At 67.1% G+C, this 56,211-nt stretch carries 47 protein-coding genes, 1 tRNA gene and 1 pseudogene (1 of these 49 only partly in view); 30 read left to right on the top strand and 19 right to left on the bottom strand.

Translation table 11 applies throughout. The annotated features are described in order from the left end of the window. The 5 genes from ACQKLX_RS18880 to ACQKLX_RS18860 all read left to right on the top strand — a co-directional run. A protein-coding gene (locus tag ACQKLX_RS18880; RefSeq protein WP_427363094.1) for an FAD/NAD(P)-dependent oxidoreductase crosses the window boundary here: on the top strand, positions 1-776 show its 3' portion. It extends 619 nt beyond the left edge of the window; 776 of the gene's 1,395 nt are visible here — the last part of the coding sequence; its start codon lies off the left edge, out of view; it ends in the stop codon at positions 774-776. Next, a complete protein-coding gene (locus ACQKLX_RS18875) occupies positions 773-1,168 on the top strand; it encodes a carboxymuconolactone decarboxylase family protein (RefSeq protein ID WP_427363093.1) in 396 nt (131 codons plus the stop codon). The genes ACQKLX_RS18880 and ACQKLX_RS18875 overlap by 4 nt, the downstream gene beginning before the upstream one ends. An 8-nt stretch (positions 1,169-1,176) precedes the next feature. Then, the gene (locus ACQKLX_RS18870; protein ID WP_427363092.1) at positions 1,177-1,878 is read left to right on the top strand and encodes an RraA family protein; all 702 of its coding nucleotides are present in this window, start codon (positions 1,177-1,179) and stop codon (positions 1,876-1,878) included. A 33-nt stretch (positions 1,879-1,911) separates the two neighbouring features. Continuing rightward, on the top strand, positions 1,912-2,895 hold the full coding sequence (locus tag ACQKLX_RS18865) for a TAXI family TRAP transporter solute-binding subunit (RefSeq protein WP_427363091.1): 984 nt from the start codon (positions 1,912-1,914) through the stop codon (positions 2,893-2,895). A 131-nt stretch (positions 2,896-3,026) separates the two neighbouring features. Then, positions 3,027-3,236, top strand: coding sequence for a hypothetical protein (locus ACQKLX_RS18860; protein ID WP_427363090.1), 210 nt, complete (start codon positions 3,027-3,029; stop codon positions 3,234-3,236). A 425-nt stretch (positions 3,237-3,661) separates the two neighbouring features. On the opposite strand, the gene ACQKLX_RS18855 is transcribed toward ACQKLX_RS18860, so the two are convergent. The 6 genes from ACQKLX_RS18855 to ACQKLX_RS18830 all read right to left on the bottom strand — a co-directional run bounded on the left by ACQKLX_RS18855 (position 3,662) and on the right by ACQKLX_RS18830 (position 10,130). Continuing rightward, on the bottom strand, positions 3,662-3,976 hold the full coding sequence (locus tag ACQKLX_RS18855) for a hypothetical protein (protein ID WP_427363089.1): 315 nt from the start codon (positions 3,974-3,976) through the stop codon (positions 3,662-3,664). A gap of 118 nt (positions 3,977-4,094) precedes the next feature. Next, positions 4,095-5,726 carry an ABC transporter ATP-binding protein gene (locus ACQKLX_RS18850; protein ID WP_427363088.1) on the bottom strand — a complete coding sequence of 544 codons (1,632 nt, stop codon included), beginning with the start codon at positions 5,724-5,726 and terminating at the stop codon, positions 4,095-4,097. Next, a complete protein-coding gene (locus tag ACQKLX_RS18845; RefSeq protein WP_427363087.1) occupies positions 5,723-6,553 on the bottom strand; it encodes an ABC transporter permease in 831 nt (276 codons plus the stop codon). The genes ACQKLX_RS18850 and ACQKLX_RS18845 overlap by 4 nt, the downstream gene beginning before the upstream one ends. A 3-nt stretch (positions 6,554-6,556) precedes the next feature. Beyond that, a complete protein-coding gene (locus ACQKLX_RS18840) occupies positions 6,557-7,534 on the bottom strand; it encodes an ABC transporter permease (RefSeq protein WP_427363086.1) in 978 nt (325 codons plus the stop codon). Positions 7,535-7,574: 40 nt separating this feature from the next. After that, positions 7,575-9,179: an ABC transporter substrate-binding protein gene (locus tag ACQKLX_RS18835; RefSeq protein WP_427363085.1), complete on the bottom strand. Its 1,605-nt coding sequence runs from the start codon at positions 9,177-9,179 to the stop codon at positions 7,575-7,577. Between the two features lie 99 nt (positions 9,180-9,278). Next, the gene (locus tag ACQKLX_RS18830; RefSeq protein WP_427363084.1) at positions 9,279-10,130 is read right to left on the bottom strand and encodes a VOC family protein; all 852 of its coding nucleotides are present in this window, start codon (positions 10,128-10,130) and stop codon (positions 9,279-9,281) included. A 325-nt stretch (positions 10,131-10,455) separates the two neighbouring features. Between ACQKLX_RS18830 and ACQKLX_RS18825 the strand changes: the two genes are divergently transcribed. From ACQKLX_RS18825 to ACQKLX_RS18800, 6 genes are all read left to right on the top strand, one after another. Next, complete coding sequence (locus tag ACQKLX_RS18825; protein WP_427363083.1) at positions 10,456-11,784, top strand: NAD(P)/FAD-dependent oxidoreductase; 1,329 nt, start codon at positions 10,456-10,458, stop codon at positions 11,782-11,784. 146 nt (positions 11,785-11,930) lie between these two features. Next, entirely contained in the window at positions 11,931-13,394 is a 1,464-nt protein-coding gene (locus ACQKLX_RS18820) for an SLC13 family permease (RefSeq protein ID WP_427363082.1), read from the top strand. Positions 13,395-13,500: 106 nt separating this feature from the next. Further along, positions 13,501-14,676: a glycerate kinase family protein gene (locus ACQKLX_RS18815; protein WP_427363081.1), complete on the top strand. Its 1,176-nt coding sequence runs from the start codon at positions 13,501-13,503 to the stop codon at positions 14,674-14,676. After that, positions 14,673-16,046 (top strand): S8 family serine peptidase, encoded by a 1,374-nt coding sequence (locus tag ACQKLX_RS18810; RefSeq protein WP_427363080.1) that lies wholly within the window; start codon positions 14,673-14,675, stop codon positions 16,044-16,046. The genes ACQKLX_RS18815 and ACQKLX_RS18810 overlap by 4 nt, the downstream gene beginning before the upstream one ends. Positions 16,047-16,064: 18 nt before the next feature. Beyond that, on the top strand, positions 16,065-16,616 hold the full coding sequence (locus ACQKLX_RS18805; protein ID WP_427363079.1) for an RNA polymerase sigma factor: 552 nt from the start codon (positions 16,065-16,067) through the stop codon (positions 16,614-16,616). Beyond that, positions 16,613-17,365, top strand: coding sequence for an anti-sigma factor family protein (locus ACQKLX_RS18800; protein WP_427363078.1), 753 nt, complete (start codon positions 16,613-16,615; stop codon positions 17,363-17,365). Before ACQKLX_RS18805 ends, ACQKLX_RS18800 begins: the two co-directional genes overlap by 4 nt. A gap of 245 nt (positions 17,366-17,610) precedes the next feature. On the opposite strand, the gene ACQKLX_RS18795 is transcribed toward ACQKLX_RS18800, so the two are convergent. Both ACQKLX_RS18795 and ACQKLX_RS18790 read right to left on the bottom strand, forming a co-directional pair. Further along, the gene (locus ACQKLX_RS18795) at positions 17,611-18,252 is read right to left on the bottom strand and encodes an NrsF family protein (protein ID WP_427363077.1); all 642 of its coding nucleotides are present in this window, start codon (positions 18,250-18,252) and stop codon (positions 17,611-17,613) included. 75 nt (positions 18,253-18,327) lie between these two features. Then, positions 18,328-18,963, bottom strand: coding sequence for a sigma-70 family RNA polymerase sigma factor (locus ACQKLX_RS18790; protein WP_427363076.1), 636 nt, complete (start codon positions 18,961-18,963; stop codon positions 18,328-18,330). A 104-nt stretch (positions 18,964-19,067) separates the two neighbouring features. Between ACQKLX_RS18790 and ACQKLX_RS18785 the strand changes: the two genes are divergently transcribed. The 6 genes from ACQKLX_RS18785 to ACQKLX_RS18760 all read left to right on the top strand — a co-directional run bounded on the left by ACQKLX_RS18785 (position 19,068) and on the right by ACQKLX_RS18760 (position 25,351). After that, a complete protein-coding gene (locus ACQKLX_RS18785; RefSeq protein ID WP_427363075.1) occupies positions 19,068-19,967 on the top strand; it encodes a CE1 family esterase in 900 nt (299 codons plus the stop codon). Between the two features lie 72 nt (positions 19,968-20,039). Beyond that, positions 20,040-21,689, top strand: coding sequence for a thiamine pyrophosphate-binding protein (locus ACQKLX_RS18780; RefSeq protein WP_427363074.1), 1,650 nt, complete (start codon positions 20,040-20,042; stop codon positions 21,687-21,689). Next, positions 21,689-22,885, top strand: coding sequence for an OpgC family protein (locus ACQKLX_RS18775; RefSeq protein ID WP_427363073.1), 1,197 nt, complete (start codon positions 21,689-21,691; stop codon positions 22,883-22,885). Before ACQKLX_RS18780 ends, ACQKLX_RS18775 begins: the two co-directional genes overlap by 1 nt. A 69-nt stretch (positions 22,886-22,954) precedes the next feature. Next, the gene (locus ACQKLX_RS18770; protein ID WP_427363072.1) at positions 22,955-24,352 is read left to right on the top strand and encodes a tetratricopeptide repeat protein; all 1,398 of its coding nucleotides are present in this window, start codon (positions 22,955-22,957) and stop codon (positions 24,350-24,352) included. 19 nt (positions 24,353-24,371) lie between these two features. Next, positions 24,372-24,857, top strand: a complete 486-nt coding sequence (locus ACQKLX_RS18765; RefSeq protein ID WP_427363071.1) for a DUF6789 family protein — start codon at positions 24,372-24,374, stop codon at positions 24,855-24,857. A gap of 20 nt (positions 24,858-24,877) precedes the next feature. Further along, positions 24,878-25,351 (top strand): YHS domain-containing (seleno)protein, encoded by a 474-nt coding sequence (locus ACQKLX_RS18760; protein ID WP_427363070.1) that lies wholly within the window; start codon positions 24,878-24,880, stop codon positions 25,349-25,351. A 236-nt stretch (positions 25,352-25,587) separates the two neighbouring features. On the opposite strand, the gene ACQKLX_RS18755 is transcribed toward ACQKLX_RS18760, so the two are convergent. The 3 genes from ACQKLX_RS18755 to ACQKLX_RS18745 form a co-directional block, all read right to left on the bottom strand. Next, positions 25,588-25,833: a hypothetical protein gene (locus ACQKLX_RS18755; protein ID WP_427363069.1), complete on the bottom strand. Its 246-nt coding sequence runs from the start codon at positions 25,831-25,833 to the stop codon at positions 25,588-25,590. 480 nt (positions 25,834-26,313) lie between these two features. Then, complete coding sequence (locus ACQKLX_RS18750) at positions 26,314-29,877, bottom strand: hypothetical protein (RefSeq protein WP_427363068.1); 3,564 nt, start codon at positions 29,875-29,877, stop codon at positions 26,314-26,316. 113 nt (positions 29,878-29,990) lie between these two features. Beyond that, entirely contained in the window at positions 29,991-31,574 is a 1,584-nt protein-coding gene (locus ACQKLX_RS18745; RefSeq protein WP_427363067.1) for a hypothetical protein, read from the bottom strand. A 288-nt stretch (positions 31,575-31,862) separates the two neighbouring features. Between ACQKLX_RS18745 and ACQKLX_RS18740 the strand changes: the two genes are divergently transcribed. The 3 genes from ACQKLX_RS18740 (at position 31,863) to ACQKLX_RS18730 (ending at position 35,942) form a co-directional block, all read left to right on the top strand. Beyond that, complete coding sequence (locus ACQKLX_RS18740; RefSeq protein ID WP_427363066.1) at positions 31,863-33,071, top strand: sensor histidine kinase; 1,209 nt, start codon at positions 31,863-31,865, stop codon at positions 33,069-33,071. After that, the gene (locus tag ACQKLX_RS18735; RefSeq protein WP_427363065.1) at positions 33,059-33,844 is read left to right on the top strand and encodes a LytR/AlgR family response regulator transcription factor; all 786 of its coding nucleotides are present in this window, start codon (positions 33,059-33,061) and stop codon (positions 33,842-33,844) included. Before ACQKLX_RS18740 ends, ACQKLX_RS18735 begins: the two co-directional genes overlap by 13 nt. A gap of 388 nt (positions 33,845-34,232) precedes the next feature. Next, positions 34,233-35,942: an MFS transporter gene (locus ACQKLX_RS18730; RefSeq protein ID WP_427363064.1), complete on the top strand. Its 1,710-nt coding sequence runs from the start codon at positions 34,233-34,235 to the stop codon at positions 35,940-35,942. Positions 35,943-36,341: 399 nt separating this feature from the next. On the opposite strand, the gene ACQKLX_RS18725 is transcribed toward ACQKLX_RS18730, so the two are convergent. The 4 genes from ACQKLX_RS18725 to ACQKLX_RS18710 form a co-directional block, all read right to left on the bottom strand. Continuing rightward, positions 36,342-36,417: transfer RNA gene (locus ACQKLX_RS18725), tRNA-Thr, on the bottom strand. A 114-nt stretch (positions 36,418-36,531) separates the two neighbouring features. After that, positions 36,532-37,476 carry a prephenate/arogenate dehydrogenase family protein gene (locus ACQKLX_RS18720; protein WP_427363063.1) on the bottom strand — a complete coding sequence of 315 codons (945 nt, stop codon included), beginning with the start codon at positions 37,474-37,476 and terminating at the stop codon, positions 36,532-36,534. Continuing rightward, positions 37,473-38,582: a histidinol-phosphate transaminase gene (gene hisC, locus ACQKLX_RS18715; RefSeq protein WP_427363062.1), complete on the bottom strand. Its 1,110-nt coding sequence runs from the start codon at positions 38,580-38,582 to the stop codon at positions 37,473-37,475. Before hisC ends, ACQKLX_RS18720 begins: the two co-directional genes overlap by 4 nt. 31 nt (positions 38,583-38,613) lie before the next feature. Beyond that, on the bottom strand, positions 38,614-39,447 hold the full coding sequence (locus ACQKLX_RS18710) for a chorismate mutase (RefSeq protein ID WP_427363061.1): 834 nt from the start codon (positions 39,445-39,447) through the stop codon (positions 38,614-38,616). Between the two features lie 155 nt (positions 39,448-39,602). On the opposite strand from ACQKLX_RS18710, the gene metX reads away from it, so the two are divergent. Together metX and metW are read left to right on the top strand one after the other, a co-directional pair. Next, positions 39,603-40,781: a homoserine O-acetyltransferase MetX gene (gene metX, locus ACQKLX_RS18705; protein ID WP_427363060.1), complete on the top strand. Its 1,179-nt coding sequence runs from the start codon at positions 39,603-39,605 to the stop codon at positions 40,779-40,781. 2 nt (positions 40,782-40,783) lie between these two features. Further along, positions 40,784-41,407 (top strand): methionine biosynthesis protein MetW, encoded by a 624-nt coding sequence (gene metW / locus ACQKLX_RS18700; protein ID WP_427363059.1) that lies wholly within the window; start codon positions 40,784-40,786, stop codon positions 41,405-41,407. Between the two features lie 4 nt (positions 41,408-41,411). Here the strand turns inward: metW and ACQKLX_RS18695 are convergent, their stop codons facing one another. Next, entirely contained in the window at positions 41,412-43,250 is a 1,839-nt protein-coding gene (locus ACQKLX_RS18695) for a glycoside hydrolase family 15 protein (protein WP_427363058.1), read from the bottom strand. Positions 43,251-43,264: 14 nt separating this feature from the next. After that, a complete protein-coding gene (gene otsB / locus ACQKLX_RS18690) occupies positions 43,265-44,053 on the bottom strand; it encodes a trehalose-phosphatase (RefSeq protein WP_427363194.1) in 789 nt (262 codons plus the stop codon). A gap of 226 nt (positions 44,054-44,279) precedes the next feature. Between otsB and ACQKLX_RS18685 the strand changes: the two genes are divergently transcribed. From ACQKLX_RS18685 to ACQKLX_RS18655, 7 genes and pseudogenes are all read left to right on the top strand, one after another. Then, positions 44,280-45,836 carry an alpha,alpha-trehalose-phosphate synthase (UDP-forming) gene (locus ACQKLX_RS18685; RefSeq protein WP_427363193.1) on the top strand — a complete coding sequence of 519 codons (1,557 nt, stop codon included), beginning with the start codon at positions 44,280-44,282 and terminating at the stop codon, positions 45,834-45,836. Positions 45,837-45,956: 120 nt separating this feature from the next. Beyond that, a complete protein-coding gene (gene ptsP / locus ACQKLX_RS18680; protein WP_427363057.1) occupies positions 45,957-48,224 on the top strand; it encodes a phosphoenolpyruvate--protein phosphotransferase in 2,268 nt (755 codons plus the stop codon). A 60-nt stretch (positions 48,225-48,284) separates the two neighbouring features. Continuing rightward, positions 48,285-49,370: a peptide chain release factor 1 gene (gene prfA, locus ACQKLX_RS18675; protein WP_427363056.1), complete on the top strand. Its 1,086-nt coding sequence runs from the start codon at positions 48,285-48,287 to the stop codon at positions 49,368-49,370. Between the two features lie 61 nt (positions 49,371-49,431). Further along, positions 49,432-49,677, top strand: a complete 246-nt coding sequence (locus ACQKLX_RS18670; protein ID WP_427363055.1) for a hypothetical protein — start codon at positions 49,432-49,434, stop codon at positions 49,675-49,677. Between the two features lie 73 nt (positions 49,678-49,750). Continuing rightward, positions 49,751-50,590 carry a peptide chain release factor N(5)-glutamine methyltransferase gene (gene prmC, locus ACQKLX_RS18665; protein ID WP_427363192.1) on the top strand — a complete coding sequence of 280 codons (840 nt, stop codon included), beginning with the start codon at positions 49,751-49,753 and terminating at the stop codon, positions 50,588-50,590. 368 nt (positions 50,591-50,958) lie between these two features. Then, positions 50,959-51,165: pseudogene (locus ACQKLX_RS18660) on the top strand (DUF4167 domain-containing protein); the annotation flags it as partial. Between the two features lie 663 nt (positions 51,166-51,828). Beyond that, positions 51,829-52,014 (top strand): hypothetical protein, encoded by a 186-nt coding sequence (locus tag ACQKLX_RS18655; RefSeq protein WP_427363197.1) that lies wholly within the window; start codon positions 51,829-51,831, stop codon positions 52,012-52,014. A gap of 55 nt (positions 52,015-52,069) precedes the next feature. Here ACQKLX_RS18655 and ACQKLX_RS18650 read toward each other — a convergent pair whose 3' ends face one another. Continuing rightward, the gene (locus ACQKLX_RS18650; protein WP_427363054.1) at positions 52,070-52,858 is read right to left on the bottom strand and encodes an MOSC domain-containing protein; all 789 of its coding nucleotides are present in this window, start codon (positions 52,856-52,858) and stop codon (positions 52,070-52,072) included. Positions 52,859-52,962: 104 nt separating this feature from the next. Then, positions 52,963-53,328: a DUF2293 domain-containing protein gene (locus tag ACQKLX_RS18645; RefSeq protein ID WP_427363053.1), complete on the bottom strand. Its 366-nt coding sequence runs from the start codon at positions 53,326-53,328 to the stop codon at positions 52,963-52,965. 144 nt (positions 53,329-53,472) lie between these two features. Here ACQKLX_RS18645 and clpB point away from each other — a divergent pair, with 144 nt between their 5' ends. After that, positions 53,473-56,094, top strand: a complete 2,622-nt coding sequence (gene clpB, locus ACQKLX_RS18640; RefSeq protein WP_427363052.1) for an ATP-dependent chaperone ClpB — start codon at positions 53,473-53,475, stop codon at positions 56,092-56,094. Positions 56,095-56,211: the final 117 nt, after the last annotated feature.

The raw sequence follows: 56,211 nt of genomic DNA, 5'->3' as shown, positions 1-56,211 counted from the left end.
GCCTGCTGGCCGAGATCAGGCGCGCCGGCATCACCGTCGTCAATCATGTCGAGGCGCTGCGGATCGAGGGCGAAAGGGCCGTCAGCAGCGTGCGCTGGCAGGCCGGAGGCGAACGCGGCGAGATCGCGACCGATACGGTCTTCCTGCACCAGGGCGTCATCCCCAACGTCAATCTCGCCATGGCGCTCGGCTGCCGCCATGTCTTCGACGAGAGCCAGCGCTGCTGGCGGCCGGAGCGCGATCGCTGGGGCCGGTCGAGCCGCGACGATATCCTGATCGCCGGCGATGCGGGCGGCATCCTCGGCGCCTCCTGCGCCGAACTCACCGGCGAGATCGCGGCGCTGGCCGCTTGCGTCGATGTCGGGCGGCTCGCTGCTGAGGCAGCCAAGCGCGCTGCCGCTCCCGCCTTCGCCAGATTGCGCCGCGAGAGTGCGATCCGCCCCTTCCTCGAAGCGCTCTACCGGCCGGCGCTGCAATTCCTCGCGCCCGGCGACGACGACACGCTCGTCTGCCGCTGCGAGGAGGTGACGCGCGGATCGATCGCCGCCGCCGTCGCCGAGCAATGTCAAGGGCCGAACCAGCTCAAGGCCTTCACGCGGGCCGGAATGGGCCCCTGCCAAGGACGGATGTGCGGCCACAGCCTCGGCGAGACGATGGCGGCCCTGACCGGCCGCTCGCCGGCCGAGATCGGCTATCTGCGCATCCGCATGCCGGTGAAACCGGTGACGCTCGGCGACATGGCCGGGCCAGTCGACAAAGGGAGGAACGCAGCATGAGCAGCAGGCCGAAGCCGGTTTCCTACGAGGATGCCTCGCCCGAAGCGCGCGCCGTAATCGACGACATCAAGCGCAGCCGCAACGTGCCTGACGTCAACGACTTCTGGAAATACCTCGCAAGCGACCCCAAGACGCTGAAGCGGACCTGGGAGAGCATCAAGGAGGTGATGGCGCCGGGCGCGCTCGACCCGCTGACCAAAGAGCTCATCTATCTTGCGGTCAGCGTCACCAACAACTGCACCTATTGCATCGCCAGCCACACCGCCGCCGCTCGCAAGGCCGGGATGAGCGAGGAGATGTTCGCCGAGCTCGTCGCGGTGATCGGCATGGCCAACGAGACCAATCGGCTCGTCACCGCCTATCGCGTGCCGGTCGATCCGGCCTTCGACTGAGCGATGCCATGAGCAAGGACATCCAGGCCCGCCTCGCCGCGATCGGCACGCCGACCCTGTCGAGCCAATTGATCAAGCACGGCCTGCGCCAGAGCTATCTGTCCGGTCCCCGCCGGCTGGTCGGCGAGAACGCGGTCTGCGGCCCGGCCTTCACCCTGCGCTTCGTGCCCGCGCGCGACGACAAGGCTGTGCCGGCGAGCTATGGCTGGCCCGGCGCCTTGCCGGCTGCGATCGACGCCGCCCCGGCCGGGAGCATCGTCGTCATCGACGCCCGCGGGAACCCGGCCGCCGGCACGGTCGGCGACATCTTCGCCGATCGCCTCAGGCTCAAGGGCGTCCAGGCTATCGTCAGCGACGGCGTCGTGCGCGACCTGCCGGGCCTGCGCCAGGTCGGCCTGCCCATCTGGGCGAGCGGCACGGCCTCGCCGCCCTCTATCGGCGGACTCAGCTTCGCCGGCTGGGGCGAGCCGATCGGCTGCGGCGACGCCGCGATCTGGCCCGGCGACCTGATCGTCGCCGATGAGGACGGCGCCCTCGTCGTCCCGCCCGAACTCGCCGAGGAGATCGCCATCGGCGGCGAGAAGCAGAACCGGTTCGAACTCTGGGTGCAGAAGCGCGTCGCCGCCGGCGCGCAGCTCGTCGGGCTCTACCCCGCCGACGCGAAGACGCTCGCCAAGTTCGAAGCAGAAGACACCGCCCGAACCGCCTGAACCACGTCTCTTACCTTGATCGGAGCCTCCACGATGTCACGCCTCCTCCCGCGTCTCTCGCTGCTGGCGCTCTTCGGCGCCATGCTCGCCGCCCCGCTACCGGCGGCCTCCCAGAGCAAGAACCTCGAATGGACCTCCGGCTCGCCCGGTGGAGCCTGGTTCACCCAGACCACCGGCGTCTCGACCCTGGTCATGGAGGCGACACCGGGGGTCAACATCCGCATCGTCCCCGGCGGCGGCAAGGACAATCCCAGCCGCATCCAGGCGGGCTTGAGCCAGATCGGCATGGGCATCGACTTCCTCAGCGCCGCCGCGCTGAAGGGCGAGGAGCCCTACAAGCAAAAGCACGACAAGCTGCGCACCCTCGGCTCGACCGGCGTCGATGTCTATTTCATGGTCTACGTGCCGGTAGAGGAGAAGCGCTCGCTCGCCGAAATCCTCGCCGATCCCAAGCTGACCATCGGCGTGACCTCGGCGGCCACCTCCGAGCACCTGACGCTGCAGCGCGCGCTCGAGCACTACGGCAACTCCTTCGCCAAGATCCGTGCCGGCGGCGGCAAGGTGGTGATCTCGGCCTATGGTGAGTTGATCCAGGGCTTCAACGACAACCAGTTCAGCGTGCTCTGGACGGCGGGCGAGATTCCTTCAGGCCTGGCCAGCCAGATCGTCGACGGCCGACGCAAGGTGAAGTTTGCCGCCTTCCCGGCGGAGCTGCAGAACGCCCTGACCGAGAAGTTTGGCTACTCGAAGGGCACCATCCCGGCCGGCACCTTCCCGGAACTGCAGAGCACAGACATCTCCGTCTCCTCCATGGGCAACATCTACCTGGTTTCCTCGGAACTCCCCGACGACTTCGTCTACGCGATGACCAAGGCGATCATCGCCAACAAGCCGCGTCTGGCGAACATCTACCAGGCCATGGGTCGCTACGACCCCGCCACCGCCTGGAAGACGCAGCCGGTGCCGCTGCACCCCGGCGCCGAGAAGGCCTTCCGCGAAGCCGGCTTCCTGAAATAGCGGGACCGACGCCGGCGCCTTCGTCCGTTTTCGAGAATCACATGGTCGGGCTCGTGCAGCCATGCGCAGGCCCGATCAAATTATCGCCCCATGCGCCTGCTCGACTTCCTCCTTCGAAAGGAGGGACAACCATGCGCACCGTACTCGCAGCGATCGCCATCGCTCTCGCCGGCTGCAGCGGCACCGACAGCTCGCACGGCGTCGCCAGGAATCTGACTGTCGGCACCGAGCAGTGCTCGAAATTCAAATGGGGCACCGCCGAGATGGCCGCCTGCCTCGACCGTGCGGCGGAACGGCAATCAGCGACCGTCGCCAGCCCGAAGGACGCCGACAGCAGCTGATCCAAGGGTGTTTTTGATTTTGTTCCATGCGCAGGCGGTTATCCCGCACTCGCTAAGAGAGCTTGTGCGGCGCAGCAATAGTTCATATCTAATCCGTGCCGAAGCAACCTCCCCACGTTTCGAAAGGAGCGATCCATGCTGGAACGGCACGAATGTGAGTGTGTGCTCGAGACCGAGCACGACCACGAAGACAACGAAGCGCAGCAGCAAGACGTCTCAGAGACGTTCTCTCCGCGCGACCACCAGGCAGGCTTCTGGAGCTAGCCTCTTCAAGGCAGAGCGGAGGGCGTGAAGCCCTCCGCCAGCCACGCTTTCCCTGACGTGTCCGACCCCGCTGCCCCCGACCTCAACGCCAGGTGGCACCGGTGTCCTCTTCGTCTCCTGGCCTTTTCCGGCTCGCGGGCCTTTCACCGCGAGTCCGATGGTCAGCGCGCCGCGCGGCGCACCGTGCGCGTGACGGCGGGGCCGGAGATCGCGCCAGCAGCTCCGCCGACGACAGCTCCAACCGGGCCGGCAACGACGGCGCCCGTGCCGGCACCGACGGCTGCCCCGCCAATTCGCTGTTCGAGGGTATTGCCGCATCCCGCGAGTAGAAGAGACGTGGCAGCCAATGCCAGCACCGACCTGAGCATGTTGAGGTTCTCCAAAGATGAATAGGCTGCGGGGAGCTCCGCGTCGCTGCCTTCAGGGCAGACTGAGTCGGGCTTTTCCATGGCAGCGACCACGGGTTCCCACGCCATGAACGTCGCAAGAGACCGGTCGGCCAATTTTCCACATGTGGATGCGCTTGAATGCCAGGCGCTCAGCAACCTCTGACGCCAATCGCAGAAATCCGCGTCCTGCCGCCCCGTCGACAGCTCAAGCCATTGTCTCCCGGGCAAGCGCCAATCCCTCTCCAAATTCGCGGCCCGGAATCGAGGCGAGCAGCGCCTGGGTATAGGAGTGCTGCGGCTGACCGAAGACCGAGCCGATCGGCCCGGCCTCCACCACCTCGCCATTCTTCATCACGGCGACGAGATCGCAGACCTGTGCCGCGACCCGCAGGTCATGGGTGATGAAGACGATCGAGAGGCCGAGGCGTTCGCGCAGGTCGGCCAACAGCTTCAGCACCTGCGCCTGCACGGAGACGTCGAGCGCCGAAACCGGCTCGTCCGCGACCAGCACCGCCGGCTCCAATGCCAGCGCCCGGGCGAGGCCAATGCGCTGGCGCTGGCCGCCGGAGAACTCGTGCGGATAGCGTTCGGTCGCGGCCGGATCGAGCCCGACCAACCCGAACAGCTCCTTGGCGCGGGCCAGCGCCTGCGGCCGCGCCATGCCGTGTACGATAAGCCCCTGCGCCACCGCCTCGCCGGCCTTGCGGCGCGGATTGAGCGAGGCGAACGGGTCCTGGAACACCATCTGGATATCGCGTGTCGCCGAGCGCATCTCCTCGCGGCTCAGTTTCGCGAGATCGATGCCGTTCAGGCGGATCTCACCGCTTTCCGGATCGATCAAGCGCACGAGGCAGCGCGCCAGCGTCGATTTCCCCGAGCCGGATTCGCCGACGATGCCGAGCGTCGCACCCCTGGGCAGCACCAGCGAGACGTCCTTGACCGCATGGGTGACGCGCTGGCCGCGGCCGAGGAAGCCACCGGTGCGGTAGGTCTTCGAGACATGGCCGATCGTCAGGATCGGCTCGGCGGACAGCGCCCGCGCCGGCGGCGCCTTGAGCGGCGGCACCGCGGCGATCAATTGCTTTGTATAGGCGTGTTGCGGGTTGCCGAGCACGGCCTCGGTCTCGCCGGTTTCGACGACCTCGCCCTTGCTCATCACCGCGACCCGGTCGGCGATCTCCGCGACCACGCCGAAATCATGGGTGATGAACAGCACCGCCGTGCCCTTGCGGCGCTGCAGGTCGCGGATCAGCTTCAGGATCTGCGCCTGGGTGGTGACGTCGAGCGCCGTCGTCGGCTCGTCGGCGATCAGCACCTTGGGATCGAGCGCCAGTGCCATGGCGATCATGGCGCGCTGGCGCTGGCCACCCGAGAGCTCGTGCGGATAGGCTTTGAAGGCGAGCGCCGGGTCGGGAATGCGGACTTCCTCGAGCAGCGCGAGGGTGCGGGCCTTGATCTCGGCCGCCGACAACTCCGTGTGCAGCTCGAACATCTCGCCGATCTGGTCGCCGATGCTGCGCAGCGGGTTCAGCGCCGTCATCGGCTCCTGGAAGATCATGGCGATGCCGGCGCCGCGCACCTTGCGCATCTCTGCTTCGCCGAGCCCGCAGAGATCGCGGCCCTCGAACAGGATGCGGCCGCCGTCGATGCTGACGCCGCCGGGCAGGAGCCGCATGATCGCGTTGGCGGTCATCGACTTGCCGGAGCCGGATTCGCCGACGACGCAGAGGATCTCGTTTGCCGCCAGCGAGAGCGAGACATTGGCCATCGCATGCGAGCGATCGCCGCCGGCCGGCAGCTTCACGCTGACATCGTCGAGGACGAGGATCGGGCTCATCGGCTCTTCAGCCTCGGATTGAGAGCGTCGTTGAGCCCTTGCCCGACCAGCGAGACGGCGAGCACGGTGACGAGGATGGCGATGCCGGGAATGGCCGAGACGTACCATTGCACCCGCAAGACATCGCGGCCGGCGCCGATCAGGTTGCCCCAGGAGGCGACGTTGGGGTCGGAGAGCTTGAGGAAGGCGAGGGCGCTTTCGAGCAGGATCGCGATCGCCATCACGACGCTGGCATAGACGATCACCGGCGGCAGCGCGTTCGGCAGGATCTCGCCGAAGATCAGCCTGATGTCCTTGAGGCCGAGCGTCCGGCCAGCCTGCACGAATTCGCGGTTGCGCAGCGAGAGGAACTCCGCCCGCGTCAGCCGGGCCGAAGCCGGCCAGGAGACGATGCCGATCGCGACCGTCACGGTGGTGATGGTCGAGCCGAAGACCGCGACCAGCACCAGCAGCAAGAGGAAGTTCGGCAGCGTCTGGAACGCCTCGGTGACGCGCATCAACGCAGTGTCCACCCAGCTGCCGTAATAGCCGGCAAGCGCGCCGATGGTGATGCCGATCATGATCGAGATCACCGTCGCGACGCCGCCGATCAGCAGCGAGATGCGCGCGCCATGGAATATCTGGGCGGCGATGTCGCGGCCGGAATTGTCGGTGCCGAGCAGGAAGCGCGGATTGCTGAACGGCCAGATCAGCGGCCGCCCGGCGAGCGCCAGCGGGTCGCGCGGATAGAGGACGTCGGCGCTCGCGGCCATGGCGAGGACGAGGATGAGCAGCACGAGGCCGATGACGGCGGGCGGGCTACGGAAATAGAGCTTCACCAGATCCATGGCTCAGCTCCCGGTCGTGATGCGCGGGTCGAGCCGGGCATAGAGCAGGTCGACGATGAAGTTGACCGCGATCACCAAGAGCGCCGAGACGAAGACGATGCCGAGCAGTGTGTTGAGGTCGCGCTGGATCACCGATTCATAGGCGAGACGCCCGAGGCCCGGCAGCGAGAACACGCTCTCGACCACGACCGAGCCGCCGAGCATGGTGCCGGCCTGCAGCCCGATCAGCGTCACCATCGGCAAGAGCGCGTTGCGCAGTACATGCCGGACCACGACGCGCGTCTCGTCCATGCCCTTCGAACGCGCGGTGCGGACGAAATCGAGATTGAGCACTTCGAGCATCGAGCCGCGCATGATGCGCAGATAGATCGCCATGTAGAACAGGCCGAGCGTCAGCGTCGGCAGCACGAGATGCGAGGCGATGTCGAGCACCCGCCGCAGGCCGGTATAGCTGACCGTGATATCCTCGAAGCCGCCGGCCGGCAGCCATTGCAGATAGATCGAGAAGACGACGATCGCCATCAGTCCGAACCAGAAGGTCGGCATCGCATAGAACATCAGGCCGAGGGTCGAGATCAGCGTGTCCGGCCATTTGTTGACGCCGCGCGCCGCGACGACGCCGAGGATCAGCCCGAAGAAGAAGGCGAAGGAGAGCGAGGCGGTCATCAAAAGGATGGTCGCCGGCAGCCGCTCGGCGATCACCGTCGCCACCGGCTTGCCATAGATCGCGGAGAAGCCGAGATCGAGCCGGACCAGGCGCCAGAGATAATTGCCGAGCTGGGCCCAGACCGAGAGGTCGAGCCCGTAGAATTCGCGCAATTGCTTGGCGGTGGCGGCGTCGCCGCCGCCCATCTGCGCCATCAGCGCATCGACCGTGTCGCCGGGCGCGAGCTGCAGCAGCAGGAAGACCCCGATCAGGATCAGGAACAGGGTCGGAATCGAGGCGGCAAGACGCCGCCCCGCAAGACTTAGGACGCGCATGGGTACTGGCCGGATCCGGCTGCGGGAATGAGCGAAGCGGTCACTCCGCCAACCAAAGATCGTGCCAGGAGGACGAGCCCCAGCGCGGCGTGTTGGAGTGGTTGCGGGCCTTGGCGCTGATCGCGGTCAGGAAGATCTGCTCTATCGGCGTCCAGATCGGCAGCTCGGTATTCGCGCGCCGGACGAAGTCGCCATAGAGCGCCTTGCGCTTGGCCGCATCGACCTCGGTCGCCGCGTCGTCGATGATCTTGTCGATGGTCGGGTCGGTCCAGTCCCACTGGTTGGTCCAGGGCGCGCCCTTGGGCTGGCCGGAGCGGTACCACACCGTGGTCGAGACGGCCGGATCGTTGCGGTACTGGTGCCAGCCGGTGGCGAGATCGAAGGCATGGTCGTCATAGACCTGCTTCAGATAGCCGCCGCCATCGGTGCGGACGATCTCGACCTTGATGCCGACATCGGCGAGCGACTGCTGGATGAAGGTGGCGAAGAGCGTGATGTCCTCGCCCCAGGGCGCCGGCAACAGCCGCAACGAGAAGCGCGTCCCGCCGGCACCGGGCTTGAAGCCGGCCTCGTCGAGCAGCTTGGCGGCGAGCTTCTTGTCGAACGGATACTGCGGACCATTGTCGGCCGGATAGAAATCGGTCGAGACGGAGGGGATCGGCCCGGTGCCACGCTTGGCGAAGTCGCCGAGGAAGTTCTCGATGAAGAACGGGATGTCGAGCGCATGCGCGATGGCGCGCCGGACGCGGATGTCGGCGAGCTCCTTGCGGCGGAAATTGAACTCGATCGTGTTGGTGCGGGCGTTGCCCTCATTGCCCTTGGTCGAGACGATAAAGCGCGGATCCTTGCCGAGGCGGGCCGAGTCCGAGATCGTCAGGCCGGAGAACGGGCTGTAATGGATCTGCCCGGCTTCCATCTGCGCGGCTGCAGCGGCGCGGTCGGTGACGACGCGCCAGACGATCCGGTCGAGATAGGGCGCATTGGCGCGCCAGTAATTCGGATTGCGCTCGGCGATGACGTGCTGGCCGCGCTCGTACTGGACAAACTTGAACGGGCCGGTGCCGACCGGCGCCAGATTGACCGGGTTCTGGCGGATGTCGCCCTTGCCCTCGTAGAGATGGCGCGGCGAGACATAGCCGAGGTCCGGCAGAGCGCGCAGCAAGAGGTTGAGCGGCATCGGGCGCTCATAGCGGAACACCGCCGTCAGCGGGTCGGGCGTATCGACCGCGGTGAGGAAGAGCTGCAGCGTCGAGCCGTAGTTCAGGATCTTCTTCCACATCTCCATCGCCGTGTACTGCACGTCGGCGGAGGTGAAGGGCTTGCCGTCATGCCAGGTCACGCCGGGGCGGAGCTTGAAGGTGATGGTCTTGCCGTCGGGCGAGGCTTCCCATCTCTCGGCGAGCACGCCGACGGGCTGGCCCTTGGCGTCGAGATCGACCAGCTGTTCCTGGATCTTGCCGCCGATGATGTAGACGCCGGTCGAGGCCTGGAGGCTCGGGTTGAGCTGGCGCTGCTCGGCGCCGTAATGGACGGTGAAGACACCGCCCTTGCGGGGCGTTTCCTGGCCGAAGGAGCGCATCGGGAACAGCACGCTAGAGGCGATGGCGGCGCTGGTCATCAGCGCAGCGCGACGGGTCATGTCCATGGATGATCTCCTGGGGCCGGCGTGCAGGCTCGGCACGATGCGGTCGTCATAGGGCCCCGTCAATGCGACGGGGCCGTTCTCGAGAAGCGGAAAACCGCACTATTGCGGCAGGAAGCTCACGATCACGCCGTTGGCGGAGGCGGCGGGGACGCTGAGCGCCGCGCCATGCCGGACACCGACAGAGCCTAGCGCCTTGGCCGCGGCGTCGAGATCATAGCTCGCCAGCACGATCGCCACGGCTCCGCCAGGCGCCGTACCGGCCCGCACCGCCTCGGGATAGCGCCGGGCGAGACCGGCCGCATCGTAGAACAGGAAATCGGCGCGCTTGCCGCCGGAGGGCACCAGCCAGCCATCGTCCTGCTGCTTCACCGGCTCGTCGATCAGTCGGCTGAGATGCCCGGCCGCGGCCTTCGGATCGGCGGCGAGCACCTCGACGCGGATGATCCGGCTCGCGCCATTGGCATGGCTCTGCAGCTCGGGAATCCAGACCGTCTCGCGGGTCAAATGCTGGCAGGCGAAGATGCGCAGGCTGCCGGGGTTCTCGTCGAGCGGCCAGCGGAAGACGTTGAACCTGGCCTCGCCCTTGCCGCCATTGGGCAGATCGACCGGGCGGCCGAAATGGACCGGGCCGAGCGGCTCGAGGCCGCGGCTCTTGAGTTCGGCGGCGCCGGCGGCGGCGTCATCGGTGGTGAAGGCGGCGCGCTCGATGCCTTCGCGCTCCCTGAGGAAGTCGCGTGTCGGCTTGTTGTGCTCGGTCTCGGCCAGGATGCCGAGCAGCTCGACATAGTCGTCTCCGAACATGATCGTGTAATTGCCGCTGCCGAGGATCGGCGAATGCGTGCCGCGCGGCGAGACGGTGAAGCCGAGGCGCTGCCATTGCCGGGCGGATGCGTCGAGATCGCGAACCGTCACCACGACATGGTCGAGACCAAGAATATGCTTGAGCGGCATGACGCCCCCTTGTGACCAGAACCCAACGGAAGGGAGAGTTCATCCGAACGGAAGTTAGGGCGCAACCGCTTCGGGATGACAATTCCGGCAGCCCCCGCTGCACGGGAGACATAGCGTCGGGAGAATAGAATTTTCAAGGAGACGAGAGAAGAAGCCGAAATTTGGTAGAATTCATTCGCCTTAACCAAAAAATATAGAAAACTATTCTCCGCCGAATGAACGGCCGGGAAAGGCCTGCTTGCAGCTCGGCGGACATGGCGGCAAGGATAAGGCTGCGCCCGCCACGCGGGCCTGTCTCATCCGATCCAGTCGAAAGCCGCTGCTTATGACCGCTTCTTCCTCCGTCGCCTGGCCGCCTTCGCTTTGGGCCGCGACGGCCCAGCCCGGCCCCGTGCTCGGGACACTCGAAGGCACGGTCGAGAGCGACGTCGTGGTGATCGGCGCCGGCTTCACCGGCCTGTCGACCGCGATCCATCTGCGCGAGAGCGGCGTCGGCGTCACCATCCTCGAAGCGGCCGAGCCGGGCTGGGGCGCCTCGGGGCGCAATAACGGCCAGGTCATCCCGACCTTGGCCGGCCACGACCCTTCCGCGATGGTTGCCCGGCACGGCGAGGCCGGCGAGCGCTTCAACGCGGTGCTGCGCGACGCCGCGCAATATCTCTTCGATCTCGTACGCAAATACCACATCCCGGCCGAAGCCGAGCAGGCCGGCTGGGTCCAGCCGGTGCATTCGCCGGGGCGCTTCAAGCTCGCCGAGAAGCGCGTCAGGGAATGGTCGGCGATCGGCGCGCCGGTCGAGCTGCTCGACCGCACCGCAGTGGCTGAAATGCTCGGCTCGGATGCCTGGTTCGGCGGCTTCTGGAACCGCACCGGCGGGCATATCAACCCGCTCGCCTTGACACGGGGCCTGGCCGAAGTCGCGCTCAGGCTCGGCGCGACCATCCATGCGCGCTCGCCGGCGGTGAGCATGGCGCATCAGAACGGTCGCTGGGTGGTGACGACGGCGAAGGGCTCGGTGACGGCCCGCGCGCTCGTGCTGGCGACCAACGCCTATACCGGCGAATTCGAGCCCGGCCTCGCCCCTGACATCGCCAATGAGGTCATCCCGGTCCTGTCCTGGCAGATGGCGACCAAGCCGGTCAGCGACAACATCGCCAAGACGGTGATCCCCGGCCGGCAGGCGATGTCGGATACGCATCGCGAGCTCTATTTCGCCCGCTGGGACGCCCGCAACCGCCTGGTCACCGGCGGCGCTGCGATCCTGCCGGGAGCCGGCGGGGCCAATCTGCGCCCGACGGTCGCCGCGCGGCTGAAGCGGCTCTGGCCGCAACTCGGCGAGGTCGAGTTCGATTATGTCTGGTCCGGCTATGTCGGGATGACCCCCGACAACCTGCTGCAGCCGCACGTACCGGGCTATCCGCGCATCCACCAACTCGGGCCGAGCGGTTTTGGCTGGGTCGGCTGCAATGGCCGCGCCGTCGCGCTGTCGATCTCGCTCGGCCGCGAATTGGCGAAGGCGATACAGGGGACGGCGCTGGAGACACTCGGCCTGCCGCTGTCGACGCCGAAGCCGCAGCCCTTTCAAAGCCTCGTCCGCCGCATCGCGCCGCTGGCCCTGCCGCTCTACCGAAAACTGGATGCGCAGGAAGTCTAGGCGAAGCCTGAGCGCGCGACGACCAACCCATGCCTAAAGCCCCGCCCCTTCCCGCCACGCAAAGCTGCTGAAAGGCGTGTGATCGCTGGCCCGGAATAGTTCGACCGGCCTGGGAATAATCGCGTCCGCGCAACGTTTCCGTTGCCATGACGATGCTCTCTTCCTCCTCGTCCGCCGAGCTCGCCATGGCTGGCGGCTCCCGCTTCGATCATTGGCGCTTCGCCGGAACAGTGCTCCGGCTGGGATCGCCCATCCTGATCGCCATCGGCATTGCCGCCGCCATCTGGCTCGGCCTGCCGCTCGATGCCCGCGCGAAGACAGCCCTGATCGTATTCGCGCTGGCGATTGTCGGCTGGTGCCTCGCCAGTCTCGACGACACGCTGATCGCCCTGGCGGCTGCAGCCGCTCTCGTGCTCTGCGGGCTCGCCTCCACCCGTAATCTGCATGCGGCGCTCGGCAATGAGCTGACCTGGCTGCTGATCGGCGCCTTCATCATCGCGGCCGTTCTGCGCGCCTCCGGCCTCACCGAGCGCCTGGCCTCGGCGGTGCTGAGCCGCACCCGGTCCGTGCGCGCATTGTTCCTCGCCGCAACCGGCGTGATCGTCGCGACCGCTCTGTTCGTGCCCTCGACTTCGGGGCGCGCGGCATTGCTGCTGCCGGTCTATCTCGCTCTTGCTGCCGGGATCGATGACAGGCGCATCCGGCGGGCGCTCGCATTGCTGTTTCCGACCGTGATCCTGCTCTCGGCCGGCGGGACGCTGATCGGCGCCGGCGCCCATCTGATCGCGATCGAGATGATCCAGCGCAGCGGCGGGGCTGGCCATGGCTATCTCGGCTGGCTGCTGCTCGGGATGCCGCTCGCTGTCCTGGCGAGCTTCGGAGCCACCTTCATCATCCTGTTCGCCTTCCTGCGTCCGGCGGAGCGGGCGCATGTAATCGAGCTGCCGTCGACTTCGGCAGAGTCGCTTTCGGGTCGGCAGCTTTATGTCGGCGCGCTCGTGATACTCGTCGTCATCGGCTGGTGCACGCAGCCAGTACACGGCGTCGACGCCGCCCTGGTGACACTGTGCGGCGCGATCGCACTGACCCTGAAGCCCTTGGCGCCGCTCTCGATGAAGCAGGCGGTGAAATCCGTCGAGTGGCAGCTCATCCTCTTCCTCGCCGCGACCACGCTGATGGGGCAGACGCTGATCGAGACCGGTGCCGCGAACGGGCTGCTGCGGCCGCTTCTTGGCGCGCTGCCGCAAGACGCACTTGCAAACCCTATGATGGTTGCCGCGCTGGTGAGCACCGTCGCCCTGTTGTCCCATCTGCTGATCACCTCGCGCAGCGCCCGGGCGACCGTACTGATCCCATTGCTGGCCCCGCCCCTGGCTGCGCTCAGCTATGATTTCGGCGCGCTCGCCATGCTGATCGTGATGGGGACCGGCTTCTGCCAAAGCCTGCCGGTCAGCGCCAAGCCCGTCGCGCTCTATGCCGATCTCGAGCACGAGACCTATCGGCCGCGCGATCTGATCGGATTGTCGCTGCTGCTGCTGCCGATGATGGGTGTGCTGCTGATGGTCTTCTCGCTCTGGATCTGGCCGCTGTTCGGCCTGTCGTTACGTTGATCGCATCCTTCGAAAAAATTTGAGCCGGCAACGGAATAAGCCGCCCAGGCCGTCGTTTTCAGCTGCAGAGGCATTTGACGGCCTCGGGATTTCGAGAGGATTTGCAATGACCCTCAATATTCTGATCGCCCCCTCCGGCTTCAAGGAATGCCTGGACGCCAGCGATGTCGCCCGCGCCATCGCCGAAGGGGTCAAGACCGCCATGCCGCAGGCCAGGACGATGCTGGCGCCGCTGGTCGATGGCGGCGAGGGCTTCACCCGGGCGCTCTGCGCCGTGACCGGCGGCATCCTGCACGAACGCATCGTGACCGGCCCGGTCGGCGACCCCGTCACGGCGCATTTCGGCTTCCTCGGCGGTGCCGGTCCGAAGACCGCGGTGATCGAGATGGCGGCCGCAGCAGGGCTGGCGCTGGTGCCGCGCGACCGGCGCGACCCGACGCTGACGACGAGCCACGGCGTCGGCGAGCTGATCGCGGCGGCGCTCGATGCCGGGACCGAGCGCATCCTGCTCGGCTGCGGCGACAGCGGCATCAACGATGGCGGCGCCGGCATGGCGCAGGCTCTCGGCGTGCGCCTGCTCGATGCCGAGGGCGCGCCGATCGGCCGAGGTGGCGCGGCGCTCGGCAGGCTCGCGCGCATCGACCTTTCCGGCCGCGACCCGCGCCTCGACAGCGTCAGGATCGACGCTGCGGTCAACTGGCACAATGTGTTGCTCGGTCCGCGCGGCGTCGCCCGCGTCTTCGCCCCGCAGAAGGGCGCGAGCCCCGAACAGGTCGAGATCCTGGAGGCGGCGCTCGAATGCTATGCCGACAGGCTGTACGCAGCAACCGGCCGGGATGTCTCGACTGCTCCCGGTTGCGGCGCTTCCGGCGGACTCGGCGCTGGGTTGCATGCGCTGTTGGGCGCGACGCTCCACCCGCGCTATGACATCGTGATGCGATATCTCTCCTTTGAAAGCATGCTGCGCCGGGCCGATCTGGTCATCACGGCCGAGGGCTGCCTCGACGAGCAGACCCCGTTCGGCAAGATCCCGGCAGAGGTCGCGCGCCAGGCGCGCGCTCGCGGCATCCCGGTGATTGCGCTGGCCGGCACGATCGGGCGCGGCAGGGTCCGGATCAATTTCGAGCATGGGATCGACGCCTTCGCCAGCATCCTCAAGCGGCCCTGCACGCTGGAGGAGGCGATCGCGGAATCGGAGAAGCTGCTGCGTCGCGCCGCCGAGGATGCGATCCGGATGATCGGTGTCGGCATCCGCCTTCGGCGCGAGAAGGTCGCGGCATGAGCCGCACCCGCCTTCGCCGCGGTCTGCGCGCCTCGCTGCTCGGCTTTGCGCTCGCTGGGGCGCCCTTCATGGGCGTGCCTGACGATGCCGGCCGCATCCTTCCCGCGATCGCTGATGACAGCGATGGCGACGACGGTGGTGACGGCGGAGGCGGGGCTGGCGGCGGAAGCAGCGGTGGCGGGGGCGGTCAAGGCGGTGGTGGCGGCAGCTCGGGCCGCTTTCGCACCGGGGGCGAGCACCGGATCGACGCCGGCCGCCTGTTGCGCTTCTTCGGCATCGAGGGGAGCCGGCCTCGTCGCACGCAGCGCCCCGCCCCCCGTGCGGCTGCCCTGGCGGTGCCGCGCGAGATCGTCGCCGCTGGGCTGACGCAGGCCGAGCTCGACATCCTGAGCGGCGAGGGCTTCCGCGTCGTCGCGCAGCGCAATCTCGGCCTGCTCGCCAATCTGACGGTGAGGCTGCGGGCTCCTGCCCGGCTATCGATGCAGCGCGCCCTTGCGCGCGTTCGTGCGCTCGCTCCCTCGGCTCTGGTCGACCTCAATCACCTCTATCGCGGCGCCGCCAGGCCGTGTCCCGAGAACCAATGCTTCTCGCTGGTGGCACAGGAGGCACGGATCGACGGCGCCTGCTCGGCGCGCGGCATCATCGGCATGGTCGACACCGGCGTCGACACCGAGCATCCGGCACTCGCCAGCAGGCCGGTCGAGACACAGACGATCCGGGGCCCGGATCTCCGAGCCGCCTCGACGCAGCACGGCACCGACGTCGCGATTCTGCTCACGCGCGGCGCAGAGGCCGGCGGCCAGGAGCGCATCATCGCCGTCGATGCCTTCCATCGCCGCGGCGGCGGCGACAATGCCGACAGCTTCGACCTCGTCGGCGCGCTCGACCTGCTGGCGCAGCGCAATGTCCGCGTCGTCAATCTGAGTCTCGCCGGGCCGGCCAATGTGCTGGTCGAGCGGATCGGCCGAACGATGCATGAGCACGGCGCCGTGCTCGTGGCGGCCGCCGGCAATTACGGGCCGGGGGCCGAGGCGCGCTATCCTGCCGCTTATCCCTGGGCTGTCGCCGTCACCGCGATCGACCGTGACGAGCGCATCTATGCCCGCGCCAATCGCGGCAGCCATATCGCCTTCGCGGCGCCGGGCGTGCGCATCCAGCTGAGTGACAAGGCGATGCGCCCGGCCGCGCCGCGCTCGGGCACTTCCTATGCGGCGCCGCTGGTCACGCTCGCCTTCGCGCAGCGGATTGCGCGCGAGGAGGCGGTGAAACCATCGTCCCTGCTCGCCGCTTTGTCGGTAGAGGCGCGCGATCTCGGTGAGCCCGGTCATGACCCGGTCTTCGGCTGGGGCCGGCTCTCCTGCAGCCCGTGACGGAAGCGGGTCACGGCGATGCCTGAGATCGGCACCAATCCATCTGGGTATGCTGCTCCTGCGCAGGCAGCGGCATCCTCGCCCTTTGGCACGGAGTTGATCGCGCTGCTGCCGCGCCTGCGGCGCTACGCGATGACGCTGACACGCTCGGCCAGCGAGTCGGAGGATCTGGCGCAGGCCGCCTGCGAACGGGCGCTGCGTGCGCAGGCGCAATGGCAGGAGGGGACGCGGCTCGATGCCTGGCTGTTCAGCATCGCCCGCAACCTCTGGATCGACCAGTTGCGCAAGCGCCAGCGCGAGGGCGCCAGCGAGGCGCTGGAGCTGCATCCGGAATTGCAGGGCGAGGATGGCAGGCAGGTCACCGAGAGCGCGCTGACCGCCGGCTCGGTCCAGCAGGCGCTGGAGGAGATGCCGTCCGAGCAGCGTGACCTGCTGCTGCTCGTCTGTGTCGATGGCCTGAGCTATCGCGACGCCTCCGACCGGCTCTCGATCCCGATCGGGACGGTGATGAGCCGGTTGTCGCGCGCCCGCCTTGGCCTGGCCCGAAGATTGGGAATGGAACCGAGATGACGAAACGCGCTGTGACCGACGAGGAGCTGATGGCGCTGGCGGATGGCGAGCTGGCGCCCGACGCGGCCGAGCGCCTGCATGCGCTCGTCGTCGCCGATCCCGATCTCGCGGAACGCTTCGCGATCCTGGCGGAGACCCGCTTCCTGCTGGAAGGGGAGAGAGCGGAGGCGCAAGCGGTTCCGGACCATCTCCCGGCGGCCATTGCTGGGGCGGGCAGCCCGCCGGCTGCTCCGCGCCTCTCGGTGATCGCAGGCGGAAAGCCGGCTGCTCCGGACGCTCCTCCGGCGCGTCGCTGGCCGCGTCTCGCCCTGCCGCTGGCTGCCAGCTTCCTGTTCGTGGCCGGCGGGCTGGCGGGCTACCTTGCGGGCGGCGCCGGGCGGTCCGGTGCTGGCATAGCGCTGGCCGGTTTCTCCCGCGACGGCATCGATGCAGCCTTGTCGCGGACGGCCAGCGGCGGTGAAGCAACCCTGCCGGGCGGCAAGTTGCGCGTGATCGCCTCTCACAAGCTCGGCGACGGACGGCTCTGCCGGGAGTACACGCTGGCGCGTGCCACTGAGCCGGGCTGGGACGCGGTCGATTGCCGTGACGGCGGCAACTGGCGCACGGAATTCCTCGCCGCCAAGGCGGCCCCGGCAGCCGGCTATGCACCGGCAAGCGGCGATGCCGGTGCCGAAGCGTTTCTCAATGGACGCGGCGCAGAGCTGGTGTCGCCCGACGAGGAACGCCGGCTGCTCGGCGGCGGCAAGTAATCCGGTGCCGGCGGTGGCTTCGCGGCTTGCTCTCCGCCGCAGGACGAGGGTGACAGAGCGGCAATCCTGCGAGCGCAGGGAATTTGGCGGAGACGGCAATCCTGCGGGCCGATGCTTTGGCTGATGAGCAGCGATATCCACTGTCTTTCGACACGGTGTGCACCAGCGCTGGAAGGGTCCTTCGTCCCCCTTTGGGATTCGGATGTTTGCCCTTGCGGGTTTCGGCGCGTCGAAAGCGCCGCGTCTCACCAACGCAGGAAACGCGGAACGGCAAGAGCACCGAACGCCGCAACGATCGCGATCGCGATCGTGTACCAGGTCGCAAGGAACGGCGCGGTATCGTCCGGGCAGTGCAGGCTGTAGGCGACCGTAGCGAGCCCGGCCGAAGCGAGGCCGGCGCAGACTCCGGTTAGCCTGCCGTCGACCGGTGCGCCGCGGCGCGCCAGTCCGAGCAGGATGACGAGCGGGAGCAGCGCATAGAGCGGCACCGCGACGAGGCAGGCGCGCCAATGGCGACCGAAGACCAGCGCGCTCCACTGCTCGGCGGGCGCCTGGGAGAGCGTGGTCAGCGCCCAGGCGACCACGAGCGCGACCGGGATGGCGACGAGCGGCAGGTACTTGCCCGGCTTCAGCCCCGGCCGAAGGCTGCGCTGGAACAGCACGAGCGCGATGCTCGCGACGCTGGCGCCGAGCAGTACCTTGGCGATCACGGGCCGCGTCAGCCAGGCGCTGGCGAGGTCCGGGCGAGGACCCAAGGCGAGGAGAACCAGCAGAGCGGTGAGCGCCAGCGCTGCCAGGGCACAAAGCCAGCTCGCGCGGCGCAGCCAGCCGGTATCCACCGAACGGTGGCCGGCGGTCATCATGGCGATCAGGTCATCGGTCTGCATGGTTGTCGGTTCCACTCGGCAGGGAATTCGCGCCGAGCCGGCGAAAGGTTACGTGCTTGGGATCATGCACGGTGATCATCCCGGCCGCTCCCTGCGCCGGGACAGGAATTTGGCCATGGCCTGCAGGCCGCGATGGATCGCGACCTTGGCCGCATTCTCGGTCATCCCGGCCGCTTGCGCGGCCTCGGCCACGCTCGCGCCCTGGAGCTTGACCCGGTCGATCAGGCTGCGCGTGCGCTCCGGCAGCGCCGCCAGGGCGCGCTCCAGATCGAGCCTGGCTTCCGAGGCTGCGTCGTCGGCCGGGCCGGCAAGCTGATAGGCCTCGTCATCGAGCGGCAGGTTGCCGGCATGGCGGCCCGAGCGGCGCAGATGATCGACGAGCTTGTAGCGGGCGATGGCATGCGCCCAGGCCGTCACCGGGCTCGAGCGGTCATAGGTGTGCTGCGAAAGGTGCAGCGCCAGCAGCGTTTCCTGCAGCACGTCCTCGGCTTCGCTCGCCTCCCTGCGCCCGGCGCGGGCCAGCATCTGGCGCAGATAGCCGCGCAGCCGCACACTGATCGTGTCGAGGAAGAGGCGATAGGCAGCGGCATCGCCGGCAAGCGCTGCGAGGAAGAGAGGCCGAAGCTGCGTTTCAAGTTCGTCGAGCGACAAGGCTTGCGTGCTGTTCGGGGAGGCCGCGGGATCGGTGGACTTAATCCGTCGCACGGCCATGGCGGGCTCACAAGCCCGTGACCGGCCGCTGAAGCGCCGATGAAGCGCCGATACGCTCGCATGTATGCGAGGTCCGCGACCAGGCACTCGAATCGGAAATCGACATGGCGCCCGTCCGCCTCCTCCTGTCTCTCCTCACCCTCGTCACCCTGGCGATCGTCACCGGCTTGCCATTGCGGGCTCAGCCGACGGCTGTCGGCGCGGCGATCGATGCCTGCCCCACGGCTGATGGTTGCTCGGTCGCGAGCGGCCGCTACCGCATCCTGCTGCCGCCCCGTCCGCGGTCGGAACCTCTCGGCGCGATCCTCTATTTCCACGGCTATCAGGGATCGGCCGAGGAGGTGATCGCCGATCCCGCCCTCACCGCTGTCGCCCGGCAGCTCGGTGTCGCGCTGATCGCACCCGACGGGGCCGGGCGCACATGGTCCTATCCCGGCTCGCCCGCCCGAAATCGCGACGAGTTCGCCTTTGTCGGGCAGGTGCTGGACGATGCCGTGCCGCGCTTCGGCATCGATCCCCGGCGCATCCTGGCGAGCGGCTTTTCGCAAGGCGGCTCGATGGTCTGGTATCTTGCCTGCCGGATGCCGACGCGCTTTGCCGCCTTCGCCCCGATCGCCGGCGCCTTCTGGGAACCGCAACCCGAGCACTGCGAAGGCCCGCGCCCGCCGCTGATCCATGTCCATGGCGTAAGCGATGCGACGGTGCCGATCGCCGGGCGCGCCCTACGCTCCGGCGCGCGGCAGGGCGATCTCTTCAAGAGCCTTGCCGTCCTTGCGCCGGGCGGCTGCACCGCCGGCTGGGCCGGGACGGTCCGTACCGATATCGCCGCAGGCAAACTCTCCTGCCGGCTTGCAACCGGCTGCGATGGCTCGGCCAGGCTGGAGCTCTGCCTGCACGACGGCGGTCATGTTGCCGACGCGGCCTGGGTCGAGCGCGCCTGGCGGCTGGCGATGCCGCAGGCGCCTGTCGGACCAGCCGGGCATGCCGGCCTCACGTCTCCGTGATCGTGTAACCAAACCGTCCTTCGACGCGATCTCTCCGGTGATGCCGCCAGAGCGGCAAGCCGGAGAGAGAGCATGCGTCACGAACGGATAGCGGCCGCGGAGCCGGCTGAAACCGGCGGAGAGCAATTCGTGACCGGCGCCGATCTCCTGGCCGTTCGCCTGGCCGCTGCCGGTGCGACCCACGCCTTCGGCATCCCCGGTGGCGAGGTGCTGGCGCTGGTCGATGCGCTCGAACGGGTCGGTATCCGCTTCGAGTTGGCGCGCCATGAGAATGCCGCCGGTTTCATGGCCGAGGGGCTTTGGCACGCGACGGGGGCGCTGCCGGTTCTAGTCACAACGCTCGGGCCCGGTGTCGCCAATGCGGTCAATGTCGTCGCCAACGCGCAGCAGGACCGGGCGCCGCTGATCGTCGTCACCGGCTGTGTCGACCAGGCCCTGGCCGAAAGCTATACGCATCAGGTCTTCGACCATCAGGCGGTGCTGCGCCCGTTGGTCAAGGCGAGCTTCCGCGCCGCGTCGGGGACCGAGGACCTCGTCGTCGAGAAGGCCGTCGCGATTGCGCGGCGCGGGCGGCCCGGCCCGGTCCATATCGACCTGCCGATCTCGGTCGCCGAGGCCCGTGTCGCCCCGCGATCGCCTGCTGTCATCCCTGCGGCTCAACCCGGCATCCCGCGCGATCTCTCCTTCGCTCGCGGCTTGATCGCCGAGGCGAAGCGTCCATTGGTCATCGCCGGTCTCGACCTCGTCGATCAGGGCGGCGCCGCCGCGCTCGACCGCTTCCTTGCCCGCACGGGTGCACCACTGTTGACCACCTACAAGGCCAAGGGGCTGGTGTCGGAAGACGACCCGCGCGTCATCGGCGCCGTCGGCCTTTCGCCGAAAGCCGATGCGATCGTGCGTCCCCTGATCGAGGCCGCCGACCTGATCGTGCTCGCCGGCTACGATCCGATCGAGATGCGCCAGGGCTGGCGCAATCCCTGGCCAGCCGGCAAGCCGGTGATCGACATCGTCGCCGAAGCCGTCCAGCACGGCATGCATGCCGCGACCGCGCTGCTCGAAGGCGATGTCGGCGCGACCCTGACGGCCTTGGCAGAGGCCCAGCCGGAGCAGCCGGCCTGGATCGATGGCGAGCCGGCCATGGTCCGCAGTCGCTTGCGCGCTGCCTTTGCCGCCCCCGCCGAATGGGGGCAGCATGCGATCTTCGAGACGCTGCGCGCCGTCGCTCCTGCGGGCACGGTCACGACCGCCGATTCCGGCGCGCATCGCATCCTGCTCAGCCAGATGTGGAGCTGCGGCGGGCCACGCCTCCTGCTGCAGTCGAGCGGGCTCTGCACCATGGGCTGCGCCCTGCCGCTGGCGACGGGCGCGGCGCTCGGCTCCGGCCGGCCGACCCTCTGCTTCGTCGGCGATGCCGGTCTCGAAATGGTGCTCGGCGAGCTGGCGACTCTGCGCGACCTTGGCCTGCCGGTGATCGTCGTCGCGCTCGTCGACAAGGCGCTCGGGCTGATCGCGCTGAAGCAGCGCCAGCTCGGCCTGCCGCGCGCCGGCGTCGACATCGGCGAGACCGATTTCGCCGCCGTTGCCCGAGCGATGGGCGGCCATGGCGCGACGATCGACGATCGCGAGACCCTGATCCGCGAGGCGAAAGCCGCTCTCGCCCGCAGCGGATTCACGCTGCTCGCCTGCCGCATCGACGCCGGCAGCTATGAGGGAGCCTTCTGATGGCAGCGCTCCCTTCCGTCCCGCCGAAACGAGCGCGCGACGAGCGGCTCGATTTCTTTCGGGGCCTGACGATGCTGATCATCTTCGTCGCGCATTTGCCGCAGAACAGCTGGAATGCCTGGATTCCGGCGCGCTTCGGCTTCTCCTCGGGTGCCGAGCTCTTCGTCTTCTGCTCCGGCATCGCCAGTGCGCTGGCCTTCGGCAGCGTCTTCACCCGCCGCGGCTTCTGGTTGGGGACGGCGCGCATCGCCTACCGCATCTGGCAGGTCTACTGGGCGCAGATCGGTCTCGTCCTGGCGCTGATCGCGCTCGCCGCGGCACTGGACAGCGTCTTCGGGCTGAGCGAGCTCGCTGAGCAATTCCCGCCGCTCCTCACCGACCCGGCGAACGCGCTGCTCGGCATCGCCACGCTGACCTGGCAGCCGGATTATCTCGACATCCTGCCGATGTATCTCGTCATCCTGGCGCTCGTGCCGGTGATGATGCTGGGCCGGCGCCTCCATCCCCTCCTTCCGTTCCTCATCGCCGCGCTGCTCTACGCTGCAGTCTGGACGAAGGGAATCAACCTGCCAGGCAACCCGTGGAATGGCGCCGGCTGGTTCCTCAATCCCTTCGCCTGGCAGTTGATCTTCTTCGTCGGCTTCTTCATCGGCATGAAGTGGCTGCCGATGCCGCGGCTCGGCGACCGGCGGCTGATGCTGGCGACCGCGCTCTTCCTCCTCGTCTCGCTGCCGCTATCCTTCTGGGGCATCCTCGAACGCTGGACGCTGGCGCAGGCAGCCCGCGACCTTCTCCTCCCCGCTAGTGAGAAGACCGACCTGCATATCCTGCGCGTGCTGCATTTCCTGGTGCTGGCCTATCTGGTGCTCAGCCTGATCGAGCCCTGGAGGAACCGGCTCGATCGCGGCGCAGGCCATCTGCTCGTCCTGATCGGCCGGCAGTCGCTAGCGGCTTTCCTCGCCAGCGCGGTGCTTGCCCGCCTGCTCGGTGCGGTCGCCGACATGGCCGGGCGCAGCGAGCCCTTGGTGGCCCTGCTCAATCTCACCGGTTTTGCGCTGATCCTCGCCACTGCGGTCGCAGTCGGCTGGTTCAAGCGTGCGCCCTGGGCCGGGCCGGATCGCAAACCGACTGCGGAAAACCAGGAGCAGGCGGCGCTCGGCGCTGCCCTGCCTACACGGGTCCGTGAAGCGAGTTGAGCGCCGCTTGATCGCGCTCTTGCGAACTCCCTGAAGAGCGCCCTTCGCGGCGCGGCAACGGAGCAGCCCATGTCCTACGCCACCTATCACGATATCTCCGGCAACCGCATTACCGTCGCGAACGATGCCGCGCGGCTCGCCTGGAACGACACCCTCGAGGCGCTGCTCGCCCATGCCGCCGCCACGCCCGAGCATCTCGCCCGGACGCTCGTCGCCGATCCCGATTTCGCTTTGGCCCACGCCGCCAAGGGATTGATGCTGCTCTCGCTGGCGCGTGCCGAGCTCGTCGCTCCAGCCCGTGATTGCCTTGCCAAGGCCCGCTCCGCCATGCGCCAGCGGCCGATCATGCGGCGCGAGAGCATGGTCGTCGAGGCGCTGGCGCTCTGGCTCGGCGACGCTCCGCGCCGGGCGGCGCAGCGGCTCGAAGCCATTCTGGACGGGCATCCCCGCGACGTGCTGGCGTTGAAGCTTTCGCACGGCATCCGTTTCATGCTCGGCGATCAGAAGGAGATGCTGGCGACCCTGCACCGCGCCGCCCCTGGCTTCGGCGAGCAGCATCCCTTCGCCGGTTACATCAACGGCTGCTATGCCTTCGCGCTAGAGGAGCGCGGCTTCTATGCCGAGGCCGAGCGCGTCGGCCGCCATGCCGTGACCTTGAGCCCGCGTGACGCCTGGGGCCGGCATGCAGTCGCCCATGTCCTGGAGATGAGGGGCCGCGTCGATGAGGGCATCGCCTGGCTTGGCGACGGTTGCGCCATCGCCCATGCCAATAATCTGCGCTTCCATATCCTCTGGCATCTTGCACTGTTCCGGCTCGAGCGTGGCGAGACGGCCGAGGTGCTGCGGCTCTATGACGAGGAGATCCGGGCCGAACCGACCGACGACTATCGCGACATTGCCAATGGCGCCTCGCTGCTGGCGCGGCTCGACTATGCCGGTGTGGATGTCGGCCAGCGCTGGGACGAGCTCGCCGCCAAGGCGCAGGGGCGCATCCATGACGGCCGCCTCGTCTTCGCCGACCTGCACTATGCGCTGTCTCTGCTCGGCGCCGGGCAGGCCGATGGCGCCGAGGCCATCGCGCGCAGCCTGATCGACGATGCACTGTCCCATCCCAGCGGGGAGCGGCGCGACGCCTCGCGCAACGGCGCGCTCGCGGCCTTCGGGCTGATCGCCTTCCACGAAGGCGACTATGACGAGGCGGCCCGCCTGCTCGGCGCCGCCCGCAGCGGCCTGACCACTATCGGCGGCAGCCATGCCCAGCGCGACCTGTTCGAGCAGGCCTATGCCGAAAGCCTGATCCGCGCCGGCCAGCACGATCGTGCCGCTCATATCCTCGGCGAGCGCCTGGCCCGCCGCGGCGGCGACAATCTCTTCGCGGCACGCCGACTGGCGCTGCTCGAGCGCCGCGGCGCCGGGCGCCTGGCCGCACTCGCCATCGCCTCCACTCCGCTCGCCATCGCTCATTGAACGCCCAGAAGGACACGCCATGACCACCGCGACCATGACCCACGGCTTCGCGCTGCCCTCCGCCCGCACCGTAATCAACCTGGCCATTGGCGGCTTCGCTGGCCTCGGCTTCTGGGAATTGTTCTCGGCCGTGCCGACCGCCTGGTTCGCCGAATACCCGCTGGAGCCGCCGGAACTGGTGAAGTCGCTGTTTGCGCACCAGCTCGGCCTGACGCTGTCGACGCCGGTCGCCAAGCTGCTGCACTTCGTAACCGGCTTCCTGTTCTACCCGCTTGGCTATTGGGTGCTGACCCGCTGGGTGAAGAGCTTCGGCATGCCGGCCGATGGCTGGATCTGGGGCGTGATCACCTACTTCATCGCGCTCGCCTTCTTCGCTCCCCTGGCCGGGCAGCACTTCCTGCTGAACGACGTGCCGCGCCTCTCCGTCATGAGCCTCGTCGGCCACGCGATCTACGGCTGCCTCGCGGCCTATGTGTTCGAGGCGCTCGAAGCGCGCCGAGCCTGAACGCGGAAGAGGACAAGGCCATGCTAGACAGACGTCGTTTCATCGGTCTCGCCACGGCAGCACTGATTGCCGCGGCAGGCGCAGCCGGGGCGGAAACGCCCCGCCCGGTCAATACGCTTGGTTCCGCGGATGGGCTGGCGATCCGTGGCTACGACCCCGTCGCTTATTTCCGCGACGGCGGGCCGCGGCAAGGCAGGCCGGAATTCTCGGTCCGCCATGGCGGCGCCACCTGGCGCTTCGCCAGCGCCGAGCACAAGGCGCTGTTCGAGGCCGATCCGGAGCGTTACCTGCCGGCCTATGGCGGCTTCTGCGCCTATGGCACCTCGCGCGGCTATCTCGTCAAGATAGAGCCGGAAGCCTGGTCGATCGTCGATGGCAAGCTCTATCTCAACTACGACCTTAGCGTGCGCGAGACCTGGGCCGGCCGGACGAAGACCTACATCGCCCGGGCCGAAGGAAACTGGCCGCGGCTGACGACCAAGGACATCCGATGACAGTCCGGGCTCCGGCTCGCGGCAGTGCCGGCCTTCGGAGAAAGATGACCTCCCTTTCGAGGGGAGCTGCGCGCCACGAAGCATGCCTCGGTGATCGATCGCGACAGCAACGCCGCGGCCTGCAAGGCTCTTTTCGACGAGCAGGAAGCGCGCGCCCGGTCGCAGGCGCCGGGTCTTTGTCGGTGGCGCCGACCGCTCGATTTGAGAGAGGCGACAGAGCGCCGTCCCACGTCGTCTCAGCGGCCGTTGCTCGAAACCCGGCTCTGATGCCCACTGAACAGGAACTGCATGAAGGCTGGCGGGATCTCAACGAAGCCAAGAGCTTCCTGACGGATATCGAAATCCGCGATAGCTTCGGTCAGCCTCTCGAATTCCAGCTCGCCCTCAGAGCCCCTCGATGATGAGATCAGCTGTGCAGCTCGCAGCACAGCAACCTTTCGCTGTTCATAAGACGAGATCATTACGGCGTCGGCGTTCGGCATGACACTACCTCATCGCTACGCAACCTCACTCTCACCAAGCTAGCGAACCAACCGCCGGAATACGAGTCGCTTGTGCAAGATTGCCCGGTAGCCGGCCCTACGCGCCCAAGATGGAGTTGGCCGGCGGCCGGCGCTCGGAGACGTGGACCGTCGTGGCGCGCCATGCGTGGACGTTGGCGCCTCGCCCGGAACCAGGCATCCGCATGCCGTGAAGCCGGGGCGGTTACGGCCTGGAGCGATCGCTGAAGAATGAGCTGTTTCGAGCCAGCGGCATGCCGAACGTCGAAAGCTCCGCGCCGACACTCGTCGGTGAAGCGCCGTCGCAAGCGGCCCCGCCGTCCTCGGCGGGCGGGGCGGTCAGTCGCACGGGCCTCGCGCGCCTACGCAATGAGGGCGCCAGGTGTTGGATCGATCGGGACAACTCTCGCAGCTGCGGACGAAGGGCGCCGAACCTGCGGCCGGGAGCTCGGTCTCAGATGCTCAGATGACGTCGTAGCGGACATCGTGCGTCATCGTGAGAGTCGCGCGCGTGAGCCCGATTATGGCGACGACGAGTTGCAGGCCTCCAGAGATCACATAGGCCGGGATTTCGACCTCGAGGTTCTCGTCGCCCGCCATTGTCCCGATAGCGCCCGCTTCCAGCCCGATCACGTACAGAAGATTCTGCACATAGGCGATCGTCGCCAGTTCGATACCGCGGCCCTCTTCTTCTGCCCGCTTGAACTTGTCGTAGAAGGCGATCGTATAGGCGACGAGGTCGCCGATCCCCATCGATGCGTCATACGCCCCTTTGGCAAACAATCCCGCAGGCTGGCCTGCGCGCGGAACGAAGAAGAGCGCGCCTTGCAGCAGCATGTCGATGAAGTTGCAGAGATAGACGCCATTCGCCAGCTCTTGCTGGAGCTCGTCGGGCTGGTCGAATGGAATCGTGCTCGCCATGTACAGCAGCTGGATCGCCATAGACATCGTGTCGGCGATTTTCAATTGCCCTTCGCTGAGGGCGATGCTCATCGTGAGGCCAGCACCCATGAATCCGGCCAGGACCGAGAGGGCGCCACCGACCTGCGAGTAGATTCTCGCAGCCTCGCTGCTGTCCTCCTTGGCCTCGGCCTGACCGGGAGCCATCGCCATCGAGCGAGCCTTCGGCGCGGCGCCTGCGAGAATCGCGATGATCTCGTCGAAGGAGTTCGCGCTGGCGAGGCCGAAGCTGCCGTCCGCGAACGGTGCTTCCCCGGCGACGACCTTGTAGAAGATCGTGGTCGGGATCGCAGCCAGCAGGCTGAGGCCGTCGACGAGGCTCATCTTGCTGCCGCCGGCGACGAACTCGTAGAGCGGGGTCAGCAGCGGGATTTCGATTTCACCGAACAGGGTCTCGTCGAGCAAGGCGAGAAAGGTCCCCGCAATCGCGAACAACCCGTCGGCAATCGTCTTGAGCGCTTCGAGCACCGTTTCGACGAGGGTCTTGCTCAACAGCTTGACGATCTCGCCGAATGTCAGCGTCCCGGCCTCAAAGTCGTGGATCAGGGTCCGGGCGACCGCCGCGATCTCGTCAGCGATCGCTTTCATGGTCGGGACGAGCGTATCCTCGACGAAGGCCTTGATAGCCTCCGGGCCGGTCCCGTAACCCGGCGCCGGGCCGTTCAGGATGCCGCCATGCAGGAGCTGGTAGCAGGCGAAGCTTCCACCGGTGCTGTAGAGCGCAGCGTTGACGCCTTGCGAGTTGGCGCTCTCGGCGGTTGTTTGCGTCACCACCTGGTTGATCGAGAGGGCTGCATATTCGGGCGGAAGCACCGGGTGATCGCCGATTGAATCGATCGAGCGCAAGAGCCGCTCGAACGCCGCATCCATTCGCCTCTGCAGCGCCGGCAGCTCGCCTTCCAGCTGCTTCATCGTCTGCCGGGCAATATTCGTGAACACCTTGTGCGTCTCGACAATGTCGTCCCAGTCGAAGATGAAGCCGAGCCATTTGATGAGCTTCTTCAGGCCGATCGCCAGGACATGAAGAGCCCAGTTGATCAGCTTCAGGGCAGCGGCAATCGACTTGACGACGAAATGGAAACACCGGCCGGCAATCTTGACCGCGAAGCGCAAGACACCTTTCGCCACCGAGAACACGAACTCGCCGATGGCCTCGATGCCGGATTCGAGCGCTTGCAGAATGTCGCCGGCGATATCCTCGACAGTGTCGATGACGCTGAACTCGGTCTTGCGCATCGCCCCGCCGACCGATGCAGGAGCGGATACCAGCAACACTTCGGGGTTGCTCGTCGGAATCTGCAGCGTGCCGCTGCTCAGGTCGCCACCCCAGATCTGGTCCGGGAGCGAGCTGGCCGGCTGGCTGCCATCGACATTGCTGCCATCGGCCGGAAGTCCCGCAATATAGGCGGTCAATGTCGAGATCGTCTGCGCGCCGAACTCAGCCTGCTTCTTGCTGAGCTCGGGAAACTGGGCGCGCAGATCATCGCCCGTCCGGATTTGCGACAGTCTCTGGATCGCCTTGGCGGCCGGATTGAGGTTGCCGGCCCCCGATCCGGATTGGGGCCGGGGCTGGACATGGTAGACCGGCGTGCCGAGGGTCAGCGTCGGCGCGATGATCGTCAGGTTGCCGAACGCGTCGGTCCGGACCTCGACCGGTGCGTCTGGAGATAGCTCCCAGACGTAGCCGTTGATCGTGGCGTAGGTCCATTGCGACGAGGTCACCGCGACCTGCATGCCGACCATCACGTTCTGGGCTTCGTCCTCGAAATGGATGGTCGAGGTATAGGACGGAAATTCCTGGGCCGCGCCGGTGTCCTCGAGCGGGATGTCGACGTTGTGCCAGAGGGTGGTCGCCGGATCCTGCCATTGATAGCTGAGCTGGTTGTCCGAGAGCGCGCAGAGGAGCTGGTTCGCTTGCCGCTTCGGCTGGCGCAGCGCACTGATATGCGCGACATGCTGCAGCAGGACGATCGGGGCGCTCCATTCGCCCGGTTCTTTCCCTTTCGGTTGCGGTCCGGTGGAATACCAGAGGGTCTGCTTCGAAGGGGCGAGCATCCAGATCGAGATATTGTCCGAATCCTGCGCGACCGCGATCTCGCCGATCGGATTGTCCGCGTCTAGCTCGATGATGCGCACCCCGCCCGCAGCCTTCAGGGTTTGCGTCTGATGGGGGTAGAAGTCGACGCCGGCGGCCCCGCCGACATAGAGATTGCTGTAATGCTGTGCGACCGGGTCGGCCAGCGCGGCAAGGCACTGGGCGGCCGGGTCCACGTCAAGCGGCAGATTATAGGGGAGCTGATCCGCCACGGGGGCAACGGCTCCGACGAAATGGAGGTTTTTCGTCCCGGCGATCTCATACAGCACATAGGTGCCGAAGACGCCGGCACCGGCCGAAACATGGCCGAACGCGATAGCGAGGATTCGGTCGGGGTTCTCCGCCAGCGGATACACGGCCCATGACCAGAGCGCCGAGGACGTGTCGCCATTGACGAAGTAATGATTGGCGTCACCGCCCTCCTGAACGACCACGATGATCGCGGCGGGCTTGTCCACGCTCCCCTGATTGCCCATCAGGATGGTCTTCGCGACCGCGCCCTGTACTGGCCTGGTTCCGTGTCCCGGCGCCGCGGCATCCAGCGGGATGTCGGGATCGCGCCGGGTCCAGCTGCCGGCGAAGGCCGACCAGTCGGTGGCGCAGAAATCGTTGCCCGACCAGCCGGAGACGTAGACGACGCTGCTGCTCTGGTCACCGGATGGCGCGAGCGCCAGGGCGACGGCATATTCGCCGGTCGAGACCTGCGTCGTGTCGAAGGCGGTCACCTTCGCATCGGAAGGCAGCCCTTCGCCGAGGGATACCTGTCGCCAGCCGGTCGGTTGGGCAGGATCGCGGAAGCATACCCAGAGCTGATCGTCGGTGCCGATCGAGAAGACCGCCGGGTCTCCGTTCCGATCGTGAACGGCGCTGATCGGATGGGTGACCGACACCGTACGGCTTGCGCGGTAGTTCGGCATGATGTCGGCGTCTGTCCTAGACACGATCGCGCCGACGGGCATGGGCTTGCTCATCTGTCAAACTCCCCAGGTCTCTGTGGTCGAGCCGCGTCGCGGCAGGCCGGCGCCGGGAGGGCTGCGATGCGCGATTGCGCTTCGGCGCCGTGCGGAGGGCTGAAGCCCGTCGGTCAGTTGAGGTAGGTCACATAGGCGACCAGGTTCTGCTGCGGATCGAAGCAGACGCCCTTGTAGGCAAAGCGGTTTCCTGCCGGGAAAACGATCGCGGCCGAGATGTCACCCATCGCGCTCTCCAGTTCATCGGAGACATTCGCGAAAGCGGACTGGGAAACCGACGCGGCTTTGTCCTGGAACTGCGCCTGATAGGTGTTCAGGAACGTCGAGAAGACCTCGCTGATCGCCGCCCAGATATCTCCGACGAAGCTGTTGCCCCAGGTCTTGCTCGACGCTTCCCCCTGCTGGACCTGCGTGCTCTCGGTGACCAGGGACCCGTTGCTGCTCGCCTTCAGGCGGACGTCGAAACTCCAGGGAAGGACATAATCGCCACTGAAGCTGGAATCGGTCTTATCCCAGCCGAAGAACTCGACGGTGAGCGTCGTGATCGCCGTATAGGTGACCTTCACATGATAGGTGGCGCTGGCCGGATCGAGCGTCACCGTGCAGTCCAGCTTCTCGGTGATGTTCTGATAGACCGCCTGGAGGAGGCCCAGGCCCTCCAGCTTCTGGCCCTTGCCCCCGTGCTGGTTGCCGTAGAGGTTGACGGACTGGGACGTGCTCCACTGCCCCGGGCCTGTCCTGGTGAAGGTTGGAACGCCTGGGTTGCCGGTGTTCCCGCTGGCACTCGTCGTCGCCGGGTTGGTCGCGCTGACGGCTGCAGCGATCGCCGGCAGCAGCAATGGCTCGACATAGGCCCTGTCGAACAAGGGGCCGTTGATGGCGACGGCGCCCTGGTATTGCTGCGTGTTGGGGCCTGCGACCCAGTTGAAATCGAAGATCCCGGCGGTGTTGGCCGTTGGCGCGCCCCTGCCGTCGGTCATCATCAGGTAGTTCAGGGTGCTCAGATCATCATATGTCCCGGGCGGATTGTATTTCGAGACCGAGAAGTTGTAGCTGGTCGGGACCAGATCGGGCAGGAGATCGCCGGATGCGTTGCCTGACCCGCCGCTGCTGGTGACGACATAGTTCAGGACCCATTGTTGCGCGGCGCTCTCGATGCTTTGGGCCCAGCTCTGGAGAGCGGTTTCGAGCGTCGATGTGATGATGGCGTCGGTCACCCGCTTGCCGTCGGCATCGGTGATCGTGACGTTCGCCCAGACCACCGTGCTCAGCTCCAGGAAGAGCTGCCCGACTGAAAGGCGCTGGTTGGACAGGGCGTTCTGAATCTCCACCGGCAGCTGGCCGATTTCGGCGCTGTCCGGGATCGAGCCCTGCCCGATATTGGCCGCGAAGACGATCGTCCAGCCAGCGATATCCTGGCTGATTGTCTTGTAGTGGACGACATCGAAATATTGCAGCGATCCGGCAGTGAACAGCAGCGACACCGCAGCCTGGTTGCTGGCCAGATCGCTTCCGGAGAGCCGAAGCGTCGGCGCCGAGATCCTTGCACCGACAAGACCCGGAGACTGCTCGGCGGAGACATCGGGATTGAGCTGGCAGTTGATCGTCACCTTCCAGAAGTTCGCGTATGCGATGCTGCTGTTCAGGGCGCTCTCGGTGCTCGCCAGCACCAGGTCGTAGCCAGTCAGGTCAGGCATGTCCTACTCCCAGTCGGATGAGGGCGACGGCTGGACCGGCCTCCCGTCTGCCTGGCCGCATATCGGCCGGCCGGCGTGCCGCAGGCCTTGCCGTGCAGCGCCTCGCGCAATGCCTTGATGCCGTCATGCTGACCTCCCGCCCGGCGCTGCGCCCTCCGCGCGGATCGGTGGAGGCGCTCGCTTTGCATCGGCGGAAACCTGTCGTCGGCCCTTTCGTGTGGGCACGAAACATTAACCGCTCGGCCAAAATCCTAGTGTCGTTGCGCCGGTCGGCGCTTGCCCAATTCGATGAAACGGCCGATCCAGCCGATGAATCGACATTTCCACGGCCGGGCGGTCGCCGCATCGTGGCAGGCCGCCATCGGCAAGGAATGCGATTGGATGACTGCCCCCGCCGGATATCGAGGACACGCTGACCGCTCTGCTCTCGCGAGTGCAGATGGAATGGCGGGCAGTTCCTCGTCGGCCCCGGTATCCTTCTGGCGTGCCAATGCCGCGGCCTGGAGCTTCATTGCATTCTTCGGCCTGATCTCGCGGCTCGTCGCCTTCAACGATGTCACGCTGGCCGTGACGCTGACCCTGGTGCTGGACCCTATCGGCTTCGTCCTGACGGCCGCGGCGTATAAATTCTACCTGGAGCGGACCAACCATGGCGGGACCGCCATCGCCATCTGGGCGCTGGCCTGCGCCGTGCCCGGCGGGCTGTTGCAGATGGCGATCTCCAAAGCGGTCAAGGACGGCCTGTTTCCCGACATCCCGGACGGCAACATCGCGGTCAACGATGCCGTGCCCGCTATCTTCTACACCGCGGTCTTCCTCGGCTGGTCGCTGGCCTATTTCTGGATCCGTGCGGATGTCGACGCCCGCTCGGAACGGATGCGCCGCAGCGAAGCGCAAGCGGCCGCGACGCGGGCCGAGCTGCAGCGCCTGCGTTTGCAGCTCGACCCGCATTTCCTGTTCAACGCGCTGAACACCGTGGCGGTCGAGATTCCGGAGAACCCGGAAGCCGCGCTGGAGATGACCCTCCGTATCGCCGCCTATCTTCGCTACTCGCTCGACCAGCAGACCCGGCCGGTGTGCCCCTTGAGCGACGAGATCGAAGCGGTCCGGGCCTTCATCCGCATCCAGGAGCTGCGCTTCGAAGGCCGCCTGCGCTGCACCGTGGAGATGGATCCGGCGGTGCGGGCAGTTCCCGTGCCCCATCTGCTCGTGCAGGGGCTGGTGGAGAATGCGTTGAAGCACGGCTTGCGCTCATCCGTCGAGACGCTCGTCATTCGCCTGACCGCGCGGCGGATGACCGACGACGCGGTGGTGATCGAGGTCGTCAATCCTGGCCGGCTGGCCCCGCATGCCGGCGACAGGCCGGCTCTGGGTCTGGCCAATGCGCGACGGCGACTGGAACTGCACTATCCGTCACGTCACGAGCTGTCCTTGACCCAGGATGGCGACGTCATCGTCGCGCGGTTGCTGCTGAGGGGGAACGCATGCTTCGCGTGATGCTGGTGGACGATGAACCACCGGCCCGGCGTGGGCTGTGGCGGCAGCTGCGGGACTATGCCGATATCGAGGTCGTGGCCGAGGCCGGCTCTGTGTCCGAGGCCCAGGCACGGGCCTCCGTGCTGCGCCTCGATGCGATCTTCCTCGATGTCGAGCTGACCGACGGCCGTGGTTTCGATCTTGTCGCGCAGCTGCAGCCAGTGCCGGCGATCGTGTTCGTCACGGCGCACAATCTCTACGCGGTGAAGGCATTCGATGTTGCAGCCGTCGACTTCCTCCTGAAGCCCATAGTTCCCGCCCGGCTGGCCCTGACGGTAGAGCGGTTGCGCCGGCACCGGCAGGACACGGTGCAAGCCGCAGCGCCCGGTCGCGAGCGACAGGACGATGTCGAGCTGGATGCCGATCCCCGGCCAGGCGATCCCAGCCAGCGCATCCATCTGCGCATCGATGGCAAATCGGTGATCGCGCCGCTGCGCACCGTCGCCATGCTGGCCGCGGAGGCGGATTTCACCCGCGTCTTCCTGAAGGACGCACGGGATTATCTGGTCTGTCGACTGCTGCGCCATTTCGAAGCTCAGCTGCCCACGCCGCCCTTCGTCCGCATCAGCCGGTCGCTGATCGTCAACCTGGATCAGCTGGAGCGGGTGGAGTGGCAGGACGCCGGGCGCTGCAGCCTGTCGCTCGGCGGCGATATCGGGCCGGTCACGATCGGCCGGATCGCGGCCCGGCGGTTACGGCAAAGCATTGAAAGCGGTCGTATGGTCAGCGTTTAGGTTTCCCGTCCTGCCCCCCGCGGACCCTGCCCCCCTACGGAGATGATGCGTTCGCCTGAGTGTCGATCGACACTGGCGGCCGGCGGGCTTCATTGTCGCTGCGCCGCGCTTGTGCATGGAGAGATAAATCGACCGGATGAAGGAGCTCGCCCGCGCCTGCAGCCGGTCGGATTCGCCCACCTTCGGATTGTTCGCGAGACAGCGCCGAGCGCGAACGTTCGAGGAGGCACTCCAGGCTCCATTCCGCTCGTCATGGCTTCGATGACATGCGCCGGTAGTGGGCATTGGCTTTTGGCCTGAAATCAGGCATGCGCGCAAAACGCCATCTGACGATGGACAATGGCGAAGCGCAGCTTCCCATCGTCCGTCGGCATGCTCTAACTGTGACATGCCGCAAGAGCCAGCCACGCAGACCACGGCCGAGACCGCCGAAGCCGACCTCGCCGCCGCGGGCCTGAAACCTCACCACGGCCCCTATTCGGCTTTCGCGCCGCTGCGCCATCCGATCTTCCGCGCGGTCTGGATCGCAAGCCTTGCCTCGAATTTCGGCGGCCTCGTCCAGATGGTCGGCGCCGCATGGCTGATGACCTCGCTCTCCAATTCGCCGGACATGGTCGCGCTCGTCCAGGCCTCGACCACGCTGCCGGTGATGCTGTTCTCGTTGGCCGCCGGCGCGATCGCAGACAATTACGACCGCCGCCGCATCCTGCTGACGGCGCAGGGCTTCATGCTCGCCGTTTCGGTCATGCTGGCGGTCTTCGCCTGGCAGGGGCTGCTTTCGCCCTGGCTGCTCCTGGCCTTCACCTTCCTGCTCGGTTGCGGCAACGCGCTCAACAACCCGGCCTGGCAGTCCTCCGTCGGCGACATGGTGCCACGACCCGAAGTACCGGCGGCGGTGACGTTGAACAGCGTCGCCTTCAACATCGCCCGCAGCGTCGGCCCGGCGATCGGTGGCGCCATCGTCGCCGCTTCCGGCGCGGTCGCTGCCTTCATCGTCAATGCCGTCAGCTATATCGGCCTGCTCGTCGTGCTGGCCCGCTGGCAGCCGCCGCATGTCGAGCGCGTGCTGCCGCGCGAGACGTTCTTGATCGCGATGAGCGCCGGTCTGCGCTATGTCGCGATGTCGCCCAATATCCGCGCCGTCATCCTGCGCGCCTCCCTCTTCGGCTTCGGCGGCGTCGTCGGTCTCGCTTTGATGCCGCTGGTCGCGCGCGATCTCGTGCGTGGCGGCCCGCTGACATTCGGTATCCTGCTGGGGGCCTTCGGCGCCGGCGCGGTCGCCGGAGCCTTCGTCAGCGCCCGGCTGCGACGCCGCTTCAGCACCGAGACACTCGTGCGCCTGACCTTCCTGGCCTATGCGGCGGCGGCGCTGGTGGTGGGGCTGAGCCGGACCATCTGGCTCACCATGCCGGCGCTTGCGGTCGGCGGCGCCTGCTGGGTCCTGGCGCTCTCGACCTTCAATTCGACGGTGCAGCTGTCGGCGCCGCGCTGGGTGGTGGGGCGGGCGCTCGCGCTCTACCAGATGGCGGCCTTCGGCGGCATGGCCGCGGGCAGCTGGGCCTGGGGCTGGGTCACCCTTCAGTCCGGCCCGGCAGGCGGCCTGTGCGCTGCGGCGGTCGCGCTCGTCTGCGGCGCGGCCGCCGGGCTGCGCTATCGGCTGCCCCCGCTCGAGGCTCTCAATCTCGATCCGCTCAGCCGCTGGCGAGAGCCGACGGTCGCGGTCGACATCGAGCCGCGCAGCGGCCCAGTCTTCGTCACCATCGAATGGCGGATCCGGCAGGAGAACGTGGTCGAGTTCCTGAAGGCGATGGAGGAGCGTCGGCGCATCCGCCGCCGCGACGGTGCCCGTCACTGGTCGCTGCTGCGCGACCTGACCGACGCCGAGCTCTGGATCGAGCGTTACGACAGCCCGACCTGGGTCGAATATGTCCGCCAGGCCCAGCGCGCCACCCAGGCCGACGCCGAAATCGGCGACCGGGTCAGAGACCTTCATATCGGCCCCGAGCCACCGGTCGTGCACCGCATGGTCGAGCGTCAGACCGGCGTGCTGCCGCGCGAGGTGCTGCGCGCGACCCGGCAGGCGCAGGCGTCGCCCTGAGCGGCGGCGAATCCGCTCAACGCCGCGAACCACGCGCGCGGACAGAGTATCTTTATCTAGTCGACGCGCGCTCCGCACGGGCGAGTGCGTGACACTCTGGAGCCTTGGCATGCGTAGCCTGCTCCCGGATTTTGCGGTCTGCTGGCGTAATCCAAGGCTGGAGGCCGCCGCCGTCAGACAATTTCCGGATCGCCGCCGTGGGCTTCACCGCTTTGGTCTTGATGTCCGTGAGAGCCCTTGTCGGCCTCCTGCCCCACCCTCTCGCCAGAGACCGAAAGCGGAAGCAACGGATTCCGTGGCTGTCGACAAGCAGGCTCGACCGACGGAGGACGGAACAAGGCCGTGCTCGGCGCCTGGACAGGACCTTCAACCAAGAAGGAACGGCTCGAAACTGGAAGATGGTGCCGCAAGAGGGATTCGAACCCCCGACCCCCTCATTACGAATGAGGTGCTCTACCAGCTGAGCTATTGCGGCGACGGGTCGGGCTGTATCAGCCCGACCCCTTTTTGACAAGGCAGACAAGCACCATAAGGCGCTGGAATTCACGCCAAGCTGTGAAATCCTGAAAGCCTCTGGCCCCCTCGCCTCTCAGCCCTTCTTCAGCTTCTCCGTCTCGGCCTTCTCCTGGCCGAGCGCGACGATGCCGCGGCGGATGGCGCGCGTGCGGGTGAAGTGCTTGTGCAGGGTCTCGCCGTCGCCATAGCGGATGGCACGGGTGAGCAGCGCCAGATCCTCGTTGAAGCGGCCGAGCATCTCCAGCACCGCCTCCTTGTTGGCGAGGAAGACGTCGCGCCACATGGTCGGGTCGGATGCCGCGATGCGGGTGAAGTCGCGGAAGCCGCCAGCGGAGAACTTGATCACCTCCGACTGAGTCACCGCCGCCAGATCCTCGGCCGTGCCGACGATGTTGTAGGCAATCAGATGCGGCAGGTGGCTGGTGATCGCGAGGACGAGGTCATGATGCTGCGAGCCCATCACCTCGACGATCGCAGCCATGCCCTCCCAGAACTGGCGGGTGCGGGCGATCGCGGCTTCATCAGTGCCGGGCGGCGGCGTCAGGATGCACCAGCGATTGAGGAAGAGGCTGGGGAAGCCGGCATCGGGGCCGGAATTCTCGGTGCCGGCGACCGGATGCGCCGGGACGAAATGCACGCCCTCGGGCAGATGCGGGCTGACGGCCTCGACCACCGCATGCTTGACCGAGCCTACATCCGAGAGGATCGCGCCGGGCTTGAGCACCGCCGCGATCTCCTCCGCAACCGCGCCACAGGCGCCGACCGGCACGCAGAGCACGATATGGTCGGCATCGCGGGCGGCCTCGACGGCGCTCTCGGCGACCTCATGGCCGAGATCGAGCTCGCGGGCGCGGCGGCGGACATCGGCGTCGCTATCGCTCAGCACGATATGGCGGGCGAGGTTGAGCTCCTTGGCCGCATGCGCGATCGAGGAGCCGATCAGGCCGATGCCGATGATGGCGAGCCGCCCGAAGAGCGGCTCGTCGCGGCGCGGCGCGAACGTTTCCGGCGCGCTCACGCGGCCTTGCCCAGGAACTCGGCCAAGGCCGCGACGACGAGGCGGTTGGCCTCTTCGCTGCCGATGGTCATGCGCAGCGCATCCGGCAAGCCATAGGACGCCACCGAGCGCAGGATCAGCCCGCGCTGGGTCAGGAAGGCGTCGGCCTCCTTGGCGTTCTTGCCGGCGGCGGCCGGGAAATGAATCAGGATGAAGTTGCCGACCGAGGGCGTGACGGAAAGGCCGAGCTTCTCCAGTTCGGCGGTCGTCCAGGCCAGCCACTTGTCGTTGTGCTCGATCGCCGAGGCGATGTGGGCCTCGTCGGCGATGGCGGCGACACCGGCCTCGATCGCGGCGCCGTTGACGTTGAAGGGGCCGCGAGTGCGGTTCAGCGCATCGATGATATGGGCGGGGCCGTAGGCCCAGCCGAGGCGAAGGTTCGCCAGGCCGTAGATCTTCGAGAAAGTGCGGGTCATCACGACGTTCTCGCTGGTCGCGACCAGTTCGAGGCCCGAGGCGTAGTCGTTGCGCCGGACATATTCGGCATAGGCCGCGTCGAGCACTAGCAGCACATGCGGCGGCAGGCCGGCCTGCAGGCGCTTGACCTCGTCGAAGGGCAGATAGGTGCCGGTCGGATTGTTGGGGTTGGCGAGGAAGACGATCTTGGTGCGCGGCGTCACCGCGGCAAGGATGGCGTCGATATCGGCGGTGAGGTTTGTCTCGGGCACGATCACCGGTTTGCCGCCTGCGGCGAGGATCGCGATCTTGTAGACAAGGAAGCCATGTTCGGTGAACACGCCCTCGTCGCCGTCGCCGAGATAGACCTTGGTGATCAGCTGCAGCAACTCGTCCGAGCCGGTGCCGCAGACGATGCGGTTGGCATCGAGCCCGTAGCGGCCGGCGATCGCCTCGCGCAGCTTCGTCGCCGAGCCGTCGGGATAGAGCTCAAGCTTGCCGGAGAGGTTGCCATAGGCGGCGATCGCCTTCGGGCTTGGGCCGAGCGGAGTCTCGTTCGAGGAGAGCTTGTGCAGCTTGACGCCGGCCGGGGCCGAGGACTTGCCGGGGACATAGGCCTCGATGTCGAGGACGCCGGGGCGCGGAACGGGGCGGGAGGCGGGCAGAGCCATGGGGCTGGACCTTGAGAACAGCGTGAAATGATCAGCGGGCGGATTTGAAGGCGAAGCGGGCGGCGTGGCTGCCGATCTCGGTCAGCTCCTTGAGGCCCGCGGGTTCGAGTGCGCTGCGGATGGCTTCGATCGGGGTTTCGCCGGACGCGGCCACCAGCAGCGCCAGATGCGAGCCGTCGGCGGCGCTGGCCGAAACCTCGGCGAGATGCTGGGCGAGGCCATGGCGGAGCTGCTCCGACCAGCGCTCGACGCGCGCGGCATAGAGCACGATCTCGCGCACGGCGGCGTCGGTCAGCGGCTTGGCGATGCAATAGACCGGCGTGCCGGCGGGATGGTCGGGTCGCTCGATGAAGGGCAGCCGCGCGATGATCTTGGGCTGGTCGGCCCCGATCAGGTCACGCCACCAGACGCCGGCGCTGGCGCCGAGATCCATGCGGAAGATGCCGAGATCGCCGGCCGAGTCCGCCACTGCCGCGATCACGGCGCGGGCGTCCTCATGCGTGACGAAAGGCACGGTGAAGCCGAAATGGAAGCGGGCGCTGTCACGCATCGGCGCATCGCCGCCGGAGATGTCGGCATGAACCGAATAGTTCGCCTGCACGAAGGTGAAGGTCGCGATGATGATACGCCAGATGCTCTCGACCGTATCGAGCGGCAAGAGACCCTGATGGCGCAGCGCCAGGCGCTTCATCATGTCGGCCTCGCGGCCGGGGCGGAAGGCCGAGCCCGAAACCTGCGTCTTCTTGATCGCGATCAGCGTCTCGATGATCTGCGAGCGCTCCATCAGGAGGCCGTGCATCGCGGAATCGATGCGGTCGATCTCGCTGCGCAGGTCGGCGAGCGTGGTCGGAGCGGCTTGCGTCATGATGGCCAGACTTCTTTAATCGTGCCGGTCTCTTAGCTGTCGCCGAAGGGCTTGGCAAAGCGCTCGCAACGCATCGCCGCGTTGACAGGCGGGAAGAGCCGCGCCATCGGTAAAGTCCGCTATTACGAACGGACCGGGCGACAAGACAAATCCGAATGCCGAACCGGACGCAAGCTGCCGATCTCCTCGCCGACCCGCTGGCCGAAGCCAACCAGCCGTCGAGCCTGCTCGCCCGGTTCGGACCGGACAAGGCGCTGCAGCTCGATTCAGGCGCAGTGCTGAACGAGTGGCAGATCGCCTATCAGACCTATGGCGAGCTCAACCCAGCGCGCTCGAACGCCGTCCTCGTCTGCCACGCCCTGACTGGCGACCAATATGTCGCGAGCCGCAACCCCGTCACCGGCAAGGGCGGCTGGTGGACGGCGATGATCGGGCCGGGCAAGCCTGTCGACACCGACCGCTTCTTCGTGATCTGCGCCAATGTGCTCGGCGGCTGCATGGGCACGACCGGCCCGGCCTCGACCAATCCGGACACCGGCAAGCCCTGGGGCCTCTCCTTCCCGATGGTGACGATCCGCGACATGGTGCGGGCACAGGCGCATCTGATCGACTCGCTCGGGATCGACAGCCTGTTCTGCGTCGCCGGCGGCTCGATGGGCGGGATGCAGGTGCTGCAATGGGCGGCGAGCTATCCGACGCGGGTGTTCTCGGCGCTGCCGCTCGCCACCGCCGCCAAGCACTCGGCCCAGAACATCGCCTTCCACGAGGTCGGCCGGCAGGCGGTGATGGCCGATCCGGACTGGCGCCAGGGCCGCTATCTCGACGAGGGCACGCGCCCGGCGAAAGGGCTCTCTGTGGCGCGGATGGGCGCGCACATCACCTATCTCTCAGAACCGGCGCTGCACCGCAAATTCGGCCGCAAGCTGCAGGAGCGCAGTGCACCGACCTTCACCTTCGACGCGGATTTCCAGGTCGAAAGTTATCTTCGCTACCAGGGCATCAGCTTCGTCGAGCGTTTCGACGCCAATTCCTATCTCTATGTGACGCGGGCGATGGATTACTTCGACCTCGCCGCCGACCATGACGGCGTGCTGGCCAACGCCTTCGCCGGGACGCGAACACGCTTCTGCGTGGCGTCCTTCACGTCGGACTGGCTCTTCCCGACCAGTGACTCGCGCGCGATCGTGCATGCACTGAACGCCGCCGGTGCTTCTGTCTCCTTCGTCGAGCTAGAAAGCGACAAAGGCCACGACGCCTTCCTGCTGGAAGAGCCCAATTTGTTCGCGACGACGCGCGGCTTCATCGGCGCCGCGGCGCGGGCCAGGGGTATCTGAGCATGGCGCCGGCGGACAACCAGACCAACCGTATCGACCTGCGCCTCGTCGCCGAGATGGTGACGCCGGGCTCGCGGGTGCTCGATGTCGGCTGCGGCGACGGCGAATTGCTGTCGCTGCTCGCCGAGACGCGCGGCGTCGACGGGCGCGGCATTGAATTGTCCCGCGAGGGCGTCGCCGGCTGCGTCGCGCGCGGTCTCTCGGTGATTCAGGGCGATGCCGACACCGACCTCGCCGACTATCCGGACGACAGCTTCGACTACGTCATCCTCTCGCAGACGATCCAGGCGACGCGCAATCCGCGCCATGTGCTGGAGCAGATGCTGCGCATCGGCCGGCGCGCCATCGTCTCCTTCCCGAATTTCGGGCATTGGCGAATGCGCACCCAGGTCTTCTTCCTCGGCCGGATGCCGGTGACGGACTCGCTGCCCTATGCCTGGTGGGATACGCCCAACATCCATTTCTGCACCATTCGCGATTTCGTCGCGCTCTGCGACACGATCGGCGCGCAGAAGGAGCGCGCGGTCGCGCTCGACGTGGCCGGCGGCAAGGTCGGCGTCAGCGCTCCCTGGTGGTTCTGGAACCTCTTCGGCGCGCAGGCGGTGTTCCTGCTGAAGCGGGGGTAAGAGGCTAGAACGCCTCTTCCCAATTGCGGCTGAGCCGCATCGCCGAATTGATCAGGCCGACCATCGAATAGGTCTGCGGGAAATTGCCCCAGAGCTCGCCGGTCTCGAGATCGGCATCCTCCGAGAGCAGGCCGAAACTGTTGCGGCGCTGCAGGATGCGGCCGAACAGCTCCTTGGCCTCGTCCTTGCGGCCGATCGCGTGCAGCGCATCGACATACCAGAAGGCGCAGATCAGGAAGCCGGTGTGCATGAAGCCGAAATCGTCTTCGGTGCCGTAGCGCAGGATCAGGTCGCCGCGGCCAAGATCGCGGCCGATCGCCTCGACCGTCGCGATGTAGCGGGGATCATCGGGCTTGACGAAGCCGAGCTCGGCGATGAGCAGCAGCGTCGCGTCGAGATCGGCGCCGTCGAAGGTCGAGACGAAATGCCCCTTCTCCTGGTTCCAGATCCGGTCGGCGATGATGCCCTTCAGGCGCTTGGCCTCGCCGCGCCAGTACTCCTTGCGGTCGGCGCGGCCGAGCGTGCCGGCGATGCGGGCGAGCCGGTCACAGGCTGCCCAGCACATCACGCTGGAGAAAGAGTGGACGACCTCCTTTTCGCGCAGCTCCCAGGGGCCGGCATCGGGCTTGTCGAAGACGGCGATGGCGCGCTCGCCCATGCGCTCGAGCTGGGCAAAGAGTGCCTCCTTGCCAGGCTGGATCAGCCGGCGGTCGAAGAACGACTGGGTCGCGGCGAGGACGACCGCGCCATAGCCGTCGTTCTGGATTTGCGTCGCCGCGCCATTGCCGACCCGTACGGGCTGATGACCGCGATAACCGGCGAGGCTAGGCACTTCGAACTCGCGCAATTCGCCACCGCGCGTGATCGGATAGAGCGGCGGCAGATGCTCGGCGCCGCTTTCCGAATAGGTGTCGACGATGTTGGTGATGAAGCCGAGATAGTCCTCCATCGTCCGGGTCGTGCCGAGGCGATTGAGGGCATGGACGACGAAATAGGCATCGCGCAGCCAGCAGAAGCGATAATCCCAGTTGCGCTGCGTGCCCGGCGCCTCGGGGATCGAGGTGGTCAGCGCCGCGACGATGGCGCCGCTCTCCTCGAAGGAGCAGAGCTTCAGCGTGATCGCGGCGCGGATGACCTCGCGCTGCCATTCGAACGGGATCGAGAGCGAGCGAACCCAGTCGCGCCAGTAGTCGGTGGTCTTGTCGAGGAACTCGCGAGAGGTGGTCTCGATCTCGGCGCGCAGGGCCTCGTCCGAGCCGATGAAGAAGGAGAACGGCTTCTCGACCGCGAAGGGGATGCTCTCCAGCACATAGGAGACCGGCGCGTCCGTGGTCAGCCGGATGGTCTGGTCAGCGCCGACGAAGCGGACATGGTTGGAGCCGCGGGTGATCTCGTCCGGCTCCTCGCCGAGACCGAGGCAGGGCTTGACCACGACGCGGATGCGCGGCCGGCCAGAGATGCGGCGGACGCGACGCACCAGCTGCGGCGGCCGGAAGAAGCGCTCATAGCGGACGAAGCGTGGGGCGAAGTCGAGGATTTCCAGCGCATTGCCCTGGTCGTCGGAGAGCACCGAGGAGAGGATCGCGGTGTTGTCGAGATAGCTCTGCTCGCAGCGCGTCATCCCGACCATCTCGATGGCGAAGACGCCCTTCTTCGGCATGGCGTCGCCATCGTCGATCTGGTTGTCGATCAGCGAGCAGAACACCGGGTCGCGGTCGAAGCGCGGGAAGCAGCTCCAGACGATGCGCGCCTGCCGGTCGATCAGCGCGGCAATCGTGCAATTGCCGATGACGCCGAGATCGAGCGAGGCCACTCTCGGCGAGGCGGTGGTCGTCACAGTCATGCCGGTCCCTGAAATCAGCCTTGGAGAAAGGATTCGAGCGTGAAATCGCCGCCTTCGGCAGCAGCGAGGAGAACATGGCGCAGCGCCGTCGGCGAGACCAGACGATGGCGGGCGCAAGTTTCCCCTTCGCCGATCCGGATCGACAGGCCATCCAAGGCATTGACCGCAGCGAAGCCGTCCTCGTCGGTGATGTCGTCACCGATGAAGACCGGCGTGCGACCGACATAGCCGTCCTGCCGCAGCAACCAGTCGATCGCACCGCCCTTGCTCGCAGTTGCCGGAACCAGTTCGGCGACGGCCTTGCCACGCTGCAGGCGCATCGACGGGCCGATCTCCGCGGCCGCCTCCTCCATCAGTGCCAGCGCCTCCTCCGCCAGAGACGGCGCCAGCCGCCAATGCAGCGCCACCGACTGGCGCTTGTCCTCGACGATAATACCGACATGGGCGTTGGCGAAGCGGACCATCTTGCGCGTAGCGGCATGCAGCGCCTCCGAGGGGGCGGCGAGCGGCGCGTCCTCGCCATTCAGGCGGATCTGCGCTCCATGCAGGCCGGCCGCGTCGAAGCGGTAAGGCGTCATCTTCTCGTCGAGCAATGCGACGGGCCGCCCGGAAACCAGGGCAAGCGCGCCGCCGAGCCTAATGCGCAGCGCTTCCAGCGCGCCGGGCAGACGCCGGTCTATCTTCACATCCTCCGGCGAGGGCGCGATCTCGACCAACGTTCCATCGAAATCGAGGAACAGCGCGATCTGCCCGGTCAGGGCAGCGGCTTTGGCGGGAGGCTCGGCGATTTCGGGGCTTAGCATCTCTGACATGGCAATCTGGTTAGAAGGCGAAACGGGCAAAAGGACGACGATCGGTGGATGGTCCCCTCATCGCCACATTCGAGGTTCAGTTTGGCTCACGGTCGCCATGATCCGGTCACGGCGGCGACGCGATCCGGCCGGGGAGCCGGCCTGCACACGAAACATTACGCTTGCCCGCGCGTTCTGTTCCCACGCCCTTGCGGCTAGCGTCAGCAAAAAGTGAGGCATCATGCGTCTTGTCGTCGTGTCCAACCGCGTCACCATGCCCGAGCGAGGCGAAAAGGTGGCGGCAGGTGGCCTGGCGGTCGCATTGCGCTCGGCGCTCGAACAGCATGGCGGTCTCTGGTTCGGCTGGAGCGGCATGACCAGAGCGGAGCCGGCGACCAGTGTGGAGCCGGTGCGGCATGGCAAGGTCAGCTACGCCGTCACCGACCTGACCGAGGCCGAGAGGCAGAGCTACTATCTCGGCTTCGCCAACCGTGCGCTCTGGCCGCTGATGCATTACCGGCTCGGCCTGACCGAGTTCACCCGGGCCGACTATGCCGGCTATCTCGGCGTCAATCGCCGCTTCGCCCGGCTGCTGATCCCGCTGCTCAAGCCCGACGACGTCATCTGGATCCACGACTACCATCTGATCCCGCTGGCGGCGGAACTGCGTCGGCGCGGCGTCACCAACCGGATCGGCTATTTCCATCACATCCCCTGGCCGCCGGCCGATGTGTTCAACGCCCTGCCCTTCTCGTCGACATTGATCAGCACGATGACGGCCTACGACCTCATCGGCATGCAGACCCAGAACGACGTGGCGAATCTGATCGGCGGGCTGGTCGCGCTCTGCGGCGCGCGCCGCGAAGGCAACCGGGTCAAGGCCGGCCAGCGCGAAGCCGTGGTGCAGGCATTCCCGATCGGCATCGATGTGGAGGGTTTCCGCAAGCTCTCCGTCGCCTCGGTCCGTGCGGCGACCCAGCCGGTGCGGGCGACGACGGCGCCGCTCGGCAGCCGCAAGCTGGTGATCGGCGTCGACCGACTCGACTATTCCAAAGGCATCGTCCAGCGGCTGGAGGCCTTCGGGACCTTCCTGCGCAACCACCCGGAGCATCGCGGCGAGGTCGGCCTCCTGCAGATCGCGCCGCCCTCACGCAGCGACGTGCCCGAATATGCCGAGCTCGACCGGATGTCGGACGAGGTCGCCGGCCGGCTCAACGCCGCGCTCGGCGAATTCGACTGGACGCCGATCCGCGTGGTCAAGAAGGCCTATTCGCGCAGCGCCCTCGCCGGCCTCTACCGGCGTGCCCAGGTCGGGCTGGTGACGCCGATGCGCGACGGCATGAATCTCGTCGCCAAGGAATATGTCGCGGCGCAAAATCCCGACGACCCCGGCGTGCTGGTCCTGTCACGCTTTGCCGGCGCAGCGCAGCAGCTCGGCGAGGCGCTGATCGTCAACCCGTTCGACACCCATGAAGTGGCCGAAGCGATCCGGACGGCCCTCGCCATGCCGCTGTCGGAGCGCCTGCGCCGTTTCGACCGGCTCTATGCCACGATCTCCTCCACCGATATCGACTGGTGGACCTCGCGCTATCTCGCCGCGCTCTCCGGCCTCGACGTTCCCAGCGGCGACATCGTGCCGCCAGGGCGGCCCAAGACACCTCGCAGCACACGCAAATCGGGCGCGAACATCAAGCCAGCACGCGATGATATGCGCCCCTATGCTCGCCGGCAGGCACACGGCGAGTTCGATCCGGTGCATGCGAAGGCCTTGCCGAACGCTCCCTCCGCTCGCTAGAAGCACCTCGCCAAGGGGCAGCAGAACCCGGCTTTCGCTTGCGACTCAGCCGTTGCGGTGTCAGGTCTGCTGAGGGTATTCGGCTGACATGGCCGTGGAGGCGGGCGGAGGGCTTTCTTGATGCGAGGCGCACTCGGGGGATCGGGCGTGCTGCTGCGCCGTCTCCGCGAGGTGATGGCGGCGCCGGTCAGTCCGCAGGAGCGGCTCGACAGGCTCGTCGTCGTGATCGCCGGCAACCTCGTGGCCGAGGTCTGCTCGGTCTATGTCCTGCGTGAAGACGGCTCGCTCGAACTCTACGCCACCGAAGGCCTCAACCGCGAGGCGGTCCACCTCACCACCATGCGTGCCGGCGAGGGCCTGGTCGGCCTGATCGCCAGCGAGGCGGAACCGCTCGCGCTCTCCGACGCGCAGTCGCACCCATCCTTCTCATACCGGCCCGAGACAGGCGAAGAGATCTATCGCTCCTTCCTCGGCGTGCCGATCCTGCGTGGCGGCGCGGTGATGGGCGTGCTCGTCGTGCAGAACCGCGCCTCGCGGCTCTACAGCGAGGACGAGGTCGAGTCGCTGCAGACCACGGCCATGATCATGGCCGAGATGATCGCGGCCGGCGGCCTGAAGGCGCTGTCGAAGCCCGGCGCAACCATTGGCCTCGACCGGCCGATCCACAGCATCGGCACCACGCTCGCCGACGGTGTCGGCCTCGGCCATGCCGTGCTGCACGAGCCACGCGTCGCGATCACCAATCTGATCGCCGAGGATCCCGGCCGCGAGGTGCAGCGGCTGGAGGCCGCGATCGCGACGATGCGGCTCGCCATCGACGAACTGATCGAACGCGGCGACGTCGCCCATACCGGCGAGCACCGCGACGTGCTCGAGACCTTCCGCATGTTCGCGCATGATCAGGGCTGGCTCAGGCGTATGCGCGAGGTGGTGATGACCGGCCTCACCGCCGAAGCCGCGGTCGAGCGCGTGCAATCGGACACCCGCGCCAAGATGCTGCGCCAGACCGACCCGTATCTGCGCGAGCGTCTGCACGATCTCGACGACCTCGCCAACCGGCTGCTGCGCACGCTGGTCGGCAAGTCGAACGGCGTCATCCGCGAGGAACTGCCGGAGAACGCGATCCTGATCGCCCGCTCGATGGGGCCGGCGGCGCTGCTCGACTATGACCGCGGCCATCTGCGCGGCGTCATCCTCGAGGAGGGCGGCCCGACCAGTCATATCGCCATCGTGGCGCGGGCACTCGGCATCCCCGCGGTCGGCGAGATCGCCAACGCCACCGCGCTGATCCAGGCGGGCGATGCGGTCATCGTCGACGGCCAGGCCGGCGAGGTGCAGATCCGGCCGCAGCCGGACGTCGAGAACGCCTACAAGGACAAGGCGCGCCTGCGTGCCCGCAAGCAGGAGCAGTACCGCAAGCTCAAGACGCAGCCGGCCGTGACCAAGGACGGCGTCGAGATCCAGCTTCAGATCAATGCCGGCCTGCTCGTCGACATGGCCAATCTGGAGGAGACCAACGCCTCGGGCGTCGGCCTCTTCCGCACCGAGCTGCAGTTCATGGTGGCGCAGCACATGCCGACCACGGCCGAGCAGCAGGCACTCTACGGCGCCGTGCTCAAGGTAGCCGACGGCCGTCCGGTGACCTTCCGGACGCTCGACATCGGCGGCGACAAGGTGCTGCCTTATATGGAGCGGCTGGAAGAAGAGAACCCGGCGCTGGGCTGGCGCGCCATCCGCATCGGCCTCGACCGACCCAGGCTGCTGCGCGCCCAGGTGCGGGCGCTGTTGCGCGCCGGCGCCGGCTGCGACATGAAGATCATGCTGCCCATGGTCGCGACGGTGAACGAGTTCCTGCGGGCGCGGCTGCTGGTCCGGCGCGAGCTCGCCATGCTGGAGCGCGACGGACGCCAGGGGCCGGCGAGCCTGAAGCTCGGCGTCATGGTCGAGGTGCCCTCGCTGCTGTTCGAACTGCCCGAGATCGCGCGCGAGGCCGACTTCCTCTCGATCGGCACCAATGACCTGATGCAGTTCCTGTTCGCGGCCGATCGCGAGAACAAGCGCGTCTCGGATCGTTTCGACCCGCTCGGCGCCGCCGGCCTGCGCGCACTGCGCAACATCGTCGATGAGGCCGGCAAAGCGGGCTGTCCCGTCACCGTCTGCGGCGAGATGGGCGGCAAGCCGATCGAGACGCTGGCGCTGATCGCGCTGGGCTATCGCTCCTTCTCGATGTCGTCAGCCTCGATCGGACCGGTGAAGGCGATGCTGCGGGCGCTCGATACCGGAAAGGCACGTCAGCGCCTCGACGCCTGGCTGTCTTCCTCCGACGGCGCCGCCAGCCTGCGCCCACTGCTCGCCGCTCTCGCCGCCGAGATGAAAGTGCCGGTCTAGCGACGCTTTTCCCGCCGCCCGCGCACGCCTCCTTTTTTCGTTCAGAATCGTTTCCGCATCATGTCGCTCCAGCTCCCGCAAGACCGTCTCGACTCGATCGTCGCCCGCCATGCCGCGGCGAGCGACGCCATCAACCACGCCACCGAGGCGGCCCGCGTCGTCGAATTGTCGAAGGAGCTGGCCGAGCTCGATCCCGTCGTCGCGGCGATCGCGGCCTGGCGGAAAGCGCAGTCCGGGCTGGAGGAGGCGCTGGCGCTGATCGACGATCCCGCCACCGACGCCGAGATCCGCGATCTCGCCTATGAAGAGCGCGACGCGGCCAGGGCCGAGATCGAGGCGCGCGCGAGAGAGATCCTGATCGCCCTCCTGCCGAAGGACGCCGCCGACGAGCGCGGCGTCATCCTCGAAATCCGCGCCGGCACCGGCGGCGACGAGGCCTCGCTCTTCGCCGGCGACCTCCTGCGCATGTACCAGCGCTATGCCGCGAGCAAGGGCTGGAGCGTCGATGTCCTGACCGAGAGCGAGGGCACGATGGGCGGTTTCAAGGAAGTCGTCGCCGAGATCGCCGGCAAGGGCGTCTATGCAAGGCTGAAATACGAATCCGGCGTGCACCGGGTCCAGCGCGTCCCGGACACCGAGGCGAGCGGACGCATCCACACCTCGGCTGCGACCGTCGCGATGTTGCCGCTCGCCGGCGAAGTCGACGTCAGCCTCGACGAGAAGGATCTGCGCATCGACACGATGCGGGCCCAGGGCGCCGGTGGCCAGCACGTCAACAAGACCGAGTCGGCCGTACGCCTCACCCATATTCCAACCGGCATCGTGGTGCTCGTCCAGGACGAGCGTTCGCAGCACAAGAACAAGGCACGCGCCTACGAGCTGATGCGCGCCAAGCTCTATGACATGGAGCGCAGCCGCGCCGACGCCGAGCGCTCGGCCGACCGGCGCTCGCAGATCGGGTCCGGCGACCGCTCCGAGCGCATCCGCACCTACAACTTCCCACAGGGGCGCGTCACCGACCATCGCATCAACCTGACCCTCTACAAGCTCGACGAGATGATGCAGGGGCTAGTGCTCGACGAGATCATCGACGCGCTGACGGCACAGCGCCAAGCGGAGCTGCTCGCAGAACAAGGCAGCGTGTGAAACCTTCGCCCCTCTCGCGCGTTCTGGACGCATCGACCGTTCTTTTGGGGAGGATAGAGAGATGAAAGCCCTGTTCAGCGCCATTGCCCTTGCCGCGGCCGTCGCCTTCGCCCCAGCCTCCGCGGGCGCGCAGGAGCGAACCGCGAAAAAGATCCTCAGCGGCCAGCCGGCGACGCTCCACAATGCCAAGACAGAATCGCAGGCGCGGCGCGATTGCCAGCGCCAGTATCGTGGCGCTAGGGAGAGCAAGTCCGCGCTGCGGATCAAGATGAACGAGTGCATCCGCGAGGGGATGCAGGGTAACTGACCGGCTAGGTGCCGGAGCAAGGACGCGCTTGACCGGCACAGCCAGATCACCCGACGAGATCACGCCCGTTGCTTTGCCGGCAGCGGGCGAAACTGTTTCCGCCACCCGGAAAGCGATCGCGCTGGTACTGAAACGCGCCGGCCTCTCCGACTTCACCTTCGAGGCCCGCATCCTGATGGAGGATCTCGCCGGCGCCGGCGATCCAATCGACGAGCCCGCCGCCATCAGGCTGAACGATGCCCTCGTGCGGCGGCTCGCTGGCGAGCCACTCTGGCGTATCCTCGGCGCACGCGAGTTCTGGGGCCTGAGCTTTGCTCTCTCCCCCGGCACGCTGGAGCCGCGGCCGGACAGCGAGACCCTGATCGAAACGGCGCTCAGCCATCTCGCAGCACGCCGGCATGAGACACTGCGGATGCTCGATCTCGGGACCGGCACAGGCTGCCTGCTGATCGCGTCGCTGCGGGAATTCCCGCAGGCGAGCGGCATCGGCATCGATATGTCGCCCGACGCGGTCGCGACCGCGACCGGCAATGCCGCGCGCAATGGCGTCGCCGAGCGCGCCGCGTTCCGGCAAGGCGATTGGATAGCCGGAATCAACGAAAGCTTCGAGCTCATCCTGTCGAATCCGCCCTATATCGTCAGCAGCGAGATCGCCGGCCTCGACCAGGCCGTCCGCGAGCATGACCCGCTTCTCGCCCTCGATGGCGGCCCGGACGGGCTCGATGCCTACCGCGCCCTCGCCGCCGCCCTGCCCGACCACCTGAAACCCGACGGCCTCGCCATCCTGGAGATCGGTGCCGGACAGGAAGCGGCGGTCGTCGCGCTGATGAGGCAGGCGGGCCTGCGCCATATCGACTCGCGCCGCGACCTCGGCGGCCATATTCGCGCCCTCGTCTTCGGGCACGATCCTTGACCAGTGCACAGCAAGCTGCGCGAATTTGCTTGGAAGAAGCGGCAAAACCAGCTATGCACGCATGGTCTTGAAGACAGTGTCGACAGCACATAACCTTTGGCTAGGTTCCGCAGAGCGGGCCGACCCCTCGGATCACTGCCAGAATCGACGTTACTGACATAGCGAGACCGAGGCTCCGACTGTGCGAGACAGCCGTTCGGAGGAGGAGCCGGCGAGGCTCCATTGGAAAGAGCGCGTGAAGACCCATATCGGCGCAGAGCCCTTCCAGGTCGAGTTTCTTACGCGCGGCGCCGCAACCCGCCGCGCGACACGACGTGCATGACGACCTCAAGGTTGCTTTGAATGAACACAACGCGAGACAGACGCGAATGAGACCAGGTCAGAACCGGCGTATGCGCGGCCGCAACAACAACAATAACAACAACAATGGCAACCGGAAATCTCCCAACCCGCTTCAGCGGAGCTACGAGTCGAACGGTCCGGACGTCAAAGTCCGGGGCACGGCGCAAAATGTCGCCGAGAAATACCTGCAGCTCGCCCGTGACGCCCAGTCTTCGGGCGATCCGGTTGCGGCCGAGAACTATTTCCAGCACGCCGAGCACTACTATCGCATCCTGCTCGCGGCACAGGAGCAGATGACCCAGCAGTTCGGGCATACGTTCCAGCCAAACCGTGCCTTCGTCGAAGATGCCGACGAGCATGAGGAAGAGGGCGAAGAGGACGCCGGCTTCCAGGCCGGCCAGCCTCAGGGCGAGCGCCAGCATAACGGCGTGAACGGCCATGCCGGGCAAGGCGAGGACGGCGAAAGCGGCCAGAACAACGGCCAGCGTTTCGACCGGCCACATCGTCAGGAGCGGCAGGACCGCAATTTCGACCGCAACGGCCAGCGCCGCTTCGATCGCAACGACCGTCAGGATCGGGGCGACCGTCAGGATCGTGGTGATCGCCAGGACCGGGGCGAGCGTCGTTTCGACCGGCACGAAGGCCAGAACGGTTCCTATGCCCCGCGCCCCGAGGCCCAGCCCGGTGCCGAGCAGCCGGACATCGCGCCGGTCCAGGTCCAGGGTGAGCGCCGCTTCGAGCGGCCCGAACGCCAGGAGCGTCAGGAGCGCCCAGACAGGCCGCCGCGCGGCGAGCGTCCTTCGCGCCGCGACCGCGACCGTGACGAGGCCCATGCCAGCCATGAAGAGCAGGACGCTCCCGCGGGACTTCCCGCTTTCCTGACGACCCCGACTCGCGTGCCGATCGCGATCGCCGAGGAGACCGAGGCTCCGGCTCCGGTCGCTGCCGCTCCGGCGGAAACCGCCGAAGAGGCTCCGGCCGAGGCTGCCGAGAAGCCCAAGCGCCCTCGCGCACGCCGGCGTTCACCGCGCGAGGTGATGGACGCACTCGGGAACGATGCCGGCGAGACGCCGGCAGAGTGAACCTCGCCCGACGGCTAGAATGATGCAGAGGGCCCGCGAGGGCCCTCTTGCTGTTTCAGGCGACGCCAAGCGCTGCCGGCTCGCTCGCCTCGACCAAAGTCAGCCGCTCGCCCTCGCCGAGCGTTCCGCCGGTGATGATCCGGCAATAGATGCCGCAATCGACATGGCCATAGCCCTGCATCAGCGCCTTCGGGACCTGCAGGTCCCGAAGGCCGGTCGTCGGGTCGACATTGGTGGCGGCGCAGCGTTCGATCCGCTTGATCACCTGGAGCCGCAGGCCGGACGGTGCGACGAGTTCGCGATCGACCAGGTCGAGTTCCGTCCAGGCTGGCAGGTCCTCGACCATGACATTGCCGCGGAAGCGCAGCGGATCGACGGGAACGCCGAGCCGGGTTTCGAGATCGGCGACGCTGGCAAGGTTGATGATCGAGACGAAACCCGAACGTGAATCGGTGAAGCGATAGCCTTTGGGGGCCTCCAGCAGGCGCGGCTCGCCACGCAACTCATCCGGCATGAAGGCCTTGAAGAAGGCGCTGAGCCGCTCACGGCCCTCCGCCGCTCCGGTCGCGATCCGGATCTCCTTGCCGTCGTGGCCGATGACGAGATCGCCGCTGGCATCCTCATAGCGGGTGCGCAGGCGCGCCAGCGATTCGTTGCGCATCAGCATCAGGTATTTGATCTTCGGCTGGTGCACCGGCTCGGCCGGATCGAAGCCGGAGGGGCCGTTCTCGATGGCGAAAAGCCGATCGCCAGGGAAATAGCCGCCGGCCGGCAGCTCCGCCCGGCTCAACCGCTCCGGCGACAGGCCCTTGACCGGATAGCGATACAGCGAAGCGATACGCATGGGCCCTGCCCTTCCGATTGCGAGGCGGCGGAAACTGCCATGACGGGCGGCAGGATGCTACCGCGAGCGCTGCCCCGGCCGATGAAAGGATTGCATCGATCCGATCAATGCGGCTGCTCCGCCCCTTCTTCCTCTTCCTCGTCCAGGATCGAGCGCTGGCAGCCCCAGCCGGAGAGCACATCGTCGATCGCATCGGCGACGAAGAAGCGGGCAGCGTCGCGCTCATAGCCCTCGGCGAGCAGACGGTCATAGTCGGTATGGGCGTGCCGTACATGGCTGCCGAGCGCGAGCCAGAGCGCTGTCGACGGTGGCAGCGCCTTCATCTGCACCCGGCCGGCCAGCGCCAGCACAGTCTCGGCATCGGCCAGCGGGATGCCGGGAGCGAGCGCCCGCAGTGCCTTGCGAATCGCCTGTTGCCGCTTGGTGCCGACCATGCCCGCAGGCTGGGCGCAGGCTTTGGCAAAGGTCAACGCCAAAGCTGCTCTCGCCCCCTTCCGTTGCGCGAAAGCAACACTATCTACTTGGCGAAGGGTCGCCCATCAGGGGACCCTATCCCTTTGAAAGGCAGCCGGCTCCGCCGCTTCGGGGCGCGACCGGCGGGCGGAGGTGACTGAATGAACATCGAGAAATATACGGACCGGGCGAAGGGTTTCCTGCAGGCCGCTCAGACGATCGCGATGCGCGAAGGCCATCAGCAGTTCACACCCGAGCATGTGCTGAAGGCGCTGCTCGACGATAGCGAAGGCATGGCGGCCGGGCTGATCGACCGATCCGGCGGGCAGGCGAAGCAGGCCAAACAGCTGGTAGACGCGGCCCTCGCCAAACTCCCCAAGGTGAGCGGCGCCGGCGCGGGCGGCCTGCACCTGACGCCGCCGCTGGCGCGCGTCTTCGACACGGCCGAGAAGGCGGCGGAGAAGGCCGGCGACAGCTTCGTCACGGTTGAGCGGCTCCTGCTCGCGCTGGCGATCGAGAAGGACAATGAGGCCGGCAAGATCCTGGCCAAGGCCGGCGTCACGCCGCAGGGCCTCAATGCCGCGATCGAGGCAATCCGCAAGGGCCGCACCGCCGACTCGGCGAGCGCCGAGCAGGGTTATGATGCGCTGAAGAAATATGCGCGCGATCTGACCGCCGCGGCGCGCGAGGGCAAGCTCGACCCGGTGATCGGCCGCGACGAGGAGATTCGCCGCACCATCCAGGTGCTGAGCCGCCGGACCAAGAACAATCCCGTGCTGATCGGCGAACCGGGCGTCGGCAAGACTGCGATCGCCGAGGGCCTCGCACTGCGCATCGTCAATGGCGACGTGCCCGAGAGCCTGAAGGACAAGGAGCTGCTCGCCCTCGACATGGGTGCGCTGATCGCCGGCGCGAAGTATCGCGGCGAATTCGAGGAGCGGCTGAAGGCCGTGCTCTCCGAGGTCTCGGCCGCGGCGGGCGGCGTCATCCTGTTCATCGACGAGATGCACACGCTGGTCGGCGCCGGCAAGACAGATGGCGCGATGGATGCGTCGAACCTGCTGAAGCCTGCCCTGTCCCGCGGCGAGCTGCACTGCGTCGGCGCAACCACGCTCGACGAGTACCGCAAATATGTCGAGAAGGACGCGGCGCTGGCGCGGCGCTTCCAGCCCGTCTTCGTCGACGAGCCGACGGTCGAGGACACCATCTCGATCCTGCGCGGCCTGAAGGAGAAGTACGAGCAGCACCACCGCGTGCGCATCACCGACTCAGCGCTGGTCTCGGCAGCGACGCTGTCGAACCGCTACATCACCGACCGCTTCCTGCCCGACAAGGCGATCGACCTCGTCGACGAGGCCTCGGCGCGCCTGCGCATGCAGGTCGACTCCAAGCCCGAGGAGCTCGACTCGATCGACCGCGAGATCGTCCGGCTGAAGATCGAGCAGGAGGCGCTGAAGAAGGAAAGCGATGCCGGCTCGAAGGAGCGCTTGAAGCGGCTCGAATCCGAGCTCACCGATCTCGAGGCGCGCTCGGCCGCGATCACCGCGACCTGGAAGGCCGAGAAGGACAAGCTCGGCCAGGCGGCGGAGATCAAGACGAAGCTCGACAATGCCCGCAACGAGCTCGCCCAGGCCCAGCGCAAGGGCGAGTACCAGCGTGCCGGCGAACTCGCCTATGGTGAGATCCCACAGCTCGAGAAGACGCTCGCCGAGATCGAGGCCAAGGGCGATAGCTCGGGCATGGTCGAGGAAGCCGTGACGCCGGACCATGTCGCGCAGGTGGTCAGCCGTTGGACCGGTGTCCCCGTCGACAGGATGCTGGAAGGCGAGAAGGAGAAGCTCCTGCACATGGAGCAGAGTCTCGGCACCCGTGTCATCGGCCAGGCGGAAGCGGTCGAGGCCGTCTCCAAGGCGGTCAGGCGCGCTCGCGCCGGCCTCCAGGACCCGAACCGGCCGATCGGCTCGTTCATGTTCCTCGGGCCCACCGGCGTCGGCAAGACCGAGCTGACCAAGGCCCTGGCGTCGTTCCTGTTCGACGACGAGACGGCGATGGTCCGGCTCGACATGTCCGAGTACATGGAGAAGCACTCGGTCAGCCGGCTGATCGGCGCGCCTCCCGGCTATGTCGGCTATGAGGAGGGCGGCGCGCTGACCGAAGCGGTCCGGCGCCGGCCCTATCAGGTCGTGCTGTTCGACGAGGTCGAGAAGGCGCATCCGGACGTGTTCAACGTCCTGCTACAGGTGCTCGACGACGGGCGTCTCACCGACGGCCAGGGCCGCACGGTCGACTTCCGCAACGTGCTGATCATCATGACCTCGAACCTCGGTTCGGAGTTCTTGGTGAACCAGCCGGAAGGCCAGGACAGCGATGCCGTGCGCGACGAGGTGATGGGCGTGGTGCGCCACGCCTTCCGGCCTGAGTTCCTGAACCGGATCGACGACATCATCCTGTTCCACCGCCTGCGGCGGTCGGACATGGGCGCGATCGTCGACATCCAGCTGGCCCGGCTCGGCAAGCTCCTGGTCGATCGCAAGATCGCGCTCGACCTCTCGCAGGAGGCACGCGACTGGCTGGCGGAGAAGGGCTACGACCCCGCCTATGGCGCGCGCCCGCTGAAGCGCGTGATCCAGAAGTCGGTGCAGGACCCGCTGGCGGAGTTGCTGCTCTCCGGCGCGATCCGCGACGGCGAGACCGTGCCGGTCACGGTCGGCCCCGCCGGGCTGATGCTCGGCGAGTTCACCGCCGCGAGCGAGAGCCGGCCGGCGGGGGTGGCGTTGAACTGACCGCGCAGCATCGCTGAAATGACAGCCGAAGTGCTGGAAGGCCTGGCCCAGGACGACGCTGCCGACGAGGCCGCCGAGGAAATAGCTCGCCAGATAGAGCCCGCTTGCCGCGCCGCG

The organism is Allobosea sp. NPDC003192, assembly GCF_050275675.1.
Classification (GTDB): domain Bacteria; phylum Pseudomonadota; class Alphaproteobacteria; order Rhizobiales; family Beijerinckiaceae; genus Allobosea.
Note: the sequence above shows the minus strand (reverse complement) of the source record. Positions and strands in the feature narration are given on the sequence as shown.

Excerpts from the sequence above, each read along its gene's own strand:
- ACQKLX_RS18875 (WP_427363093.1), top strand. The coding sequence starts at position 773 with ATGAGCAGCAGGCCGAAGCCGGTTTCCTACGAGGATGCCTCGCCCGAA.
- ACQKLX_RS18870 (WP_427363092.1), top strand. The coding sequence starts at position 1,177 with ATGAGCAAGGACATCCAGGCCCGCCTCGCCGCGATCGGCACGCCGACC.
- ACQKLX_RS18865 (WP_427363091.1), top strand. The coding sequence starts at position 1,912 with ATGTCACGCCTCCTCCCGCGTCTCTCGCTGCTGGCGCTCTTCGGCGCC.
- ACQKLX_RS18860 (WP_427363090.1), top strand. The coding sequence starts at position 3,027 with ATGCGCACCGTACTCGCAGCGATCGCCATCGCTCTCGCCGGCTGCAGC.
- ACQKLX_RS18855 (WP_427363089.1), bottom strand. The coding sequence starts at position 3,976 with ATGGCGTGGGAACCCGTGGTCGCTGCCATGGAAAAGCCCGACTCAGTC.
- ACQKLX_RS18850 (WP_427363088.1), bottom strand. The coding sequence starts at position 5,726 with ATGAGCCCGATCCTCGTCCTCGACGATGTCAGCGTGAAGCTGCCGGCC.
- ACQKLX_RS18845 (WP_427363087.1), bottom strand. The coding sequence starts at position 6,553 with ATGGATCTGGTGAAGCTCTATTTCCGTAGCCCGCCCGCCGTCATCGGC.
- ACQKLX_RS18840 (WP_427363086.1), bottom strand. The coding sequence starts at position 7,534 with ATGCGCGTCCTAAGTCTTGCGGGGCGGCGTCTTGCCGCCTCGATTCCG.
- ACQKLX_RS18835 (WP_427363085.1), bottom strand. The coding sequence starts at position 9,179 with ATGGACATGACCCGTCGCGCTGCGCTGATGACCAGCGCCGCCATCGCC.
- ACQKLX_RS18830 (WP_427363084.1), bottom strand. The coding sequence starts at position 10,130 with ATGCCGCTCAAGCATATTCTTGGTCTCGACCATGTCGTGGTGACGGTT.
- ACQKLX_RS18825 (WP_427363083.1), top strand. The coding sequence starts at position 10,456 with ATGACCGCTTCTTCCTCCGTCGCCTGGCCGCCTTCGCTTTGGGCCGCG.
- ACQKLX_RS18820 (WP_427363082.1), top strand. The coding sequence starts at position 11,931 with ATGACGATGCTCTCTTCCTCCTCGTCCGCCGAGCTCGCCATGGCTGGC.
- ACQKLX_RS18815 (WP_427363081.1), top strand. The coding sequence starts at position 13,501 with ATGACCCTCAATATTCTGATCGCCCCCTCCGGCTTCAAGGAATGCCTG.
- ACQKLX_RS18810 (WP_427363080.1), top strand. The coding sequence starts at position 14,673 with ATGAGCCGCACCCGCCTTCGCCGCGGTCTGCGCGCCTCGCTGCTCGGC.
- ACQKLX_RS18805 (WP_427363079.1), top strand. The coding sequence starts at position 16,065 with ATGCCTGAGATCGGCACCAATCCATCTGGGTATGCTGCTCCTGCGCAG.
- ACQKLX_RS18800 (WP_427363078.1), top strand. The coding sequence starts at position 16,613 with ATGACGAAACGCGCTGTGACCGACGAGGAGCTGATGGCGCTGGCGGAT.
- ACQKLX_RS18795 (WP_427363077.1), bottom strand. The coding sequence starts at position 18,252 with ATGCAGACCGATGACCTGATCGCCATGATGACCGCCGGCCACCGTTCG.
- ACQKLX_RS18790 (WP_427363076.1), bottom strand. The coding sequence starts at position 18,963 with ATGGCCGTGCGACGGATTAAGTCCACCGATCCCGCGGCCTCCCCGAAC.
- ACQKLX_RS18785 (WP_427363075.1), top strand. The coding sequence starts at position 19,068 with ATGGCGCCCGTCCGCCTCCTCCTGTCTCTCCTCACCCTCGTCACCCTG.
- ACQKLX_RS18780 (WP_427363074.1), top strand. The coding sequence starts at position 20,040 with ATGCGTCACGAACGGATAGCGGCCGCGGAGCCGGCTGAAACCGGCGGA.
- ACQKLX_RS18775 (WP_427363073.1), top strand. The coding sequence starts at position 21,689 with ATGGCAGCGCTCCCTTCCGTCCCGCCGAAACGAGCGCGCGACGAGCGG.
- ACQKLX_RS18770 (WP_427363072.1), top strand. The coding sequence starts at position 22,955 with ATGTCCTACGCCACCTATCACGATATCTCCGGCAACCGCATTACCGTC.
- ACQKLX_RS18765 (WP_427363071.1), top strand. The coding sequence starts at position 24,372 with ATGACCACCGCGACCATGACCCACGGCTTCGCGCTGCCCTCCGCCCGC.
- ACQKLX_RS18760 (WP_427363070.1), top strand. The coding sequence starts at position 24,878 with ATGCTAGACAGACGTCGTTTCATCGGTCTCGCCACGGCAGCACTGATT.
- ACQKLX_RS18755 (WP_427363069.1), bottom strand. The coding sequence starts at position 25,833 with ATGCCGAACGCCGACGCCGTAATGATCTCGTCTTATGAACAGCGAAAG.
- ACQKLX_RS18750 (WP_427363068.1), bottom strand. The coding sequence starts at position 29,877 with ATGAGCAAGCCCATGCCCGTCGGCGCGATCGTGTCTAGGACAGACGCC.
- ACQKLX_RS18745 (WP_427363067.1), bottom strand. The coding sequence starts at position 31,574 with ATGCCTGACCTGACTGGCTACGACCTGGTGCTGGCGAGCACCGAGAGC.
- ACQKLX_RS18740 (WP_427363066.1), top strand. The coding sequence starts at position 31,863 with ATGAAACGGCCGATCCAGCCGATGAATCGACATTTCCACGGCCGGGCG.
- ACQKLX_RS18735 (WP_427363065.1), top strand. The coding sequence starts at position 33,059 with ATGCTTCGCGTGATGCTGGTGGACGATGAACCACCGGCCCGGCGTGGG.
- ACQKLX_RS18730 (WP_427363064.1), top strand. The coding sequence starts at position 34,233 with ATGCCGCAAGAGCCAGCCACGCAGACCACGGCCGAGACCGCCGAAGCC.
- hisC (WP_427363062.1), bottom strand. The coding sequence starts at position 38,582 with ATGGCTCTGCCCGCCTCCCGCCCCGTTCCGCGCCCCGGCGTCCTCGAC.
- ACQKLX_RS18710 (WP_427363061.1), bottom strand. The coding sequence starts at position 39,447 with ATGACGCAAGCCGCTCCGACCACGCTCGCCGACCTGCGCAGCGAGATC.
- metX (WP_427363060.1), top strand. The coding sequence starts at position 39,603 with ATGCCGAACCGGACGCAAGCTGCCGATCTCCTCGCCGACCCGCTGGCC.
- metW (WP_427363059.1), top strand. The coding sequence starts at position 40,784 with ATGGCGCCGGCGGACAACCAGACCAACCGTATCGACCTGCGCCTCGTC.
- ACQKLX_RS18695 (WP_427363058.1), bottom strand. The coding sequence starts at position 43,250 with ATGACTGTGACGACCACCGCCTCGCCGAGAGTGGCCTCGCTCGATCTC.
- otsB (WP_427363194.1), bottom strand. The coding sequence starts at position 44,053 with ATGCTAAGCCCCGAAATCGCCGAGCCTCCCGCCAAAGCCGCTGCCCTG.
- ptsP (WP_427363057.1), top strand. The coding sequence starts at position 45,957 with ATGCGAGGCGCACTCGGGGGATCGGGCGTGCTGCTGCGCCGTCTCCGC.
- prfA (WP_427363056.1), top strand. The coding sequence starts at position 48,285 with ATGTCGCTCCAGCTCCCGCAAGACCGTCTCGACTCGATCGTCGCCCGC.
- ACQKLX_RS18670 (WP_427363055.1), top strand. The coding sequence starts at position 49,432 with ATGAAAGCCCTGTTCAGCGCCATTGCCCTTGCCGCGGCCGTCGCCTTC.
- ACQKLX_RS18650 (WP_427363054.1), bottom strand. The coding sequence starts at position 52,858 with ATGCGTATCGCTTCGCTGTATCGCTATCCGGTCAAGGGCCTGTCGCCG.
- clpB (WP_427363052.1), top strand. The coding sequence starts at position 53,473 with ATGAACATCGAGAAATATACGGACCGGGCGAAGGGTTTCCTGCAGGCC.